A 57,671-nucleotide genomic window follows, 5' to 3' on the forward strand; every position below is an offset into this window, starting at 1 on the left:
ATCCTCCTTACCGATTATCAATAATGTTTTGGACGTCAATTCTTCTAATCTTTCGATGGCTGGTCGTTGCGGCCAAATTAATTTAACAGCCGGCCATTCAAACATTCGGTTCATATGGTGCCGGAGCATTTGAACCATCAAATCCCAGTGAGGACTCGCCGTTACAACACGATAAGATGGATCACTGAGCAAAAGCTCAACCATCTTATCGATATCAGGAGCAGCTTCATGAATCTTCTTTATATTCTCTTCAAATTCCTTTGAATAGCTAAACCCAGATAATCCAGGCGCAACCAAAACAAGTTTTGAAACCCTTTCAGGATAATTCAGAGCGAACTCAGTGGCAATTTGGCCACCCATTGAGTGACCCATGAGTGTCGCCTGATTGATTTCTAGATGATCAAGTAGTGACAGCAAATCTTCAATAGGGTTGACATCTTCTAAAGGGGACGGTGATTTTCCAGTCCCACGTCCGTCAAAAGAAACGACCTTGTAGTGTTTCGCTAAAAGAGGTGCGACAAATGTCCAGTTCCTTATATCAGCACCACCAGTTAGGAGAACCACAGGATGACCATTACCATTAATTTCATAATGCAAATCCATTAAAGCCCCTCCATAGAGGTACTTCCAACATGTTGAATTTCAACAATAAGATTCTTTAATTGAGAAGATAATAATTCCCTAGTTTACATAAACACTCTTTCCGGTACATTTAAAAAAAGAGAACTCTTGTGTCACAGGAGTTCGGAGAAGTATCCTTTTTCCTTTTTATACAGTTTTTTATACATCCTTGATTTAAAGGTCTTATCTCGGTACCCAAGTGAACAGAAAATGTATAAAATTCCTGACTTATATGTTCTAGTTTCTTAAAAAAGCTCCTTTATATACATTGTTGTGAATATAACATTATTATAGTATAAATCTACTATAATGTAACAAAGTAGGTAATTTATATGTTCAAAAGAAAAAATTTTTGATTTTATTTATTGTATTAATTTCTATTGGGTTTTTCTTTTTTATACTCAAAGACGATGGAGAAATCAAAAGAGATAATATAGAAATAGGATATAAAACAAGCGATGAATCTCAACAAATTATTGACCCACAAAATAAAGTGGATCGAAACAAAGAGCTAATCGTCTCTTTACATTTTAAAGACAATTCAGGAAAAGAAAAACAAAATAAAATGTTTGTATTAAAATTAGCTAATATCAAGGATAAAAGCAACGTTTTGATGGAAGAAACTATTCCTAATGACGAAGGTACTTCGGGGTATGAATTCAGAATTAGTCCAGGTACACTCTCTGCAGGAAAATATCAATTTTCTTTGTATAGAGATAATAGTTTGAGCGTTCAAAAAGTCTTTACATTCAAATAATAGAGAATACGATGTCCGTAAAAGTATACTTTTACGGACATCGTATTCTATTTTATGGAATGTGTAGAATGTGGTAAATTAAAATGGGCGATTTATAATGTTCTTGATTATATTTCCAATCAAGAATTAGGGAGGGCATATAAATGAAAAAAGTGTTGGTCTTTATTACAGATGGTTTTGCTGATTGGGAAGCCAGTTATGTGACCGCGGAGTTAAATAAACCAGGAACAGGATTTCAAGTTCAGACAATTGCGATTGACAAAAATCCTAAACTTTCAATGGGAGGATTGACTGTTATCCCGGATTATAGCTTACAGGACTTTTCTTTTAAATTGGAATTTGTCATGTTAATTATTCCTGGGGGAACTGGATGGAGAGAAGAGAAAAATCATCAGGTAAAGAAGCTTGTGAGTTTTTGTTTCGAAAATAACATTCCGGTTGCAGCGATTTGTGATGCAACTACCTTCTTAGGGAATCATGGATTTCTTGATTATCACAGACATACAGGTAATTCGTTACCTTATTTAAAAGAAGGGGCACCTAATTATCGAGGTGATGAAAAATATATAGACGAACAATCTGTTAGTGATGGCTGTCTAATTACAGCTAATGGAAGTGGTGCACTGGAATTTTCGAGAGACATTTTAAATAAATTAGATGTTTTAAAAGGTAAAGAACTAGAAGAATGGTACGATTTATTTAAAAATGGTTTTATTAAAAGGTAGTTACATAGATGCCTGGGTGCTCATTAATGAATTGATCTCTGCAAAGGTATTGAATAAATAGAGAAAAACATCAAATGCATGCATTTAATATGTAGAGAAACGCTCTCTGAGGAATTTAACTTTAGTTTTACATATATCATCAGATCATTCCATGCAAATTTCAGCGCTTTAGAAACTTTTGATTTCTTGCTATCAATGGATGTCATTTAAAAACATAACCCAACTTCACCAGAGTTGATTTCGTCACAGAGCAAATCTCATTACAAATATTTAGGAAAAAACGAAATTCATCCTTCTTTTACCTAACCTTATTAAGTGACAAGGATGTAGAAGCTATGATACGTTAGCATCTCTACATATTATCTAAAAATAAGAGGATGAGGTGTTTAAATATGAATAAAACTGAACTATTAGATGCAGTTGCAACAAAATCAGAACTAACGAAACAAGATTCAAAAAAGGCTGTAGATGCGTTGTTTGAGACGATTTCAAATACGCTTGCTAAAGAAGAAAAAATTCAATTAGTTGGATTTGGTACATTTGAAATACGTGAGCGCGCAGAGCGTACAGGTCGTAACCCTCAAACAGGTGAAGAAATGACAATTCCGGCTTCAAAGGTTCCTGCATTTAAACCAGGAAAAGAATTAAAAGAAGCTGTTAAATAAATATACCTTATAAGCAAGCCTCCTCTAGAGATAGACTTCTAAAGGGGGCTATTTTTCATGGTGGAAAATTTCTAAATACTACACCAAAATATTATCTAATCAAGGTTTCTATTTTCTTGAGTCGTCGTCTTAGAGTTCGAGGTAGGCTCTTCGCCAAGTCTAGGTTTCCAATTTTCTAACCTGTTTTTTAAGTAATCCTTTAAAGAATCACGTTTCTTTTTTCGTCTCTTATCCCTGTTTTTCATAAGAACTCACCACCTTTAGGTTACTTACTAGATTCAATTTACCCTTATTATAACTATGCTAAAAAAACCACTATATATGCTAAATCAGGACCATCAATAATTTTGTGTAAATAAAAATTTATAAGGGTGAAAAAATAGCGAAAAGAGACTTTGACACGTTAAAGAAAGAATTACTTTATGGTAAAGAAGAAATAAATACGTAAAAGCACCCCTGAACGGGTGCTGTGAATTAAACTATTTCATCGTTCAGGTTTTTTAGGAACTTACTCTCTAACTCTAATTGCTTCATTCGTCGTTGTAATCCTAAATTCTCTAAGTCTTGTTCTAACTCAGAAGATAAATCAGTTCGTTCTTTAGCTTTGTCCATTAATTTTCTAGTAGTTTCCAATCTCTTTTGTTCTTTTGAATTCATATTAACAGCCCCTTCCTTGTGACTTGCTAGATTCGACATGGCAGATGAAATATCCTGTACAAAAACATTTACCTAGAAGTGCAAAAGCAGTACAATACAAAAAAACATCCGTTTAGACAGGATGTTTTTATTCTACTCTTATTTCGTTTTCATCTTTATAGCCTGCTCCTGGCGAGCTTCAATTTTTTCTTCAATCTTTTCCATGACCTTTTTATCTTCTAGTATTTTATGTCTATTTTCATTGACTAGGTTTTGAAAAGAGGGTTTCAACTTTCTCATAATAGCACTTCTTTCTTACTGTTTAGTTTAGTCCGTAGACAAGTATGATTATAACGATTAAATGGAATAAAGCAATCATTTGCTCTCATATTGAAAAAAGAAGGGTGAAAACTTTTTCTTACAATAGTCAAATGAAGGAGGATAAGATAGCTACAAAAATGAACAATCTTTGTATCAGGCTCCTATTTTCCGTTATTTGCTATCAATATACCTATGTGTTATACTACAATTAACTTGTTTTTGTTCGGTATAAGATTGAGAGAAGAAAAAACCTTAAACAGAAGTTTTCATCTTGAAATAGTATGATTGGGCAAGAGAGGTAATACATTTGTGGAGTAGTCCACAGCAGGAGGCAACATTATGACACAAGGTACAGTAAAATGGTTTAATGCAGACAAAGGTTTCGGTTTCATTGAAATCGAAGGCGGAGACGATGTATTCGTTCATTTCAGTGCTATTCAAGGTGAAGGTTTCAAATCATTAGAAGAAGGTCAAAAAGTTACTTTTGATATCGAAGAAGGTCAACGTGGAGCACAAGCTGCTAACGTTCACAAAGCATAATCAAAAGTGATAACAAAAAAGACTCCTATGAAGGAGTCTTTTTTTATGGTCTTATAATCAGAAAACCATAATTTATCTAATATTACTTCAATAGAAAACCCAAACTTTTAAAAAAGCCTGGGTTTTAGTCAAGACGATCGATACAAGGTATAACTAGTTATAACATACATTAGAAATAGAAAGCAAATGTGAATACATTAACAATATTTGCAATTAAATAATATAGTAATAATTTTTTAATCTGTGTGAAAGCATTGGTGCAAATTATCTTCGATGGGGATTAAGGGGGATTTTATTAATAAGCCGTTCTCCAGCTTTCATGTGATTTCCACACAAAGGGCATTTTTGGTGATTGTCGTAAGAGAAATCTTTTCTCATCCAGCCCTTACAATCTTCTACTGTACATTCCCAAACTTCTGTTTGTTCTTGAACTAAAGGTTCTTGATTTCTTTTACCGTAATAATACATACTAATCACTACTCCTCTTATTATAGTATACCTTATAAAGGAGTAATAAATACGTTAAACCTTTTATTTATGTATATTCATGTGCAATACTCCCAGGGCGTTATTCTAAAGGAATCACTCTTTTTATGTCGAAAATTAGTAAGTATTAAGGAGGGTTTTAGATGCCTAAAGATTTAGTGAAAGAACTGTTAGATAAAGGCTTTAAAGTAGTGGACTTAAAATGTGTGGGCACTATAAATATCATTTCAGCAAAGGAACTGTATTTAGAAGAAATAAGTACTGACACCATAGTTGACATGTTATCGCTAGATGAAGACAGCGTTAAGTTTTCTCTTGATGAAGAACTTCCTTATTTTGAGGCAAGCACTAAACCATTAGCTGGATATATCAATTCAGAAAGCGAGCTGTCCATAATGGAGGATGCGATTATTGACTACAAAGTGTATGTTAAAGAAGCAATTCTTCAGTCTAAGTAGTTATCAAAAGAGCAGTTTACATTTGTAAACTGCGAAAGATAATTGACTGCTTTTAATTGAATACGATATGGAGCTCAAATGTAAAAACTTCAAAATACTTGCGGCTAATCTCCCAAGCTTGAATATACTAATACTAGCAATCTAAAAGCAGTTGCCTTAATAGCCCCTCTAATTCAAGAAACTTTTCAATGGGTAGCATTTGGCATATATGGTTTTACAGTACTTTATCTCATCTCCATGCGTGAAGTAGCCTTCAGAAAGACATATGGCTCTTTGGTAGTTTGGATGCGAACTGTATGGAATTTTAGCTTTATTGCTAGTGCGTTTGGGGCAGTCACTATGTTCGTAGGTAACACTCACTGGACTTTATTCTAAAGGGATTGCCTGTTTATGTTGAAAGTGAAAATAAAGGAGGAATACATATGAATCCATACAAACAATTTCAATTAAATAAAGAAGTAGAAGAGATGGCTAAACAACGAATTGAAATCCATAAAAAGCGAATAAAACTATCTGAAGAGTTAGAAAACGACTGGTATAATAAAGAACTCCAAGATAAAATCATTGAATTAGAGGAAGAAAGCCAAAAACTTAAGAAAAAAATTGAAGCTTTACAGGCTAACTTTTAAGCATCCTTTTACAGAGCTTTTTGGATTAAAGTAGTTTGAAAAACCATCTGATTTTATGGGAGCTAGACGTGTGAATATAAGCAAACTACGCTTTATTACTTCACCTCGAGAATCTTTCTATGAATTCCTAACATCACTTATTTTTCTAGTGTGTCCAAAAAAATGAAGAGGCAAGAAGAAGTTATTTCCTTGCCTCGTAAGCTTTTACCTCCTTGTAAAATGTCGCCTTTTTCATTCCTGCTTGATTCATAAATGATAAAGCAGTCATTTTTCTAGACGTCCATTCTTTATACAGCCTACCTTACTCGTTGGGAGAAGTAACGATAGAGCAACCAAGGTGGTTCCCTTTAGATTTAGTAACATTTATGCCTTCTCGCTGAAGCTTTAAAATGGTTGTTCTCTCTTGTTTCGCCCTAGATGATCAATTGGTTTAATGTACAGTGTGTCGCCATCTCTCATTGCTTTAAGCATATTTTGAAACCCATCGCGTTCTATTTCCTTTCCACGAGCCTTATCTATCGATAATATATTGTACCCTCAATGAATCAATGTAACAGAAACGCCAAAATATATTGCTGTTACAAATAATAATGTTCTATATTTTTGTAATAAGTTTATTAATTATCTAACTAATTTGTTTCATCTGTGCAAACACAAAAGGTGAAACAAGACGGAATTGGAGGAACAAAAATACAGTATAAAGGTCGTATAGACGAATTGATGAATATTTTGGAAAATGAGAAGAGAAACTAGATTGCTCAAATAGATACTTAAAAAAGATCCTCAAGGGCTTTTCCATTCATATGGTAGAAGCAAAATGAGAGGCAGGAAAAAGAAATAGAATGAGAATAAAATAACATTTGAAAGGTGAATTCTGTTGAAAGAACGAGAACTTCAAGAAGTAACTCAACATCTAGATAAGTTATTTAAAGATTTAATAAACGAGGATATTACAGAAGAGGAATTTAACGATTTGTCTGATGAGCTTTATAAAAGACAAACCAGACTTAGATATGAGATCGAGATTGAAAATGGGGTACATTACAGAGAATATTTCAAACTATAAAAATCGCTAAAAAAGAAAGGAGTTTTAACAATGACGGATACAAAACTTTTATTTGAAAATATGACATTAGGCAATATAACACTAGATAACAGGATAGGGGTTGCCCCGATGGCACGCACAAGTGCAACTTTTGAAGGGGTGGCAACCAATCAGATGGTATCATACTACACATCATTTGCTCGTGGAGGATTTGGATTGATTATTACCGAAGCAATTTATACTGATGATAAATATAGTCAAGGATATTTTAATAATCCAGGTCTTGTTGATGAGGAACAAGCACAAGCATGGAAGAAAGTGGTGGAATCTGTCCATCAAGAAGGGGCTAAAATATTTGCACAAATAATGCATGCGGGAGCCCTTTCACAAGGGAATCGTTTTGTCCAAGAAACAATCGGTCCTTCTGTTGTTCAGCCAAAAGGGGAGAAAATGGAACTTTATGAAGGGGAAGGCCTGTATGGGGCTCCAAGAGAAGCAACAAAAGAAGAAATCAAGGAAGTGATAAAAGGGTTTGTTAATACGGCTAAACGTGCAAAAACTGCTGGTTTTGATGGAGTTGAAATTCATGGAGCCAATGGCTACCTCCTTGACCAATTTCTTACTGATTATACCAATAAACGCACAGATGAATACGGTGGTTCTACTGAAAACCGAGTGCGGTTATTGGTTGAAGTTTCTAAAGCAGTTCGGGAGGCTGTTGGAGAGCACTTTACTATTGGTATGCGGATTTCCCAAGGAAAGGTAAATGATTATAATCACAAGTGGGCAGGGAAAGAAAAAGATGCTGAAATCATCTTTGGTCAGTTAGGGCGCGCAGGTCTTGACTTTATCCATGTTACGGAGTACGAAGCATGGAAACCGGCATTTCAAAAAGTTGACGCCACCTTTGTAACTAATTCAGCCTTGGATAACGGAGGATTATCGCTTGCGGCTCTTGCCAAAAAGTATGGGAAAGTTTATGTGATAGCCAACGGACATTTAGAAGACCCTGCCAAGGCGGGAGAAATCGTTGGAAAAGGGGAAGCAGATATAATTACCTTAGGTAAAGGAGCCCTTGCTAACCATGATTGGGTCAATAAAGTCAAAAATGGGGAACCATTAGCAAAGTTTGATGAAGAAAAAGTGCTAAGGCCAGATGCTAAAGTTAAGGATTTTGAATTTAAATCTGTCTAATCTAACAAGACAAGTATTTTAACTTAAATAAACAGAAAAAACTCCATGGTTAGGAGTTTTTTCTTTGTATACAGATTATAAATGTGAATAATTATCAATATTTCGTTTAAACATTTGTTTTCCTACTGTATAAGATATACAGCTTTAGTTACCATAATGAAAATTATCGGCAGTATCATGCTAAAAAGCCCCTTTATCAAGGGCTTTTTCAGTTTATAAATCACATTTTTCTGAATGGTCATCAAATAACGGATTTTGGGATCATTGTTTGCTTTTAGTAAGTTATGTTCCCTTTAATTCCTTTCTATTTGGTGCTTGAGGCGGTTGCTCTAACCATTGTCGTTCTACCATAATATTGAATCCCTTTTCAGCATAAATTAATATTTCTCCGATCAATTTACTATAGTAAGTAGCTAAATCCAACCTCATAGATAGAGACAAAGCATGTCCAATAAGTGTGACATCAATAGAATTTAAAAAATGAAAAAGTGCAACAATTAGCTTATCGGAAAAAGGAGAAACGGTTGAATTCGTCACTTCCATGCTAACAGGAACAGTACCGAGAAGGTCTTCTTTTTTTAAAAGATCATTAAAGAAATTAATCTGTTTTTCTGATATTTCCATCCCATTTCTTATATAATTTTTGATTTCTTTATCCTTAACCACTTGTAATAAACCTATACAGAGTAAAACAGAAAAATAGTTACGCTCAATATTAAAGAACATTTCAGTAAGCTCGATAGCATTCAAAGGTCTTTTTTTCCCTACAGCTGCTACTATATAAGATTGTTTTTTTACGTATTCGACCTTTTCAGGATAGGTAATCATGGGAGGTCTATCATAAATGCCTTTAGATAACATTAAAGTAGTGGATTCTGCATAGAGCTCCGTAGCTTGATTTAAAGCATTTGTGAAAAAAGCCAGAACATCTGATCGAGCAACAGTCGAAGTCACAAACCCCAAGTTAGCCATTCCCATACGGCTCATTGAGTAGACAAAGCTCAGAGCAAAAAGGTCATAAAAAAGGGGACGAGCCGATAATTTAATATCCTCTTCCGTAAATCCATCTGGTAAAGGGATGTTCTCCTTAGAAAAAATATCTTTAATTTGTGTTATATGTGTTTGAGAGATATGTAAAGATTTTTGCAAAATAGGCTTTATTTCATTATCTTTTAGATGGTGAAGAAAATAGTTTAACAAGCAAACAGACATGGTTTCTTGAATATAAACTCCCCATAAACCGCCAATTTCTGGACTGGATAATCTTACATTATGCTTAACCATCGATGCCTCCTGATTATATGTCTTTATCTTAAGTATTTGATTTATCCACCTAAATTATTCCTTTTTTATCTCTCGAAAAAAAGAAGCTCATGTCCAATTATTGTTAACATAATGGAGTTCACCGGAAGTTATAAATTCCAAAATAAACTCATTTCAATGTATAAAACGATTAAAAAACCCTAAGTAAGAGTAAACATATTGCTAAAAAGCATAAAAAGAGCAGTTTTCTGCAAATGATATAGTGACAACCTAAAATATCAATTGGAGGAAACTGCCCATGATGGAACATCACACCAAACTCACTTCAGCTGAAATAGCCTGTACGTGGACTGGCTATATGAATGATAGTATGTCCAAATGTGTACTCGGTTATTTCTTAAAACATATCGAAGATAAAGAAATTAAATCGATTGTTCAAATGGCTTATGATTTTTCAGCTACTCATGTAGAAAAACTTCATGTTTTATTTCAAGAGGAAAAAATTTCTCTACCAATAGGGTTTACAGATGAACATGATGTGAATAGGGATGCTGGCCGTCTCTACACAGATACATTTATCCTTACATATATCAATCACATGGCAAAAGTAGGAATGCTAGCATTTAGTGGATTTCTTTCAATGAGTGCTCGAAAAGATATACGGTTATATTTTAAAAAAGGACTTGAAGAAGCCTCTAATTTATACGATAAAAGTTCAGATATAGCTCTTTCAAAAGGACTATTCGTTCGTGCTCCTTATATTGCTTATCCTACCCAAACAGATACGGTAGACAGTAAAAGTTATCTCAGTGGATTTTCTGTTTTTAGTAAAGAACGCCCCTTGAATGCAATAGAAATATCACATTTATATATGAATATCCAAACGAATATCATAGGCAGTAAGCTATCCCTTGGCTTTGCTCAGACATCTCAACGAGAAAAGATTCAAAAATGGATGTTAAGAGGGGCCGAAATTTCAGAAAAGCATGTACAGATTTTTGCACAAGCACTTCTCGATAATCATATTCAGCCCCCGGTTCCACATGATATTGCTATTAGTGACTTAACTACACCCGTCTTTTCTGATCGACTAGCGATGTTTCAAATGGCTTTATTAAGTGCAGCAGGAACGGGTAACTATGCAACCGCAGCAGCTGCAAGTCAACGAAGTGATCTCGTTGTCAATTATGAAAGGCTATCTCTTGAAATCGGACAATATGCAAAAGATGGGGCTGATATCATGATCCATCATAAATGGCTTGAGCAACCACCTGGAACAAAAGACAAAGAACAACTGGCTAAGAAGAAAGAATAATCTTGTATATTTAGAACAAACTACACAAGACGCTGTGATAGAGTCATTTACGACTACAATTCAACGAATAGGAGAAGACCATCTCTTTTGACTAGGAAGAGAGGGTCTTTTTCTGTTTCTACACTGTATATGATATACAAAGTTATTTACCATAATGAATTTTATCGGAAATAAAACAAAAAAGGCCTCAAATAAATATGAAGCCTTTACATTTGTATACAGAAAAGCTTAATCCTTTAAAACATGATGTTTTACTAAACTTCGATAATAGCCATAAATAATAAAATACGCTATTAAATAACTGATAAAAGTACCTAGAATATTCCATCCATTGAAATATTCTACTTTTCCTAAGACTAAACCGATGCCTTCAAAACTTGTAGTAAAGAGAGCAAAACAAAGTAAAAGGATAATCGTATTAATCTTCTTTTTTATCTTAAAATAAATTAAAAAAGAAGATAAGACAGGATAGAAACCAATATTTAAAGGGAGTGCTGATAAACTTAGATCTCTAAAAGTCGGTTTGAATTGCCAAAAGTAATTACTTCCCCAATCATTTAGTATAAAAGCTACTGTCATTCCTATTGGTACAATTAAAAGAACGATTATAGGTTCTTTCTTGTATAATATGAAACCAAAAATCCAAGGTACAATAAATCCCATAATAATATTTACTAATATTTTCTTTCTTCTCCTCTCACTAAGATAATCTTTTAACAGGATTGTCCAAAACTTAAGAAAATAGTATGGACTAGTATTATATACCTTGCCCAACATGAATATTTTCTTATATAGTGAGGAAACTACACAAGATGAGTAGGTTCATCAATAAAAACATAGTGTGCACTAGAAGAAACCACTGCTAGTTCCCAGTGATTTCTTCTTTTTTTAACTGTATATCGTATACATGTTTAGTTAACATAATGGATTTTGTCGAAAATTACATGCTAAAAGCTTTTTTTATGAAGAAAGAATTCATATCTATTAATGAATTGGGAAATCTTATCCAAGAGGTGATAATTTGGATAAGAATAAATTAAAGCTTACATCTTCCGAAATAGGAACACTATGGGGAGAGTATGTAAACGGAACGATGATAGATATAGTAAATAGATATATGTTCTCTATTATTGAAGATGAGTCAATAAAGGCCATTTTTGAAGATGCTATCAAGACCTTCGCAAAACAAAAAAAACAAATTGTAGCTTTTATAGAAAACGAAGGGTTTCCAGTCCCAATTGGATTTACTGAGTCTGATCTTAATAAAGGTACCAAGAGGTTGTTCACGGACATATTCTGCTTAAATTATTTACATATCATGACGTTACATGGCTTGCTAGGACATATAACCTCATTGGGTGTTTCTGTCAGAGAAGACTTACGCCACTTCTACGATTCATGTGATAATGATGCAAAAAGGATGTATCATCAAACGATTGAATTATTACTTGAAAAAGGGGATTTTCAGAGGGACCCTTATTTTTATCCTGCTACAAATCCTGAATATATTTCTAGCCAGGATTTTACGGATGGTTTTTTCGGAAAAGGCAGACGTTTAACGGCAATAGAAATCATAAGTATTTCTTTCAACCTTAAAAAAAGTATTATGGCTAAAACCCTTTCTATTGGATTTAGTCAGGTCTCTCAAACAAAAGAAGTAAGGAAATTTTTAGAGGATTCGGAGAAAACAGCTGATGATCAAATACAATCCTTTTCAAAAATCATGCACGCAGATAATTTACCAATTCCTAAATCGTGGGAGACAGAAGTAACAATTTCAACAGACTCTCCTTTTTCTGATAAATTAATGATGTATCATATTGGTTTCTTATTCCAAACTTCACAAGCGTATCATGGAACAGGTTTAGCATCAGCCATGCGAACAGATCTTGTAGCTACTTATGAAAGGATTATTCTAAAGAATTTAATGGTAACAAAAAAATGGTTTGATATTATGGTGAAAAATAAATGGGTAGAACAGCCACCACTTGCTCCTAACAGAAAAGAGATTGCAAAAGAAAAATGAGTGAATCCTTATATATTGAGTAAACTACTCAAGAAGCTGTAAGGTTTCAATCCTTTAATCAAATAAATGTAGCAGAAAAAACAACTGGTCGGACTCAGTTGTTTTTTCTCTTTTTAGACTGTATACGCTATACATATTTAGTTAACATAATCACTCTTTCCAATTTTATCGTTTACACACGGTTTTATACATTGTTGATGCATCAGTGTTTTGTTTACAATTGAGAATAGAACTCTTGCATGAAAAACATCTTTTTTATGTATATACTACAGCTCATATAAAATAGTGTGAAATAAGATTTTTCCTAATTCATAGTTGTATGATACAGAGGTAGCCAAGATAAAACTGCAACTTTATATAATCCCGCAATAATATACTATATACCATTGAATGTTCAGATGTACGATTATATGAGGATATCTTGAAAGGAGTTTACCTCATGAATATTACATCTTTTGTATTTTACTGTTTTATTGTTACATTTACACCAGGACCTACTAATATAGTTATTTTATCAACTGTACATAATTCTGGGACAAAAAAGGCAATGGAATATACGTATGGAGCAACGATTGCTTTTGCTTGCTTACTTGCTATTTCTTCCGTGTTAAATACGATATTGGCCACACTAATACCCAAAATTTTAATGGTTATGCAGGTAGTTGGAAGCTTTTATATGTTGTATCTTGCTTATCAAGTTTATAAAATGGATTCATCAAAACCAACTGTAAACCAAACGGGTACTTTTATGTCTGGGTTTCTTACACAGTTTTTAAATCCAAAAGTCGTACTATTTACAATAACCGTTATTCCTACCTACATTATGCCTTATTATGTCTCAGTGTCTGCGGTTACGGTAGGCGTTATTGTTGTAACTGTTATTGGATTCTTAGCATTTATCACATGGGTACTTTTTGGTGCCATCTTCAAGAATTTTTTACAGAAGCACAAAAAGATTGTGAATGTATTGATGGCATTGTTTTTAGTTTATGCTGCAATCATGGTATGGGTGTAGGCAAGCTACTTTAGAGGTGAATGAAATGGACAAATTTATCTATAAAAAATCGGCAAGTATTACGGCTTTATCAGCAAGTCTTACTGATTTCACGTATAAAAAACACTCTCACAAAGAGTATGCAATAGGAGTTACCTTACGTGGGATTCAACATTATAATTTAGACGGCAGTTTACACTTGTCCTACCAAAATGGTGTTATGCTTTTTAATCCAGAACAAGCACATGATGGAATGGCACATGATAAGACAGGACTTGATTATGTAATGCTGTATATTGAGCCAGAATTGCTATTAGAGGTTATTGAGAAAAAGGAGATTGTACGTTTTTCAGATCCTATTGTATATAATTATAGACTTGAACAAAGAATACTACGTCTTGCTCATGCAATATTAAACAAACAGGATGAGGCTTTGTGCAATGAACTACTTTTATCTTTGACAGAAAGCCTTATCCAAACTGATCTTTCTAATGGTTTTAAGAAAGATAACGCTCTAATTAAAAAAGCAAAGGATATCCTTCATAACAATTTAGAAAATGTACTTAAACTTGATGAAATATGTAAAGAACTTGATTTATCAAAATTTCAGTTTATACGAATATTTAAGTCTCAGACTGGCAGTTCACCATACCAATATTTTCTTAACTGTAAAATAGAACGTGCAAAACAGTTAATAGAGAAGAATAGAGATGTCTATGCAGCAGTGGCTGAGTGTGGTTTTGTTGATTTAACTCATTTAAATAAACACTTTAAAAGCGTATATGGAACAACAGCCTTTGAGTATATGTCACACTTGAATTGAAAAGGACTTTTCAATACTAAGTTTTTAGAAAAGGTAAATGGGTTTAAAATAAAGGGGGAATAAAAATGTCTTTAAAGGTAGGAGATAATTATTACATTTGAACGGACTTTCACAGCGGAAGATGTTGAACTGTTTATAAAGGTTTCAGGTGATAAAGGATCTCACCACGTTACACCTGATGAACAGGGGAGACTTGTCATTCAAGGATTGTTAACGGCTACATTACCAACAAAAATAGGCGGTGATCACAGCGTACTAGCTCGTAAAATGACTTTTGAATTTTTAAGACCAGTCTTTACGACTGATACTATTTGTTGTGAAGTCACAATTGAACAATTCGAAAAGCAAGGTGAACGAACTCTTATTACCGCTTCTTTTACATGTCAAAATCAAAACGAGAAAGAAGTTTTAAAAGGGAATTTCTCTGGAATTATAAAAAATTAATTTCCCCCCAGATCCCATACAATAACTTACACAAATTAAAAGGCTTCTACTTAGCTTTTTATTTAATCCTTCTTCAATTTATTATTTTATCGCTCCTTACTTTCATTTAGAGTCTTTATAGACAAATTTTTTCATTTAAATTATAGTGTGTATTAATAATTAATGAATAAATTTTCTGATTTTATAAAGGGGAGGGCGTTTTGTTGGATAAGTTTGTCTCAGGGAAAATCACTTTAAATGAATATATTCAACGTACAGAAAGCAATGGAGTATCTTTTTATATTCACTATTGGGGAGTCATGCCACAGCATTACAATAATTCACTTCATAAACATTCATTCTTTGAGGTGTGTTACGTTTTAGAAGGAGAAGGAACTTATATAGACCAGGGATGTACATATCAAATAAAAGAAAATACAATGTTCCTTTCTAGACCCGATGTTTTACACCAAATAAAAAGCGACACCGGATTTTTTCTCTTATATGTGGGGTTTGAACTAATTGAATCAGATTCAAGTGAAAAGTGGGTAACAATAATTGAAGAGGCAAAACAATGTTCGGAAGTAGTGATAGATGTAAAAGATGATGCAGCTGCACCGTTAATGTGGAAGTCACTTTTAATTCAAGCAGCAAAAAGCGAAAGCGCTCTTTTGGAGGAGATACTATCAAATTTAGCTCATTCCCTTATTCTTTCATTAATACAAAACTTTGTTGTGACTTCGAATTACCATAGTCAGAAGACTGTTCAAAAAAAGTCTTCTTTAATCCTTACCCTTGCGAAATTATATATTAAAGATAATCTATCAAATTCTATTAAACTTACGGATACAGCTACTTATTTACACCTATCTAGTCGACACCTCTCTCGGCTATTTAAAGCTGAATTAGGTATAAGCTACTCAGAGTATGTACAAAATGAAAGGATTCAAAGAGCTGCTACATTGCTCAAAACTACCGATTTATCTATTAGAGATATTGCGCAAGAAACAGGGTTTCCAGACGTTCACTACTTTACACGTGTTTTTACCGCTTCAATGCATAGTTCACCAGGACGTTTTCGCGCTCTATATACAAAGTTAAAAACAGTTATATATAAAGATTAGTCAACTCTTCTCTACTTAAAGTCATTTATGAAAAAGTAGAGAAGGGTTATTTTTATTAAATAAAATTAGTAATGGTTCAATAAAGTTGTCCTTAAAAGATAAAAAGTAGTCCTCTTAAAACAAAGACGATTAAGAGTTCATATTTTATACTAATTACTATAGAAACGAAATTTATTGAATACTCAATTAAATAAAAAAACGTTTCCAATCACTTATTTTTCAATATATTAAGATTATCTTATAAAAATGGATAAGTTTAGTTAACCAATAATGATATTGCTAAGTTATAAACAAAGTTGTAAAGTAATAAAAATTGTTGGAAAGGTTTGTCCTGTAATTATAATCTTAATGAGTGATTTTAGACAGATTTTTTAGGAGGAGAAAATCATGAAATTATCTTATGTAACAGACAGTTTAGGACATTTATCTTTTAAAGAAATGTTAGATGTGATAACAGAGATGGGAATCGATACGATCGAAATGACCACAGGAGGTTGGTCACCAGCTCCTCACTTGAGACTAAACGAACTTTTAGAAAGCGATTACAAAAGAGCTGACTTCTTAAATGAATTGGAAAAACGCAATATTAAACTTTGTGCATTAAATTGTTCTGGAAATCCATTGGATCCAGGTGAATTGGGTAAAGAGCATCGAGAAGTGACAGATAAAACATTCGAACTAGCCAAATTGTTAGGTGTAAAAAAAATAATTATGATGAGTGGATTACCAGCTGGAAGTCCTGAAGATAAGGTTCCAAACTGGATTACCTATACTGTAAGCTGGCCTCCAGTGTTAAAAGATATTTTAGATTATCAATGGAATGAAGTAACCATACCTTACTGGAAAGAGCTAGTTAAGAAAGCTGAATCTTGCGGTATTGAAAAAATTGCTCTTGAAAACTTCAGCTCTCAATTAGTCTATAACCCTGAAACATTATTTAAGCTGCGTAATGCGGTAGGACCTATCGTAGGATTAAATTTAGACCCAAGCCACTTGATCTGGATGGGCGCAGACCCGATTTTATCAGCTAGAGAATTAGGAGGCGCCATTCACCATGTTCATGGAAAAGACGTGCGCCTTGAGCGACATTTATCAGGAGTGAACGGAGTAATGGAGACAAAAGAAGTGACGGATGTAGCAAATAGAGCTTGGAATTACGTAGCCGTAGGCTGTGGTCAAGATTTGCAGTGGTGGAAAGAATTTTTCTCTGTTGTGAAGATGATGGGTTATGACGAAGAAGTTTCTTTAGAAATGGAAGATTTAACAATGTCAGTAGAAGCTGGGGTTCGAACTTCAATCCATGCATTAAAACAAACACTTAGCTTTTAAGTAAAAGAGCTGAATTGCCTTGGATACTTGAAGTTATTTATTTCTGAATATTAAAATTATTTTTAGTGAAATCAGAGCTATCTAAAATAAATACTACGTGAAAGAGAGGAATTTTACTATGTTAAATGGAGAGAAAAAAATTGCAAGACCGTTACGATGGGGTATGGTTGGTGGAGGAAGACTAGGGCAGGTTGGCTATAAGCATCGAATCGGGGCACTTAGAGATAACACAGCTTTTCACCTAGTAGCTGGGGCATTCGATATTGATCCTGCTAGAGGAAAAGACTTTGGTGTGAACATTGGGGTCTCTGAGGAACGTTGTTATCCAAATTATGAAACGATGTTTGCAGAAGAAGCGAAGCGAAAAGATGGACTTGAAGTTGTATCAATTGCTACGCCTAATGGTACTCATTATGAAATTTGTAAGGCGGCATTACACGCAGGTTTACATGTAATTTGTGAAAAGCCTTTGTTTTTTACAAGTGATGAGGTACTAGAGATTAAAGCATTAGCTGAAGAAAAAGGGAAAATCGTTGGGGTAACGTATGGATTCTCTGGTAATCAGCTGCTGCTTCAAATGAGAGCAATGGTTGAAAAAGGAGAAATCGGCGATGTACGAGTAGTTGAATTACAGTATACGCATGGATTTAATGCCACTGATGACGGAGACAAAGTGAATGCTGCGCAAAAGTGGCGCGTGGATCCTAAGATTGCAGGACCAAGTTATGTGTTAGGCGATCTTTCTACACACACGTACTATATGTCACAGTTAATCATGCCACAAATGAAAATTAAAAAGTTATTGTGTGATCGCCAGAGCTTTATCGGCAGTCGTGCTCCTCTAGAGGACAATGCTTACGTTTTAATGCACTATGAAAATGGGGCGGTAGGTAGACTGTGGACATCTTCTATTGACGCGGGTTGTATGGATGGTCATCGAATTCGTATTGTAGGTTCAAAAGCAAGCTTAGAATGGTGGGATAGCAAGCCGAATGAATTACGATATGAAGTGCAAGGGCAACCAATCCAAACGTTGATTCGATCAATGCCTTACTTAGATGAAAGTTGTAATGCGGATGAGCGTTTAGGCGCTTTACACCAGGAAGGACTTTCAGAGTCATGGTCAAATATTTACCTGAAGTTTGCAATTGCAATTGATGCAAAAATGCGTGGTGATCAAGAAACGTTAGATACACTTGTTTACCCAGACATTAATGCAGGACTAGAAGGCGTTCGCTGGATCGAAAATTGTGTACGCTCAGCAGATCAAGGATCCGTATGGGTAGATTTTGAGAGTAACAAAGAAGCTGCATTGGTATGAAAAACTCTTTAAATTTAGGTGAGATTGAAGACGATTAAAAGCACCAAAATAGTGAATCAAAGCCGTGGAATTGGTTTTGACAGCTAATGTCACGGCTTTTAATAAAAGGATAAGATAAAGAATTATGTAGATTTTCGGTTATTAAATTATTGAAAAATAAAGGTCAAAACTTTCCTTAATTTTTTAGTGTTTTAAAGGAAATAGTGAATTAAAGAATTTAAAATAGTAGAAGGGAAAGACTCCTGATGATTTTGAGGGAAGTACTAGATTTAAGTAAAAGTATAGCAAACTGTCGTTTGGATATGTACGAATTAGCAAAGAATAAATGTTTCTCTGACCAGATGTGTTAAAAATCAACCAACAGTTGGATTTTAAAATTCAGAATATTATAAATATAATAAAAAATTCTCCGTTCTAAACATATACACTCAATTATTAGGATGAAAAGCATAATTAAACTTTGCAATCATTATTTTAGATAACTTAACCACATATCTAAAAAAATAAAAGTAGAAATAAAATTATACACTGTATTCTATATTGGAATTTAAGCTAACGCTATTGCATTTCTGACTTTTTGGATGAAGTTTTTATGAATCTTTGAGCGGTTAAAGTGTGGTCAAAGGGCAGATAATGAAAGCGCTTTAAATATACTAGTGAAGTAAAACAGAGGCTTTTATGTAGATGTGAGAGCATATATTATCCATATTTCTTAAAAGAGAGGTATTTCCTTGTATTTATATTTAGCAAGTAGCTTTATGGATAAGGGTTTTGTTAGAAGAAATATAATTAATAAAGGGGGAATTTAACGTGGAAAATCTCAAATTGCCTAGTGAGTACTCAGCCCAAACGGAACAGGTAAAGGAAAAGGAATCAAAAAAGTTTTTGAAATTAGTCACCATTGTATCAACGTTTGGAGGGCTATTATTCGGATATGATACAGGGGTTATTAATGGCGCGCTTCCATTTATGGCTCGTCCTGACCAATTAAACTTAAATCCTTTTACTGAAGGTTTAGTAGCAAGTTCTTTAGTATTAGGTGCGGCTTTTGGCTCGATATTTGGTGGACGCTTATCTGATAATAAAGGACGTAGGAAAGTTATTTTGTATCTTGCGATATTATTTTTCTTTTCCGCAGTTGGTTGTGTTATAGCGCCAAATACAACTATAATGGTTGTTTTCCGTTTTCTGTTGGGACTTGCTGTTGGCGGTTCTTCTGTGGTCATCCCCTCCTATCTTGCTGAAATAGCACCAACAGACAGGCGCGGCATTTTGGTTACACAAAATGAATTGATGATTGTTACTGGACAGTTCCTTGCTTATATATTTAATGCAGTTATTGGTAATGTTTTTGGAGATGCAGGACATGCATGGCGTTATATGTTAGTGATTGCGACATTGCCAGCTTTGGCGCTTTGGATTGGAGTACTCATTTTACCTGAAAGTCCTCGATGGTTAGCATCAAAAGGAAAAATGGCCGACGCATTGAAGATTCTACAAAAGATTCGTAGTGAGAGTATCGCTCAACAAGAATTAAAGGATATAAAAGCACATATTTCAGAAGAGCAAAAAATAGAAAAAATGAGTTTCAAAGATTTAAGGATACCTTGGATTCGCCGGATTGTGGTTCTTGGTATTTTTATTGGCTCTATATCACAGCTAGTGGGTATCAACTCTATTATGTATTATGGAACACAAATTCTTGAAAATTCTGGTTTTGGTACAAAAACAGCATTAATTGCAAACGTAGCAAACGGATTAATTGCCGTTGTAGCAGTTATTGTTGGTATGTCACTACTAAATAAAGTGAACAGAAGACCCATGTTGCTTACAGGTTTAATAGGTGTTACGGTCGCACTTATCACGATTGGCATTTCTGCTCTAATACTTACAGGATCTCCGGTGCTGCCATATGTAGTATTATCAATGACGGTAGTATACTTAGCATTTTTCCAAGGAGCTATTGGCCCAATGTCATGGCTCATACTTGCTGAAATCTTCCCTGTTCGTTTACGTGGTATTGGTATGGGATTGGCTGTATTATTTTTGTGGCTTTGCAACTTTTTAGTAGGATTGTTCTTCCCTCTTCTACTGGATGTAATCGGGCTGTCAGCAACATTTTTCCTATTCGCTGTGTTTGGTATTGTGGGAATAATATATGTAGCGAAATTCTTACCAGAGACTAGAGGACTGTCATTAGAGCAGATAGAGGCTAACTTTAAAAAAGGTTAATTTACTAAAGAAATAGAGTTTTTATAGTTATAGTCCAGCTTCAAATAGTTATATATATACTCCACTTAACCCTGTGAAAACTTTACCTTACAGTGAGTGGAGTTTGACTTATATATAAGTAAAGAAATAACAGCCGAAGGGGTTGGAATAAGTGAAAAATTATGTGCGTTGGGGAGTCTTAAGTACTGCGCAAATTGCGCAAGATGAATTACTGCCTGCTTATATGAAGGCTATGAATGCAGAAGTTACGGCTATTGCTAGTTCGAATATAAAGGTTAAGGAAATTGCTTCAAAATTTAGGATTCCAAAAATTTATGACTCCTATGATAAATTATTAGAAGACCCAGACATTGATGCTGTGTATATTCCATTACCAAATGTACTTCATTCACATTGGGTAAAGAAAGCTGCAAAAAAGGGAAGCATGTACTGTGTGAAAAGCCAGCAGCATTAACCTTCAAAGAGGCTGAGGAAATGATTGGGATATGCAAGGAAAATGGCGTTATGTTTATGGAAACATTTATATAGCAGTTTCATCCTCAACATCAAAGAGTAAGAGAAATTATGGATACCGGAGAAATTGGAGAGTTAAAAATAATAAATGTAAGTCTTTCATCCTATCTTGAAAATCAGGATGGAAATATTCGTATGAATGGTGAGTTAGGTGGGGGTAGCTTATATGATATGGGTTGCTACTGTATCCATTCCATTCAAACTCTATTAAGCTCGGATCCTAAGAGAGTTTTTGCTAACATGCAGAAAAATCATGATAGACAAATAGATATTTCTGTAACTGGATTGATGGAGCTTAACAATGGTATGACGGCCACATTTGAGGCTGCCATGGACTGTACGCGAATAGATTATTACGAAATTATTGGAACAAAAGGTAGTATTCAAGTGCCAAGGGCCTTTGCACCACAATTATTCAAGGGTGAAGCTCTTATCTTGATATATAAACAGAATGGGCAATACAGAGAAGAAAAAGTCTTTGGGGATCAGTAAAAACTTCAAGTTGAATATTTCTCTCGTTGTATATTAGAAGGGAAAATAGCTAGCTGTTTTGCAGAAAACACGACCCATAACATGAAAGTTATTGATGCATGCTTTAAATCTGTTGAAAAGGGAGTTTTTGTAAATATTTCATCAGAGAATCTGAAGGTTTCTAATTAAATAACGAAATGAAAGAAACAAAAATATTTTAAATTTTGATTTTCAAACTATTGAAGGAAAGAAATTATGAAATTTTTTATTGATACTGCAAACTCTGAAGATATTAAGAAAGTATACAAAGTGGAAATTTTATCTGGCATGACAACCAAACCATCCTTAGTAGCGAAAGACGGCATAAAATTTGAAGATCGAATTGAATAGTTACAAGGAATAAAACATGAATTTATTTGGGAATATCTATTTTATAGGAACTAGGGGTGTTATAGATGAGTATAAAAATTTCAGGGGCGCCTTGTTGTTGGGGCGTTGATGATTCAAAAAACCCTTATCTGCCACCTTGGGAAAGGGTTTTGAATGAAGCATCACAAGCTGGTTATAAAGGGATTGAGTTGGGTCCTTATGGATATATACCAATGAACATTGAAAAAGTACAAGCAGAGCTCTCTAAAAATGATTTAACTATAGTAGCAGGAACGATTTTTGATGATTTAGTATCAAAGTCTAATTTAGAAAATTTACTACATCAGGTAGATGATATTTGTTCATTGATAACAAAGCTACCTTCAACTCCCAAAGAAAAAGGCAACTTTATTCTAAGGGCATTAGAGTGGTAACTTTTTAAAAGAATCTATAACTGGAGTTAAATAATAACATATATTTTTTCTTTATAAAGACTATTTTTTGTAGTGACGAGCATATGTTTATAGAGATATCGTTTTTATTTTTTGAGAATGATGAAGCTATATAGAGGGGAAGTTGAGTAATTGATTAATACAACCATTAATTTAGCAAAAGTTGTTATGCGTACTACTATAAAGAGTAACTTAGTCTTTATGAATTATTATCTCAATTCAAGGAACATTTTGTTATCTAGATATAAGAAGATATAAAGACTATTTTCTAATGACAAGCATATGTATAAAAAGTTGCATACTTCGGAGAAAGAATCCTTGGTGAAAGGCTGACACATAATAGGCGGTCTTTGTTGTAGTTATTCTTCATAATTTGTATTAAATATAAGCTAATTCTAGAAGCATATGTTTTACCTATCTAAAAGAAGGGAATAATAGAGTCAACTTGATAAAGGGAGTGATTTTATGCAAGCCGATATGACAGTCGAAGAAGTCAAAGCCCAAATCCAGTACTTAGGAACAAATGGACAATCTCTAAAAAAGAAAAAAGTAAAACAAACGCATCCAAAACTAATGAAAAATGCACTTTATTTTTTCCCTAGCTGGGATCATGCTATGATAGAAAGTGGTGTAAATAGCGTATAATAAGCAGAAACTCAGTCTTTTTTGACTGAGTTTTTTTATTAAATAAGGAAAGCTTTTATGGTCTACACCTATATATTACCAAACTGTCTTGAGTTAAAATGTGGATATATTTACACTATAATAATTGGAACATAAGCTATCCTAAAAAGGAGTGTCTCCATTGAACAAAAAATAGCATGGTTCTTAAAAGATAGTGAAAATCAAGTGAAGTTCATTCATGAACTATTTGGAGTTGCTGCTTAAGAGCAGATTCAGTTGGGAATTTAATTGCTTCTTTCAAATGGATGTAAACTTTGCACCAGAACCATTATTTTTAAAGGCTAGTATGATGATAATTATAGGAAACTATATTAATGCCTAAAAACCCTTCACTTTAACAATGAAGGGTTTTTAGTTTATAGCTAACTAGAACGGTAATTATTTGTCAAACGTAGACTCTAATTTTTGAACTAACTGATGTATGGATTTAAGTAACAAATCATTAGACTTTACTGATAATTGTTTTGTTTTTAAAATCTGTTGCTCAGCTTTGAGTTGTCTTTCTAATGCCATAACTTCAGAATTTGTTTCTGTACAAACAAGGTGACCTACGTTATCTTGCCAGTTAATTGTGCATGCAAATAAACCAAAAAAACCATGGTGAATGTTGAGTTTTAGACTCACTCTTATAGGAGGGAAAGAAGACTGATTGAGTAATTGTTTAGCTATAAGTTGATCATCTATATGAACAAGCTCTAAAAAATGGTCCACAGGCGTAAAAAGATTTGTTACTTGCTTAGAATAACTAAGGATGTCTCCACGAGAATTCAGTTTGAAATATGGAACGGGCATCCATTCAATTGCATTTGTTTTCATTTTTATTCTCTCCTAAAACGCGACTTCTATTGCAGGTGTTGTTTATTACCTAATTATTTCAATAAAGAACTTTTTGTTACAATTTGCATAAAAACACCAGAAAAAAAGTGAATATGGTACGATTAAACTATTAAATTCAGTAGCAATCTTATCTTTAGCAATCTTCTTTTAATCAGATCGGAGGACCTTACCTGACGATCATTGAAATTAAAGAGATGATACTTACCTTATTAAACTATCAAGATAGTGAAATTAATCATGTAATTGAGAATAGATTTGAACTAAGTTATTCGAAATCATTCCAACATGTTCGGATATGTGACATGGAGAACCAAACTGTTAGTTGTTATGGGGAAGTGGAGGAAGCTTCTTTAGCTTTATATAACCTGTTACACATGAACCATTCATAATCCATTGTGAATAGCTTTTGAAATATTACGTTTCATGGACCTTTTTATCATAAATAGCGTAACAGTCCAAGGCTTCTTGGAACAATCAGATATTTTTTTATTTCATATTTAAGAGTGTTTATCTGACACTGCTCAAATTCGTCTACTAGGCAGGGGAATTTTCTTTTTAACAAAAACAGCTTGTTTTAATCATTCATAGAAACAGACTCCTACATGTTTTATTTTGCTAGATAACGTAATCCATTCAATAAAGACAGTGTTCCCTATATTCTCTAGAAAAGAGAATATAGTCGCTGGTAGATTTATGTATATACAGTTCTATTACTCAAAAAAGGTAGCCAACATTATAGTGAGGCTGCCTTCTTGAATGAAACATCTATAACGAGACTAGAGAGAAATTAAATTTACCATGCTTAGAGTTCCCACCATGTATGTAGATCTTTCGTTGATGGAGTTTGTAATTAGTGATTTCTTTTTAAATTGAATCCTCTTATAACCTTATCTACATATAAGAAGGATTACTCCCTACTGTCTTTCTATGAGATCTTTTAATTGCTCACTCCACTCTATCCTACCTATTACGTTACCCTCTTCATTAAAAAGTAAACATAAGATGTAGCAAGATGTTATTTCAAAGGGTATTTCCAACAATGATGAAAACATCCTTTGTTAGATTTCTTTATTATGTTATATTTTCATCTTCTAACTGAATTGAACTTTCATTAAGACATTAATTAAATAAATAAGGTACGAATGTAGTTCGAATCGGTCTCCATCAATAGAAAGCATCTTTTGGAGTACGTTGAAACAATACCTAAAAGTATACCTTTTACTAATAAGATGAACTACTTATAGATTTAGTAGAAAGAGTGGTTTTTTCAACATAGTTATAATAAGGATAAATTAAATCTATTAAGTAACCTAAAGGTGGGGAGTCCATATGAAAAACAGGGATAAAAGACGAAAAAAGAAACGTGATTTTTTAAAGGATTACTTAAAAAATAAGTTAGGAAATTGGAAACCTAGACTTGGCAAAGAGCCTACCTCTAACTCTAAGACGGTGACTCAAGAAAATAGAAACCTTGATTAGATAATATTTGGGTGTACCTTTTGGGACTATCAATATTGGACAACCTCAATTATAAATTAACTATACACAGTTAAGCGAGTTATAGTGCAAAAGCGTTGAAATGTTGTTACTGAGAAGCTACTAGAAAAAATATCCTTTATTTCGTGGGTAAATGTCTATTCGTTGCAATTCTGAGCGTTTCTCATAATACTATTTTTAGTGAAGGAGTTGAGGGATTGAAAAAAATCATATACTGGATTATTTTTATTTTTTTGATTGTAGCCTATGTGACTGACGTAGAAAACATTGACTTAAAGGATTTATTCTCTTCAACGCAAGAAAGTACCACATCCTATGATAGATAAAATGGTTTATCTTCCGACTGATAAATATCCTAAAAGTATTTGTGATAAATAAAGGAACTCGCCAAAGTAGTAGAAGATTTAAGCCTGTTTTTTCTAAATAAATGTTTCATAGCTGGGAAACATTTATTTGAATGGTTTATATCTTAATTGAGCAAACTATTAAAGACGCCGTGAAAGGGTCATTTACGACTACGATTCAACGAAAAGAAGAAGACCATCTCTTTCAACTGGGAAGAGGTGGTCTTCTTCTGTTTTTAGGTTGTATAGGATATTCATTCTTAGTTACCATAATTCATGTTCTCGGTACCAATTTAAAATCCATAGTAAAACAAGCAGATCCTTAATAATTGAAGACTGCTTGTTTTAGTTTACATAAAGCTTATTTCATCGTGTACTTTTTTTAAAAAGATACACACTGTAAATCAGTAGCAATACCAATAAAAATAAAGCTATCCAATAAATGATCATTAGTCTGTTTGGAAAATAAGTAATAGCTTCGTATAAAAGAAAAGCAGTTATTAGAAAAAAACTAATAAAGCGACCTACATAACGTATTAAAAAACGAATGAACTCTGTCACTTGGCTTCCTCCTTAAAATAACACTCTCTCTATTTTACCAAAAAATGTTACAAATAATGGCGTATAATATGGTTTTAGATTTACGTAATTACAATTATGTTTAGTTTCACTTTCCACTATATTGTTAAGTAAAACCAAACATACTTTCTTGCAAATAGTTTTAAATATTACATACCTTGTAGAAAAACGGCGTATTTGTCGTCATATAGAGTATATAATAAAACCTTAATAATACATAAAATAATTTAGTATTTACCTAGCGAATTTTAAAACGTAAGTAAAAGAAGAGAGTTGCTTTTTCTAAGTAAAGTCGATTAAAATGTTTATTTTCAAAGTTAGATGTATATGAATCTACAACTCTGGCCAGACTAATAACGTATTCCCCCTATTCCAATAAATTTGAAAATCCTTTGCCTCATGGGCAAAGGATTCTTTTTGTTTCTATATTATAAAAATGGGCAACTTCACTATTAAGAAAGTACTCCACGTTTAAAATACTCTCAATGCAACACTTATGTAGACCTTATAGATTACCCTAATTCAATAAAATGTATTTTGTTAGATAATAAGAATCATATTATTTTCACAAAAAGACCAAATATGGAAGAAAATAAAATATAATATAGTTATGAAAAATGAATAAGAGGGAGTAAAAATGATGAATAAAAAGAGAATATTTATTGCTTTGTTGGTCTTTCTTGTATTTGGAACCACTATACAAGCACAAGCTGATGTAAGTGTACGTGGGTACTACAGAAAAGATGGTACTTATGTTAGACCTCATATGAGAAGTGATCCAGATGGCAACTTTAACAATAACTGGTCCACTAAGGGAAATATTAATCCTTATACCGGAGAAGAAGGAACAAAGACTTCACCAAGTGATAGTGGTTCTTACGATTCTTCTTATGACTCATCAGATAACGATTATAACGATTTAGATGATTCCTATTCTGATGACACTTATTATAACGAAGATACAGATTACACCGGTGATAGTTCTTCAGGTCAAGAATATGGAGAGAATGGTTATATATACGACACAGACTCCGTAGATAATGAAGATGCGATGGTTGCAATGGATACGGTCTATAAATACTTTGATAAATTAAATGAAAAAGAGTACAAAGATGCCTATAACTTATGGAGCTCTAAATGGAAAAAGAAACATTCTTATAAAAAATTTAAAAAGGGATACAAGGGTGTTACACACGAAATAACTACAATCTCTATTGATTCAAGCGATGACGATAAAGTGATTGTTGAGGGAGACGTAGCAACAAAGGAAAAAGGTGAGCAGCATAGCTACTCTTTTATTTACAAAGTAAAGGTTATTGAAAATGGCAAAGGAAAAATAACAAAAGGAACATTGGTAAAGTCATATTAATATAAGTTAGACGATATGGTTTACAACGCGTTTATTTAGCTTAATCTAAGTTCAAAAATAATTATATTAATTAGCCTTAAAGGCTATAGAAGTAGGCTTAAGCCTGCTTTTTCTTTTACTCGTGCAATAGGACATTGCAAATTTGCTATGTAAAGGTTGCATAACAATTACAACCTTTATAAAAAAACATGATGTTCATTCTAATGAACATCATGTCCTCCAAGCCTGAACATATATGTTCACTTCCAGTTAACATAAACACTCTTTCCGGAACCACGTACAAAAAAGAACCCTTGTCGCAGAATGGGGACTGACCCCTGTTTTTGACACAAAGGTCAGGCCAGATGATGAGGCTTTTTATTTTATTAAGAGTGTTAAGACTAAATGGAATTTGTAAAAAATTATTAAAAGTATAACATATTTTTATTACAAAATAAGGTACCTTTAAGGTGTATCTTTCTTTGCAGTATGATATGTAATATCTTTCCTCTAAAGAAATAAATGAAAGAGAAATCCGCGAATTTCTTTGAGGAATTTTTAGTAAACAGGTTAGGGTTCTTATGTTGTATGCAAATTTGGACTTGCAATAAATCTATTTTAACACATAAAATAATTATTAAGTCGCTAAAATATATAATAATTAAACATTTTTAATTAAATATTATTGTTGAAGATTAGCTTTAGAATGCTAAATCAAAGGATTCAAGAATAAATATTTGAATGTTGAAATATTAAAATAGCTTATGAATCAAGAATTAAAAGATTTTGTCACAGACTTGACACATTTTATTTTCAGGAGTATATTTGTCTCGTCGGTATATTGTTATACTAAATTGAATCGCTTACAAAATACCAAACTGATAATAATTAAGTGTTATTAAAAATTTACTGTTATACTGAAGTTATTCATTTATAAAACGTCAAGTTTACAATTCTTAATAATTCCCAAAACTAGATCGATCTAATCGACTTTAACAATATCATTTTTCTTCACATTTAAAATTAGATCGATCTAATAACTTATTTAACATTTATATATCTGTCTGAGAGAATAAGTTCTAATAAATTTTTTAGTATAACAATACACTCACGGTTGAATATTAGCTTGTATCATGCAACCTACAAGGTGAATGGATTTTAAAAATTTGTTAATTATAAAAAGAATGTAATAAAGAAAGCGTTTCAATTAATGGTAAACTGCTTAAAAAAATTCAGTTAGAAAACTATGTGTTTTTTAATCAATCTAATCTCTACAGTAAAACCTCCACATAAAAGATATTAGTCAGGAGTGATGTCTTTGTTTCGAGATATTCTAATTGTTAATTTTATTATCTTAAGATTTTTAGAGCGTAAAATAATATTAGTTTTGAAAGAGGTGTTGCCTAAAAAAGTACTGATACTAGAGTAATTTAAAATGTTAAAAAACCAAAAATTAGAGCCTTTGTTTAAAAAGGTTTTGTATATAGGGGTGAAAACATGAAAAATTCTTACATCAAATCATCTTTCGGGATGTATATGAACTACTTAATGCTCGGTATGATTAACATTATTATTGCATCAAATATGGACAACTTATCAGAACGCTATGGTGTAACTATTGCAAAAATTAGTTTACTTGTATCAGCTATAGGAATTGGTAAATTAATTGCCCTCTTCTTTGTCGGTCGTCTTTCAGATGGTTGGGGTCGTAAACCAGTAATCATTACTGCCAATTTTCTTTATTTATTATTCCTAGTAGGAATACCGACAACAACAAGTTATGTACTCGCTTTTGTCTTTGCCATTTCAGCAGGTATTGCTAACTCATTACTTGATTCAGGAACATATCCGGCATTAACAGAATCGTTTCCGACAAAAGCGAGTTCTGCTTCTGTGTTAGTAAAAGCAGCCGTATCGATTGGGGCAACATTACTACCATTTATAATGGCAATTTTAGTCGCAAATCATATCTTCTGGGGCTGGACGTTCTTTGGAATGGGCGCATTATATCTATTAACTGGTATTTATTTGATTTTTATGCCATTTCCAAACCACAAATTAGTTTCAACGAAAGGAGGCGATGTAAGCCAAGCAGACTTTAAAGAACAGCCAAAGTTTCTTGGCGAAGGCTTAGCCATCATCCTAATGGGCTTTACTTCAACAGCATTATTCGTTGTGTGGCAAACATGGTTACCCCAATTAGGAACAAAACTTATAGGACTTGAATCTAATCAAGCAATACAATTGCTATCTTATTTCAGTATAGGTGCTCTTGTATCTGTACTTTTACTGGCAATTATGTTGGATAAATTTATCTCACCTATTATGATCGCCATCATCTATCCAATTGGTGCCTTCTTATCCATGCTTACATTATTCATGGTGGAATCGTACAGTATTGTAATAGTAAGCACATTCTTAATGGGATTATTCACATCAGGTATTTTCCAACTAGCTCTAAGTATTATGATGAAGCTTTTCCCTGCAAGTAAAGCGACAGCATCTTCGTATGTAAATATCGCTGCGAGTTCAGCTTTTATCCTTGTACCCATTATTACGAGTGGTTTAGTAAGCTCACTTGGAATTTCAATGACATTAATCTTCGACATGATTATTGCAGTAATTAGTGTCATACTTGCCGTATTTGTACTGACTAGACTAAAAAAGATCTTTGGCTAACAAAAAACAAATTTATCAAGTGAATATTTAATTTGAAGGAGATTTTCAACATGACACATACAATACATGAAAAAAACATTGATGGAAAAACAAAATTAGTAGGACTGCTTGCAACACCCATTGGACATAGTCTTTCACCACGAATGCACAATCTTGGTTATACATTAGCAGGGTTAAACTATGCATATCTTGCATTCGAGGTAGGGAATAATGAATTAAAAAAAGCAGTTAATGGTTTTAAAGCTGCAGGAGTAGCAGGATTTAATGTATCCATGCCAAATAAAATGAAGGTATTAGAATACCTTGATGAGCTAGACGATTCAGCTAAATACACACGAGCAAGCAACACAGTAGTTAATCAAGATGGTAAATTAATTGGTTATAATACGGATGGCCTTGGGTACGTAAAAAATTTAATCGACCACGATGTGAAACTTGAAGGTCAAAAAGTAACACTGGTTGGCTCAGGTGGAGCTGCAACACCAATCGCTATTCAGTTAACGCAATCTGGAATTCGAGAAATCAGTATTTTCGCTCGTAATGATGAGTACTTTGCTCAAGCAGAAGAAAACGTCAATTATATTAATAATGAAATGAAGGAATTCGGTGTTAAAGCCAACATTTTTCCGTTAGAAGATAAAGAAGCTTTCCGACGTGAGGTAGCAGAAAGTGCTATCTTGGCTAATGGGACAAGTCTTGGAATGAAACCATTAGATCACTTAAGTATTATAGACGACACTTTAGATGTATTACGTAAAGATTTAGTTGTAACAGATGTAGTGTACAATCCTCAAAAGACAAAATTATTAGCTCAAGCAGAAGAAGCAGGTGCTAAAACAATTAATGGTTTAGGTATGATGTTATGGCAAGGTGCTTTAGCATTTAAATTATTCACAGGCGTTGATATGCCAATGAAGCAAGTTAAAGAAATTTTATTTGCAGACAACAAATAATAAAAGAAAAAAATTTATAATATTTAAATATAAAAAACTGATTGGAGAGGCAGTCATGACTAAAATTTTAATGTTACATGGTGTAAATCATAATATGTTCGGTAAGCGTGATCCTAAACAATACGGTACGATTACCTTAGACGAAATCAATAATAATATTGAGCAGTTAGCAGAAGAGTTAAAAGTTGAGGTAGAAACGTTCCAAACAAATCATGAAGGTGAAATGGTTGAAAAAATTCATGAAGCTTTCTTATCAAAAGTAGATGGTGTTGTACTTAATGCAGGAGCTTGGACACATTATAGTTATGCAATTCGTGATGCTTTAGCGATTTTAACAGTACCGGTCATAGAAATTCATATGTCAAATATCCATTCACGTGAGGCTTTCCGTCATAAATCTGTGTTCGCAGAAATTGCGACTGGGCAAATTTCGGGATTCGGCGAGGAAAGTTACTTACTAGGTATTCGAGCAGCAGTAGCAGCAAGTTCTAATAAATAATTCTAATCAATATAAAATGAGAACGCCTAATAGTTATATTATTGTGTAAAAATTATCTAATGAACACATAGAAATTTCATTTTGAAGTAAGATGTAATTTTAAGTGAATTATTAGAAATCCCATTTTATTTTTGACAACTTCATCTAATGGTGAAGTTGTCATTTTTAGTATGTCTATAGCTTTTTACAAAACATTGGGGTTCATCAATAATTTTGTGTAAACGGAAAATTTCTCTTCTTATAGACCTTGTTAGTTATTCTGTTTTAAGCACCATTGGAAAGTTTTTTATGCAGGAGTGAGAAAAAATGAAGAATCCTTATATAAAAACAGCATTAGGAATGTATGTGAATTACTTTTTGTTAGGAATGGTTAATATCATTTTAGCTGCGAATATGCCTTTCTTAACCAAACAATTAGATACAGATAGTACGGGTATTAGTTATATTATCTCAGCGTTAGGCATTGGGAGGGTTTTCACCTATGCTATTTGCGGATTTTTATCAGATAAATTTGGAAGAAAACCTCCAGTAGTAATTTCGACTGTTATGATGGCAATATTCTTAACAGGGATACCGTTGTCTCCCAACTTTCAAATTGCCTTTGCTTTTGCCATCCTTGCAGGAATAGCTAATTCAGCTATGGATGAGGGTACGTATCCTGCTCTTATGGAAATATTCCCCGAAAGTTCAGGTTCCAAAAATGTTTTGGTTAAAGCTTTCCTATCTTTAGGTTCATTCATTCTACCTTTAATTATTTTCTTTTGTTTAGAACATGGAATATCTTATGGATTTTCATTTTTCATTCCTGCTGCCCTATATCTTGTCAACATGCTCTTTCTATTTACAGCACCATTTCCTAATCATCGAGATATAAGTATGGTTCAAGAAACAGAAAAAGATAATAAATCTTTGGTTATTCCTACATTTTGGAAAGAAGGGATAGCTCTTATTATTATAGGCTTTACATCAAACGGATTATATTCTCTTCCGCAAATATGGCTACCTACTTATGGTCAAGAGATTCTAAACATGACTGACGCTAATTCAGTAAAATTGCTTAGTTACTACAGTATTGGTGGGCTGGTTTCAGTTTTATTATTGGCAGGATTATTAAAGAAATTTATAAGACCGGTGACTATCCTTTTAGTGTATCCAATTATTACATTATTTTCACTTTTAGTGTTATTAACTGTAAATTCTCAAACAATTGGTATAGTAAATTCGTTTTTATTAGGTTTCTCAACTGCAGGAGTATACCAATTAACTTTGACCGTGATGGCAGAATTATTCTGGAAAAATAAAGGTACTATAACAGGAGTCGTATCTACCGCGGGTGGATTGTCAGCTATCTTTATTCCTACTTTTACAGGTTTAATTAAGAGTCACACTACTATTTTGCACATATTTGTATTTGATCTAATAATTACTTTAATCGGTATAATATCGGCAGTTGTCGTATGCTACAGATACGGAAAGTTAATGAAAAATAAAGTTGTGAAATAGGGAGTCTTAAGAAAACAATCTATGACAACCTAAGATCTGTACTTATAAGGAGTCAAGATGCGTAGTACTTTTATCAATATCAATTTGACGGTCGTCATTCCAATATTTTATTTTTTTTAAAAGAAATTAAAAAGAGAGATATTATCATGAAAAATTGAGTACGTGGCTAATGACAAATTTTAATAGGTTCTGCATGAGATATGGTGAAACAGCTATTTTTCTACTTAACGTAATGTGCGTTATCGGTACAAATAAAGAGCATGAGAATATAAAATCTCTCATGCTCTTTATTTCCTTTAAGCTTCTCCTTGTACCTGATCCTTTATCATCACTCCAAATAAAGCAAAGAAATTTAACACAACTAGAAATCCATAATAAATTCCAAGTCCATCAAAAAATAAAGAGAGAATGGGAAATATAATAGATTCTAAGCCAAATAACATAATAATAATCCCAAATCCTTTAGCAAGCTGCTTTTCATTCTTAGGTGTGAACATCTTTCCATATCCAGCAATAAAAGTAGTTTTTCCTTTCCTCCATACAAGCTGCCCTACATAAATAATCAAACAACTTAAGATACATACCAACAATACTTTCAACATTAAGAAAACACCTTCTTTCTGAACAAGGATCTTATTTTATATGTAACATTTTACCATATGGAGGTGTTTAATAACATGAATATCATATACAGAGCTAGTTGACATAAGGTCTCTTTCCGGAAGACATAAAAAAGAGAACCCCTATTGGGAAAAGGGTTCTGATGAGGTCCTTGTTTCTCGTTTATGCAGCTTTTTATACATCCTTGATATAACGCTGATTATCCAAGGCTTAAGTAGCAGAAAAATGTATAAAAGCGCACCTTTTATACATATGCTCGTCCTCATAAAAATAGTCTTTATGAAAGTAGCATTCCGTTCACGGGATGCTACTTTTTTATTTACGTAAATGTTATTTGTTTCTATTTTAACCTTATAAGGTCATGGAAAACAGTATATAATAACTTTATAAGGTTAAGGAGGTGATAACATGTATAAATTAGAGAAAAAAGCTGTAAGGAAATTAAAGAAAGAGATCGAAAAGTTATCCCAAGAGGATCAAGATAAAGCAGCGTTTTATATCGATAAGCAAGATGATAATACCTACATGTGGGACTTTGAAATCGATGATAAACGTTATAGATGGACTTACGTTTATAAAACAGGAATTAGTTAGGCATTAAAGGAGGGTAAGTAATGGAGGCAGCAGATATAAAAATGTGGTTAGAATTCGAAATTTTATATCTAGAAGAAGATCTGGCTGACATAGCATATGGAGATGAACTAGAAGAGAATTTCTTACTTATGGTAGAAACTAGACTAAAAGCATTGAAAGAGGTATTATCGAAATTTTACTGAATGTAAGTAAGAGAAAGGAGAGGGTAGCATGAAGGTATCTATAAAAGAATGGTTAACATTGAGTAAAGAAACTCGTGAAAAATTAATTAGACTTGCATTCTTAGAGAATCGCCATAAAATAAATACCCTTCGCTAACTTAGGACATTAGCAAAGGGCAATGTGAAACGGTAATATAACAAAAGGGAATCTAGACCATTCCCTTTTGTACTTCTTTTTAATTTTAACATAAAAAGGAGCACAATACAGTGAAAGAAATTGAGAAATACATGACGCCATTAGAAGCATCTTACCTTTGGGGAGTACCAAGGGAAACATTAAAAAACAAATATAGCCCTTCTACACTTAATGAAGCAAAACAGGAAGAGCTAAATCATATGATTGAACAGGGATTAATTAAATTTTTTAAGCATCCAAATAGAGAACGAAAAGAGTGGATCATCAGCAGAGAAGCCATGATAAAGTGGTTTGGTGAACCTAAGGTTAATCTTTAAAAGAGACATTAATAATATTCTAATCACTTAAGTCACTCTAAAAGAGTGGCTTTTTTAGAAGGATTTTACCTTTTCAAGTCCAAATAAGATAGTGATAGTGACTTATAAAGCGATTGAAGGATGTAGAAATGGAGGGAATAGAAAATGGATGTAAAGACACTTTTGTTACAACAATGGGCAAGTTGCTTAGATAAAGAAGACTGGTTTCCACCACTTGAAAAAGTGCTAGAGGATATTACTTTTGAACAGGCAATTTGGAAACCAGCTGATGGGGCAATGAATTCCATTTGGGAATTAGTTTGTCATTTACTTTTCTATGAAAAGAGACTTCTGATGCGATTTCTTGGTGAAACAGCGAATGAACCAAAGGCAGAAGATAATAACTCTACATTTCGATTACCAACTGAGACGGTTGAAAATTGGAAGGAAACAAAGCAAGAATACTTTTATGTACATCGTGAACTTGAAAAAATACTAGCAAAATCAGAACATGAAGATTTGTATAGACAGATCCCTGGAGAAAGATCATTAGTACTTGAACTGAAGAGTTTAGCAATGCACGACGCATATCATATTGGGCAAATTGTATTCCTAAGTAAAATGCAAGGAGCTTGGGCAGGGAAACGCAGTTTTTAAAAAAACTTCATTAGCTTTACAGTTATTCCATTATAGGGGGCTTTAATGGAATAAGAACGGGAACGTCCAAATCGGATGTTCCCATATTTTATACCCCAAAAATAACAATACTATTTAACAAAGCCTTAAAATAAAATTTAACTGCAAGCAAAAAATCCCTTAGCTCTGCTAAGTTTTTTTATTTGAATTAAATTTTTCAATTCTTTTATTCCTTTAAGTAAGCTCTAAAGTACTTTATTTAAAATAATCTTTATCATTTACATAATTGATTAAATTATTGGTATGACCTTAATAATTTAATGTTTAAATATAATATTAATAATAATTTTTGGTTTTTATTAGTATATAAAAGTTATTCTTAATTAAAGAATAGCTAAAATAAAATCATCTGGAAAAAGAGGTTCTAGGAAGTTAAAGATTATACAAAAGAGAGGAGAGATTACTATTAAGATTCATTATATACAAAATGACTCGCAAGTTGGTCTAGGAAAAATCGAAACTTGGGCTGTCCAACGAAAGCATATTTTAACCTCAACTAAAGTGTATGAAAAATGTAATTTTCCGTCTTTAGATGAATTTGACTTTTTAATTATCTTAGGTGGTCACATGGGAGCGTATGAGAAAGAGACTTATTCGTGGCTTTCTTTAGTAAAGCAATTTATTAAGGAGGCTGTGAACCATAATAAATATGTTCTTGGTATTTGCCTTGGTGCCCAGTTAATAGCAAATGCTTTAGGAGGAAAAGTTTATCCTCATACCCATAAAGAAGTGGGGTGGTGGCCAATTGAGATAAATAAAGATGCATCAAATGTTCAAATTTTAAGTGGAATTGCTGATAAATTTACTGCTCTTCAATTTCACGGAGATACTTTTGATATACCAAAAGATGCAGTTCTACTGGGTTCAAGTAAAGGTTGTGAGAATCAATTATTTATATATGATGATCGAGTCATAGGAATACAGTTTCATCCAGAACTTACAAATGAACTGATCGAAAAGGCTTTAAAAACATATGAATATAGTAAAGGCTTTAAAGGGTTTATGCAGAAACCTGAAGATATTATTAATCAATTTACTTTTCTCGATCAATCGACAGATATGTGGTTTACATTGCTTGATAACATTCAAAACAAATTCAAAGAAAATATCGAAAATACACCACTATGCTAAAGACTTAACCTCTAAAGTTAAAAGTTTATAATCAAAGGACTAGCTAAGAAGTTTAACTTATACGCAATACCTCCTCTTTAGAATAGGAAGAGGAGGTATTGCGTATAAGTAATTGTTTTTAATATAAGATTTAAGAACTTATGCTATTTAATTCTAATAATTTGTGAAATAGTTCCTTTAATCTTGGTTCATTTCTTTCTAAATAGTAGTCTAAAAACATATTAAATTGTAAGTTCAACTTAAGAGTCGAAAAATAGTCATTTTCTTCTAATACGTCATAATTATTTTTCCATAAGGAAAGGAAAAATGGATTTTTCAAATTGATAGCAATGTGTTCTATCCAATTTCGAAAATCTGACCAGAAATCGTCTGTATGTTTAATGATTGAAGTGCTTTTATTTAATTCCTTGTTTGATAAATCAAGAGAGAGGGATAGTGTCACAATTTGTTTGGAGCACATAATGAATACCTCATAGTAATTTTGAAGAGATATGCGGTCTAACCGTTGTTTTGATAATTCAGAAGGAATCAAAAATGGAGGTGGGTTAGACACAAAAGTTCCCTCTCCTTGTCTTGAATCAAGGTATCCTAAAAGCTTTAGACCTCGAATCCCTTCTCTAATGGAAGATCGACTGATCCCTAATAACTCACTTAAGTCTCTTTCAGTATGGATTTTTGAACCCTCGGGTAACTGCTCTGTTTCAATATATTCAACAAGTTGAGTTATAACTTGTTGATACATCTTTGGCGGTTGTTGAACTTTATAATTTCTACTGCTTTTCACGTATTTAACCTCCTAAACAATTAATAACTAGCTATTGGAAGAAAATTAATTGTTAACTTCTGACTAGATTAATTACAATTCGTTTTTTATGTGTTTAATTAACCGGTTTAGTATACAACGGATGTTATGTAATGTATTTAAATAACGCTTTTATATGGATTCCAAAAACTTCACCTGGATATGAGTCTTTACATATAATAATTCCTTTGTGACTCTTACATAAACTATATATAATTATATAGTATAATAACTATTAGGTATAAATGATACTCTAAAGTGATGTAAAAAACATACTAACTTATAGATGTTAAAAAGAGGTGACAAGATTGGTACTTAGAAATATTAAGAAAAGAAACTTATATGAAGAAATTATCTCTGAGATTATTCAATATATCCAAGAAGAAAATATTAAACCCGGTGATAAGCTTCCTACTGAAAATGAATTTGTAGAAATATTCCAGGTGAGCAAAACAGCTATTAGAGAGGCACTTAGTGTCCTAGTGGCGAAAGGAATTATTGAAAAGCGTTCAGGGGTTGGCAGTATATTGAAGGAGATAAATGGTAGTAAAGTTATTGAACCATTCACCCAGAAGCTTATGATGGAAGAACAAACTCTAAAAGAAATTTTAGAATTCCGCAGAGGGATAGAGATAGAGGCAACCGCGTTAGCAGCCCAAAGAGCTACTAGTGAGCAACTAGAAGCAATTGAAAGTGCCCATTTAGAACTGATTGAAGTCAACCATAATGGAGGAATTGGAATAGAAGAGGATTATCGCTTTCATTCTTTAATTATTATTTCCTCTGGAAACTCTATCTATCAAACCATATTTGATATGATTTCTCCAAAATTTTTGGAAGCTTTAAGAGTAAGTAAGAATCAATCCAAGAGGCTATCGAGGTCGTATTTAGAAGATACGCATCAAGAACATGAGCGCATTCTTAATGCCTTAAAGAAAAGAGATGCAGTAGAAGCTCGATTAGCTATGCTAGATCATCTAGAAAAAAATGAAACAAAGATCTGGAACCATGACCTTTAATTTTCATCCTTTTAAAAGGTAAGACCATAATAACTTCTTCTTTTTGCGTAACAATTATTGGAATTTATAATTTTTTATTGTAATCTTTGCAAGATGAGGAAGTAACCACTCAAAAGCAGCCAATGATGAAGAGTTGTTGGCTGCTTCCTATTTAGAATTGCGATAAATATGTTGCGTAATTAGTATAAAGTAATTAAATTCCTCTTTAATCATTACAATTTTAAAATAAATCCTTTACAAATTAAAATTGTCTTTATATTATGAAAATATATAAATTATAATGGTCAGACCATAATAATTTAATAATATTCAAGAAGATGGAGGAATTTATTATGAAATTAGCCACAATTACAAGAGACGGAATAGAAGAAGCTGGACTGGTCGCACATAATGGAATTTTGCCGATTAAAGATTTGAATACTAAATTTAATCAAGAATGGTCAACAGACCTATTTGAAATCATTAATACTGGTCAATTAGATGAAATAAAACAATGGTATCAAACAGAAGAGAAAGAACAGGTGGCAGAATTAGACGCCATTTTTATTCCCTTTCAACAAGTAGAGTATGCTCCTCTATACCGTCATCCAAGAAAAATATGGGGGATTGGTTTAAATTATGTAGAGCACGCAGCTGACCTAGACGAAAAAGCACCTAATACAGAACCTGCAAGCTTCTTGAAACCGGACACTACGATTGTTGGTCCAAACGATACTATTAATATTCCTCTACAATCTGAGCGAACAACAGCAGAAGCAGAGCTTGGAATCATAATTGGAAAAGAATGCAAAGACGTATCAGAAGAAGATGCACCTAACGTAATTGCTGGTTTTACTACGATTATTGATATGACAGCCGAAGATATTTTACAGAGAAACCCTAGATATTTAACACGCTCAAAAAGTTTTGATACATTTTTTAGTTTTGGTCCTCACTTGGTTACACCTGAAGAAGTTGAGGAAGTAGTCAATTTAAATGTTGCTACCGTTATTAATGGAGGTCTGCACCGGAAAAACATTGTTTCCAATATGTCGTTTCTTCCTTGGCATTTAGTATCCTTCCACTCTAAAGTTATGAAACTATTGCCGGGCGATATTATTTCTACTGGTACTCCAGGAGCTGTAGTAATACGTGATGGGGATATCGTAGAATGTCATATTGATGGATTTGAAAAGTTAGTTAATCACGTAAAAGATTTAAAGGTTAATGGAGGTAATTAAGTATGGAACTAAATCTGAAAAATAAAGTTGCCCTTGTTGTTGCATCAAGCCAGGGATTGGGAAAGGCCATCGCAACACAGCTCGTCAAAGAAGGCGTAAATATCATGTTAACAAGTCGAGACAGTGCAAAATTAGAGAAATTACAACAGGAGCTTCAAAGTTTAGGAAAAGGAAAAGTTGAATATTGTCCAGCTGATATTACTAATGCAGATGATATTCACACATTAATAAATAAAACAATTGAAGTATTTGATCAAATTGATATTTTAATTAATAATGCGGGAGGACCTCCTAGTGGTAAGTTTGAACAATTTTCGGACGATGACTGGGAAAAGTCATTCGAATTGAATTTATTAAGCTATATTCGTTTAATTCGAGGAGCTTTACCTTATCTAAAAAAACAAGGAGGGCGAATTATTAACATAGCTTCTTCGTCTATTAAACAACCTATACCAGGGTTAATACTATCCAATACATTTCGTTTAGGAATTGTAGGACTGACTAAAACTCTAGCTGAGGAATTAGCTCCATTTAATATACTAATTAACACGGTGGCACCAGGTAGAATTGCAACAGACAGAGTGGCGTTTCTCGACCAAACCAAAGCAGATAAACTTGGAACTACACGTGAAGAAGTCGCAAAGGCATCTCGAGAAACGATATTACTGAAGCGATACGGAACTCCAGAGGAGTTTGCTAATGTAGTAACATTTTTGGTATCCGAAGCAAGCACGTATATGACTGGAAGCTCCTTTTTAGTTGATGGGGGTATGATAAAGGCTATTTAAAAAAGAATCTTCATTTATTTAATGCTAATCCATACCTTATTACTTTTGAAAGGGGATAGATAATGCAAGCTCTTAGAAGAATTCCTTTATGGCTCCAGATTGTCGTAGCTCTTATATTAGGTTTATGTTTAGGATTTATGAGTAAAACCATAGGTGTAGAAGCAAAAATCCTAGGTGATGCTTTTATTCATATGATTAAAATGACGATTGTACCATTGATTTTCCCCCTAATTATATTAGGAATTGCTCAAATAAAATCAACCGGATCATTAGGAAGGCTTTCTCTTAAAGCTATACTTTATTTTGAGATTGTTACAACTTTAATCATCGTTATGTCTTTACTACTTGCTAATACTGTACACCTTGGAGTTGGCGCTGATTTATCCGGAGGAAATATAAGGGCTCTAGAGGGCATTGATGCAAATAAGATTGACTTTAGAGAATTTATCCTTCATATAATACCTTCTAATATTTTTATAGCTTTTTCAGAAGGAAATATTTTAGGTATTGTCTATTTTGGTATTTTCTTTGGCTTAGCATTACGTGCCTTAAAGGAAAAAGCAAAGCCGATTGAGGACGTTCTCGAGGCTCTTTCTAAAGTAATGTTTAAAGTTTTAAATTATGTAATTAAATTCTCTCCAATTGGTGTTTTTGGATCTATCGCTTATAGCATGGCTACTTATGGTTTTGGAAAGTTAAGCACGCTAATTGACTTAATTTTAGTTACATATGCTGGATTAGGTATTGTTTTATTAATTATCTTTCCCATAATTGCCCGGATCTATCGGATTCAATATTGGGATTTACTTAATGAAATTAAAGATTTATTGTTAATTGCTTTTACAACTAGAAGCTCAGAGTCTGTATTCGCCCCTCTTACGACACGTTTAGAGGGTTATGGTGCTAAAAATTCAATAGTTTCCTTTGTATTACCTCTTGGGTACTCATTTAATCTTGATGGTGGAATGGTCTATATGGCTCCTGCTATCTTATTTTTAGCTAATGCTTATGATATTCACCTCTCAGTTTTAGATCAGATTCATATTGTCCTTTTGCTTATGCTACTCACAAAAGGAGTTGCTTCTGTTCCTTCAGGAGTAATCGTTGTGTTGACAAGTGTTTCTGTGGTTATAGGGCTACCTATGGAAGGAATTGCATTACTCATGGCTGTTGACTTCATAATGGACATGGCGCGAACTGCAACTAATGTAGTAGGAAATGCATTAGCTACAGTCGTAATAGCCAAATCTGAGGGAATGTTTCATAAAAAAGAGGTTGTAATTGCTAACGAAGAGAAAGTATCAAGTTCTTAAGACCTCAAGCAGAATCACCATTGTTTGAAATGAAAAATAACTTGTCTGTAACTAGCGACTCTAGTAGTGGTTTGTATACTATTTAAACAATCTTTACTATGAGAAAGATGTTGTCTTTATAAGATGAGAGATAAAAAAATAAATGTAGAAGAAAAACTTGCAGCATATAAACAAATTATATGAACTAAAACAACAAATTGGTCAGACCATAATATTTTTATTATTTTTGAATTTAGAGCTATAACCAAAAGGAGCTATCAAAATGAATCTTTCTATTTCAGATCGCTTATCTAAAATTCCTTTTTCAAGTATCCGTGAGATATTTGAAGAAGCAGCAAAAATGGAAAAGAGAGGGTTAAATATTACGCACATGGAAATTGGGCGCCCTGATTTTGACACACCTCAACATATTAAAGATGCAGCAAAAGCTGCTTTACAGCAAGGAAATGTTCATTATACATCTAACAGTGGAACGCTTGAATTTCGGGAAGCAATTGCACAAAAATTGAAACTTGATAACGGAATCAATGTAGATCCTCAAAAAGAAGTTGTTGTTACAGTCGGTTGTAAAGAAGCCATTTTCAATTTTATCTTTGCATTTATCAACCCAGGAGATGAGGTACTCATTCCCGATCCAGCGTGGCTTGAGTATCAGTATATTGTTGAGCTTGCCGGTGGTGTTGCTGTTCCCATTCCACTATTAGAAGAAAATGAGTTTCTTTTAGATCCAAATGATGTTCGAGATCGAGTTACGAAAAAAACGAAAATGCTTTTAATTAACACTCCTCATAATCCCACGGGGGCTGTATTGCCAGAATCTTATCTGAAAGAATTAGCAGACATTGCAATTAGGCACGATTTGCTTGTGGTATCTGATGAAATTTATGAAAAACTTATTTATGACGGAGAAAAGCATATTAGTATGGCTACCTTACCTGGTATGTTTGAAAGAACTGTTACAATTAATGGTTTTGCTAAAGCATATGCAATGGATGGATGGAGACTTGGATATGCGGCCGGTCCTGTAGAACTCATCCAGTCAATACTAAAAATGCATCAGTATAACACTTCTTGTGCAACATCATTTGCACAATTTGGTGGAACAGCTGCTTACCTTGGAACACAGGAACCTGTTAAAGAAATGGTAAAAGCTTTTGATAGAAGACGAAAGCTTCTTGTTAGCAGGCTTAATGAGGTGCCCGGAGTACAATGTGTTGTACCAAAAGGGGCATTTTATGCTTTCCCTTCTTTTAAAGAATTAGGCATCCCTTCAAAGGATCTTGCAACTAAGTTATTGAGAGAAGCACAAATTGCTTGTGTACCAGGTTCCGCATTTGGAAGTCATGGTGAGGGCTTTATTCGTATGGCTTATTCAACAAGCTACGATGAAATTGAACAAGCAATGTATCGAATGGAAAAGGTGATAAAGGGACTGACGGTAAAGGGTTAATTGGTAAATAGAAATGGGATTCCATGGATAAGGATGGTCCTGCAAAAACTTAAATTGAGAGTGGATACCCTGAACGTTGAAGGGATCATTATCTCAAAAAAAATTATAAACATTCACTTTTAAGAAGTGTAATCACCCCGTAAAAGTATATTCTTACGGGGTGATTACGTGTTGAATGTAAATTTATGTTTTGATACTATGCTCTCTTTAAAAGAAAAAACAGCTTGTTAAGGTTGCTCTTTTATATAACTTTTTAAAAATTCTCTTTATGTTTCTTAATAGGATCTAAATTCCAAATATTTCAGTTAGTATTTATTATTAGCGAATTGACAGATTACAATTTTTAAATTTATAATACGCTCACTAGTATTTATAATCATTATTAAACGAATTTTAGATTCAATAAAAGATCCTTATATTAATTGTTAAACAACAATGAGTCAATTAGATCGCATAATAAGATTGAAGTATTTATACAAATATTCAATCTTTACTAAAAGAAAAGAACCTATGTCGTTACAAACGTATAGGAAATAAGAAATATTAAGAAGGTGGGAATGTTCATGAAAGAAAAATTTTACTGTCCTTGGCTAAATCTCTGTCTTTTAACAAAGGAACAGAGAGAAATTTTAACACTTAATTATTCCCGTTGGATAAATAAGGCGATTACAAGTACAGAGTTTGCCAAATTATTGAATTTAAATAAGCAATTATTTAGAGAAGTTATTCAAGAGTATGACGCAATGGTGTAATTCATGGAATTTATCTCTAAATTAAAAGAATCACGGTTTAATTTTACATGCTTGCGCATGCATGTTTATTGTTTGCATTTCTTTTTTTCTATGTTAGATTATGTTAAGGCGAAGAGTGAGACAATAAGGGCAATTATATCACTAAATTAAAGAGTAGTACTTTTGATATTTAGTTATCACTAACAAATGTTATAATAACTAGATGACAAAGTAAAAAGGTTATCAACCATAAAAAAATCGTATAAAATTCCCCCTTAAATTTTTAATAAACTAAATTAGAAAAGGGGAGATTAAGACTTGAAGATATGCGAGAAAGGGTTATGATTATTGACTTCAGTACTATGTCATTAAAATAGAAATGGGTGGAATGCGTATGAAAAATAATCAAGAAATCGAGCTTTTAAATACTTGGTTATCTATTACCAATATTCAATCGAATATTAATCATGAATTAGAAATGGTTTTGCAAGAAAACTATAATTTATCATTAAAAGAATTTTATGTTCTTTATTTTTTATCTCAAACAGATGATAAAAAATTGAGGTTACAGCAACTGCAAGAGATGATAGGCTTAAGTCAAAGTGCACTCTCAAGATTAGTAGGTAGACTTGAAGCAAAAAGTTGTGGGGCTTTACAACGGCATATATGTGAAGACGATCGTAGAGGAATTTATACACGTTTAACCCCATTAGGCGAAGAAAAGCTAGACAGGGCTTTACAGACTTTTTATCAAGTGCTTCAGTCCATTCTAGGAAAAGAACATCTTCAACGGGAGTTTCACTTTTTAATGGGAAAAATATAATGTGAAGCTGTTATAAGTTAAAATCATCATTATAAATTATGAGTGTGCGCATGCATTTTGTTTTGTTATTCTTTAAATTTATATTGCGTATGAGTTTTTAAGTTGACAAAGGTAAATAGCATATGTAAATTATGTGTGCGCATGCATTTTACTTTGTTATTCTTTAAATTCATATTGCGTATGAAGTTTTTAAGTTGACAAAAATAAATAACATATGTAATTATATGTGTGTGCATACATTTATATTGTTGTTTTTAAATTTATATTATAGATTTAAAGGTTGACAATATGAAATATTCCATGTAAATTACATGCATGTGCATACATTTAGTTGATTTATGAATCATAATCACATAAATTGCTTTCGATGAGGCACTATATAACTTGGCTAAAATCGAAAATTTAATCAAAAGGAGTTTTTAGAATGGATCAACATTTATTTAGTTCTTATAAGTTCAAAGGTTTAGAATTAAAAAACCGAGTTGTGATGTCTCCAATGTGTCAATATTCAGTTGAAAAGAAAGATGGTATTGCTACAGATTGGCATTACCTACACTATGTAAACCGAGCAATCGGAGGTGCTGGTTTTATTATGATCGAGATGACAGATGTAGAACCAGATGGACGTATTTCAGACTATGATTTAGGATTATGGTCAGATGAACAGATTCCTGCTCTAGCACGCATTGTGGAAGCTTGTCACCGTTATGGAGCAAAAGTGGGTATCCAAATTGCTCACGCTGGTCGTAAAGCAGAAGACGCAGAAGTACCAGTTGCTCCTTCAGCCATTCCATTTGATGAGAAATCAAAAACACCAAGAGCTCTTTCAACAGATGAAGTCAAAGAAATGGTTGAAAAGTTTCGTAAGGCTGTACAACGTGCTGTAAAAGCAGGGTTCGATGCCATTGAAATTCATGGAGCTCATGGTTATTTAATCCATCAATTCCATTCTCCTTTAACAAATAAACGCGAAGATGAGTATGGAAAAGACCTTACAAAGTTTGGTCGAGAAATTATTGAAGCAGCGAAAGCTGAAATCCCAGAAGATATGCCATTAATGATGCGTATTTCTGCTAAAGAATATGTTGAAGGTGGATATGACATCAACGGAAGTATTGAATTTGCGAAAGAATACCAAAAAGCAGGAGTAGATATCTTTGACATCTCTTCAGGTGGGGAAGGACCGATTGCTGCTTGGGGAAAACCTGGTACACATGCAGCTTACCAAGTACCATTAGCTAGAGAAATTAAGAAAGCTCTTGGTATTCCGGTGATTGCAGTGGGAAGATTAGATGACCCTGCATTGGCAAATGCTGTAATCGGAAATAAAGAAGCAGACCTTGTAGCTGTTGGCCGAGGCATGTTACGTAACCCTCACTGGGCATTAGAAGCTGCAACTACATTGAAAAAAGAGACGACTGTGCCTAAACAGTACGCAGATGGTTTTAGAAGATAATTTGAGATGAGAAACTAGAGGAGGAGTATAAAAAATGTCATATATTCAAGATAAAGTAGTCATTATTACAGGATCTTCAAGTGGGATTGGGGAAGCAACAGCGATTCATCTTGCAAAGAATGGAGCTTCGGTCGTTCTAGCTGCTAGAAATGAAGAGAAACTAAAAAATATAGCAGATCGAATTAACAAAGAAGGGGGAACGGCCTCTTATAAGGTAACAGATGTTACGAATAAAGAAGACGTTCAATCTCTCGTAGACTTTACAGTGGATAAATTCGGACGCGTAGATACCTTAATTAACAGTGCAGGAATGATGTTGTTCTCCATGTGGGATAACGCACATGTAGACGAATGGGAAACGATGATTGACCTTAACATAAAAGGTGTGCTGTATGGAGTAGTTGCAGTCCTTCCTCATATGAAGAAACAAGGAAGTGGACAGATCATTAATGTCGGTTCCATTGCTGGTCATGCGATTGGTGAAGGTCATGGTGTGTATAGCTCTACGAAGTATGCAGTAAGAGCCATTACTGAAAGTCTACGTAAAGAGGTATCAGTCAAACATAATATTCAAGCTGTTTTAGTCTCACCAGGTGTTATTGCAACTAATTGGCAGGATACAGTGACAGACAAAGATGTAAAAGGCGTTCTAGAAGAGCTGAATGAGGTAGCTATTGACGTAGAGTATGTAGCTGAAACCATTGGATTTGTGGTAAATAAGCCAGCGAACGTTATGATTAACGATGTAATTGTGACACCTACAGCTCAAGAGTGGTAATTAAGTAATTTGTAAGAAAGACTTCTGATGACAAAAGTAAAGAAAGATAATTAGCCATACTTGATTTAGTCTATCAGAATGAGACAATAAGTTTTACACTTATAGTTTTACTAAATTGAAGAGGGTAAAATTATATTAATATGGTCAGACCATATTAATATAATTTTTATCATGATGAAATAAACACTAATTCAAACTAATTTTCAGGGGGGTTCTTTTAATGAAGGTATTGGTAGTAGGAGCGAATGGTCGAGTAGGTTCGTATCTTGTTGATAAATTAGTTGAAAATGGACATTTTGTTTACGCAGGAACGAGAAGAGATAACCTCACAAGCAATTCGAGCAATATTCGTTATGTCCATATAGATTTATTAGCTAGCGCTGACGTAATAGCTGAAAATATGTATGACGCAGAAGTTATTTTCTTTGTGGCTGGTTCTAGAGGAAAAGATTTGTTAAAAATTGACTTAAATGGTGCTGTCAATGTGATGCGTGCTGCTGAAAGCAAGAACATAAAAAGATTTATTATGCTTAGTTCCGTATTTTCTCTTGAACCAGACAAGTGGGACCAGACTTTTCTAAAAGATTTAACAAACTATAATATTGCCAAACATTTTGCTGATCAATCGCTAATTAATAATACCAAGCTAGACTATACAATCTTACAGCCTGGCGTTTTAAAAGAGGAGCCTGGATCTGGAACAATAGATGTCAATATTGATCACCCTGGTGAAAATGCTATAGAAAATGTAGTGGACACGTTAGTTCAAATTGTACAAGATCGTAATACTATTGGAAAAGTCATCACAATGAAAGATGGTAAAACTCCTATAGCAGAAGCCTTGCGAAATTTATAAGAATAGCTTTTCTAGGTTCTAATCAAATAAAACGAGCCTGAATTAAAAAACCTGATTACCGTTAAATAGACTATATATAACTTAAAGGAGATTGAGGAGAAAATGAGCAAAACACCAATAAAAGATTCCGATGAGATCATTACAGTAGTGAATAAGTATATTGAAGGCCTTATTTCAGGTGACAAAGAAGTAGTAAAGCAAGCTTTTCATAAAGATGCAACTATGTACGGTTACAACACAACTGATGGCTTTCTAGGAGGATCTATTAATAACTTATGGGGATTTATGGATAAAGCTGGTCCTGCAAAGAATCTGAAATCAAGAGTTGATATTCTAGATGTTGAAGGAACAATTGCTTCTGTTCGTGTAAGTTTAGAAAACGATGCATATGGTGAATCATACACTGATTTTCATCAATTACTTAAACTAGATGGTGAATGGATCATTATTTCAAAACTATTCCACCTTCACTCGTGAAAAATAGTTTCTAAGAGGAGTGATAAGCCCGTTAAAACTTGCTTTCTGCAGATTTAACGGGCTTGTTATTTTATTTAGCTTATGTAAATCTTGATAACATTAGATATAAAATACAATTTTTGGTTAAATAAATATGAAAAGTATGGAAATGTGGAGGAGGAAAATATTGATTTACCTAGTATGGAAATTTTTCTGTTCTACCCCATTTTTAATCTAGGCTTATTTTAAAGGATGAGGCAATAAAAACTCTTTAAATTATAATTACTAGAACTTAAATCTTATCAAAAAAAGAGAAGTTTAAATTTAATTTATTAAGGAGATGGGAATATGAATAATCAAAATTTAACACTACATACGGACAAATATCAGTTAAATATGGTCTATGCACACTGGAAGCTAAATCGTCACAATAATGTACGGGTATTTGATACATATTTCTTCATTTAATATTTTGAAACAGAATCAAATATAACGTCCGTAAACGTATACTTTATTGAACACTCCTTGAGCACCAATGGGGTGCTTTTTTAATTTGTTCTGGAAAAATCCATTGCGTAAAGTGAATTTTTTATGAACTAAAGGGTTTAAGACTTACAAGCAAGAATTTTCCTTATAAGTAATCTTAAATTAGATGATAAGGAGAAATATATGAAGCTTTATGGTGATTTTCAAAAAGAAGATTGGTTGAAGGTACTTCGTATACCAGAGAAAAACGTACCTGGCTCATTTATTATTCATGGAGAATGGGGATTTGAGGATAACTTAAACTTATGGAGAGAGATCTTATGTGAAGAGCTTCTTGTACCTAAATGGAACACTTTAGTTGGAAAATATAAAAACCTAAATATAGGATATGCAAATGTATATGGAAGTCCTATGGCGTCTAATATTGTACATCAGTTTGCCTGTAGTGGTACTGAAATATTTATACAAACTGGCTACTTTGGTGGACTATCTTCAGAAGTTAGATATGGGGACATCCTAATTGTTACAGCTGCTGAAATGAAGGATGGTGTCTCTCAATGGTACTTGCCGGAACAAATAGTTGTAGAGTCAAATAAGGAATTAGTGGAAGCTGCTTGTGAATATTGTGAGAGGAAAGACTATAGATATGTTACAGGCACCGTTGTCAGTATGAGTGCTATGCTCCTTGAAACGCATGAGATGGTAAAAGAGTGGGCTTTAAAAGGTTATGATGGAGTAGATATGGAAACAGCTACTACCTTAGCAATTGCCCATAAATTCAATAAAAAGGCTATTGGTTTATTGAATTTATCGGATCATATTATAAATGGAGATACGTTATACTCATACACTAGGGATAGAGAGTTGATAGAGGCTGAAACGGACAAGGCTATTCGAGATGTTGCTTTATATTTAAGTGAAAAATTTAAAGGTAGACAGACACTCTAAATAAGTTTTTCAAAGAATATATTTTTACTAAAGACAAAGGAGGGAAAAAATGATAATAGGCAATGAAAAGTTAGAGATTCGAGAACTTCTGGAATCGGATAAACTTTTTTTGATAAAGTGGCTAAACGACCCCCTGATCCTTCAATATTATGAAGGGCGTGACAATCCTCATGATACTGAAATGGTTAATCAAAATTTCTATCAACAAGAGGATAATGTTACATGCTGCATCATAGAGTTTGAACAAAAAGCTATTGGTTATATTCAATTCTATCCCTTAGATTCTCAAGAGAAAAAAGAATATGGATATGGCGACTTAGATGATATATATGGAACAGATCAGTTTATCGGGGAGATAGATTATTGGGACAAAGGAATTGGAACACGCTTAATGAAATTAATGATTGATTACTTAATGTATAAGAAGCATTCAGAAAAAATTGTACTAGACCCGCAAGCATGGAACCAAAGAGCAATAGCATGTTATGAAAAATGTGGTTTTCAAAAGGTTAAATACCTTCCCAAGCATGAATATCATGAGGGGGAACTTAGAGACTGTTGGTTAATGGAGTATAGTAAATAGAGCGTATGGAATTAGTATTCTATGCGCTTTTTAATTACAGTAATACGTTTTACGTTAAGTAAATGTTTGAAAGAGGAAGACAGACTAGTCCTCTAGAAAATGAAAGGAAAGTTTTTTTATTGGAATTCATCTTAAATCTGGAGGATTACATATGTCATTTGAAAAATGTAAGTACATCACCTCTCTTTTATCTGGTTTTGACAAACCTTGGTTTTTTGCTGGCGGTTGGGCTATCGATCTTTTTATTGGCAGGGAGACAAGAACCCACGAAGATATAGAAATTGCATTATACCGAAAAGACCAATTAAAAATAAAGGCCTATTTAAAAGAATGGGATTTCAAAAAGGTCGTTAAGGGAGAGTTCTACCTCTGGAAAAATGAATTCTTAGAGCTCCCTATTCATGAAATACATGCTTTTAATAATAGAAATAAAGATATTATGGAAATACTCCTTAATGAAACAACTGAAGGTAACTGGCTATTTAGAAGGAATTTTAAAATATCGTATCCTCTTAATTCATTATGGAGTTATTCTAATGAAGGTATGCCGTACTTAAATCCTGAAATTACTCTTTTATATAAAACAAAGAATACAAGGGAGAAAGATCATGATGATTTTATTACTGTTAAAGACTTTCTTAGTGAAAAACAAAAAGAATGGCTTAAGAATGTAATCACATTACAAGAGCCAAACCATAAATGGATTGATTTATTATAGTAATTGAAAAAGGATTACTACTAAGAGTGAGCTAAAGGTATATCTCAAAACTGGGGGGCATTGGCATGTTAGGATTAGAACGTGGTTTAGTAAAACTCGAACCTTATGATTATAATTGGCTTATATTATTTGATAAGGAGAGGGAGTTACTATCTTCTCAATTAAAAGGGCTTATTATAAAAATTGAACACGTCGGAAGTACATCAATTGAAGGCCTCTTTGCTAAACCAATCATTGATATTGCGATTGGTGTTAGTTCTTTGGATAAGGTTATAAAAATAAGAGAAAAAGTAAAGGGAATTGGATACCTTGAGGTTCCCGTAAGTATAGATGGCAAACACGTATTTGCAAAGAATAAAGAAAATAAGATCACTCATTTTTTACATATAATGATATATAATCATGATTTATGGAAGGATCAAATTTCCTTCAGAGATTATTTAAGGTCCTTTCCAGATGCAAAGATGGAGTATGTAAAACTAAAAGAAGAACTTACAAATAAATATCCTAATGATGTTGTTTCATACACAAATGAAAAAAAGGAGTTTATGGACAACATATTAAAAAGGGCAAAGGAATTGGGATGAAAGAAATTAATTCTATTAGGATTGATCCAACAATAAAAAGGCTGTTATCTTATGCGACTTCAGAAGAGAAGATTGATGAAGAATATAATAAATACATTTGTTCGCCAAACCGAAAATTATATAGTGGTGGAGTTAATGGAGAAATAATTAGTTGTATAGGAGTTGAAATTCATAATTCCAGAGATGGTGTAATAAAACACATTGCTGTTTTACCAAAAGAAAGAGGAAGTGGAATGGGAAGTAGCATGATTAGATTTATCTGTAAGGAACATAATCTAAATTCAATTTCGGCTGAGACCGATAAAGATGCAGTATTGTTTTATGCTAACTTTGGTTTTCGCATAACTAGCTTGGGTGAAAAGTATCCTGGAGTGGAACGCTTTTTATGTGAGCTTGATTTGAAATGAATTCTTTAAGGTGACTTAGTGCCAGTAATGTCTGTTATGGTAACTTATAAATAATGATAGTAGTAAAACTAGGAATAATGATTTTTTAAAGGAGAGATCCTTCTTGTTAGAAAATTATCTTGGTAAAGAGGTAGTTGTAAAAGTAGATAGACCTTTGGGGTCAAAGCATCCAACGTATAATTATATTTATCCTTTGAATTATGGTTACATCCCTGGAACAAAGGCTACCGATGGCGAAGAGGTTGATGCTTATATATTAGGGGAAGCTCATTCTTTAGACCAATATAAAGGCATTGTAATAGGGATAGTACACAGAAAAAACAATATAGAAGATAAGCTTATTGTATCTAATAAAAGCTTTTCTTTAGAAGAGATTCAACAAGTCTTACACTTTCAGGAGCAGTACTTTAATACCGAAATTATTATGAACAGAGGCTTCTTATAAGGAGTCTTTTTTTATTAATACCGATAAAATTATATAAGTAAATAAGAACTTACTTTTGTTCTTTTTATTGTTTTATCATTTACACTTAGTGACTGTACAAATACAAGAAAAGCCCTCAAAATTAATTGAGGGCTTTTCTTACATGTGTGGTTGATCATAGCTGCATTTAATAGTTGATAAAAGTGAAATATATACATGTACATATATAAAATATAGTATTAGGTTATAATTTGTCCAGTCAAAAGGTAAGCAAAATAAAAAGCTATCTCTGCACTGGCACGTGATGTAGAGATAGCCTTTTAAAGGGTCTCCCCTTGGATAGCTGAGAAGTGAACAAACACATCTTCTCCACCTTCACGCTCGATAAATCCAAAACCTTTGTCACCATTAAACCATTTCACTTTACCTTGTTCCATTTTTACTTCCTCCTACAATATAGAAAATAAACTAGATGATAATTAAATCTAGCTTATTTTCTATATTATCTGAATGAAGGTATTTTAAACTTAAATTATTATATTGATTGATCTTTGGAGTTAGTATAGTTTTATGGACACCATTTAATTAAGTCTTTTATTGTTCCAAATGGAACGTAAACGTGCAGGCAAAAAATACAATGATGATTTTAAGAAAACCATTGTGGATTTATCCTATGCGGGAAACTCGGTTAAAGATTTAAGCAGCGAATATGGCGTCTCAGAAGTAATAATCTATAAATGAGCGAAGGCATTTAAGCCTATCAATTCAGAAGAAGGCTCTCCAACGCCGAAAGAATTAGCTGAGATTCAGAAGGAAAACCTTCCGTTAAAACATGAATTAGATATTCTAAAAAAGGCTATGGCCATATCCGCGAAAAAGTAATAGAAGCAGAGCTCCACCATTATAGCGCTCTTCAGTAATCTAAAGCTTTAATGATTAAAAACCTTTCTCTCGTATCATAATAATTTCGAGGTGAAAGACATGTATAAATTGTTATCACATACGGATTTAGATGGAGTTGGATGCGGAATTTTAGCAAAGTTAGCTTTTGGAGACCGAATAAAAATTCGTTATAACTCTATTGCATCACTTAACCGTGAAGTAGAATGGTTTTTAGAAAATGAAGAAAGAAACACACATTTATTTATTACAGATTTATCAGTAAACGAAGAGAATGAAAAAAGACTTGAAGAATTTTACCAAACAGGAGGAAAAGTCCAACTGCTTGACCATCACAAAACAGCTCTTCATTTTAACGAATATGAATGGGGACACGTTATCGTGGAAGATAACGAAGGAAATTTAGCCTCAGGAACGTCCTTGTTTTATGAATATCTTATAGAAAATGAGCTTATACAGACTTCAGATGCTGTTAATGAATTTGTAGAACTAGTAAGACAGTATGATACTTGGGAATGGGAAAAGAACAATAACCAAGAGGCACATAGGCTAAATGCCCTCTTCTTTTTAATATCTATTGACGAGTTTGAAGAAAAAATGGTTAACAGGCTTCAAAACAATGACCACTTCTTTTTTGACGAGTTTGAACAAAAGATATTAGATATGGAAGAAGATAAAGTAGAGCGTTATATTCGTCGAAAAAGACGAGAATTGGTGCAAACCTCTATAGGTGACTATTTAGCAGGAATTGTGTACGCGGAATCGTATCATTCAGAACTTGGAAATGAATTAGGAAAAGAATATCCTCATCTTGATTACATTGCCATGTTGAATATGGGAGGAAAGAGAATTAGTCTTCGAACTATTCATGATCATGTCGATGTATCGGAAGTTGCTGGTCACTATGGAGGCGGAGGTCATGCCAAAGCTGCTGGATGTTCTTTAACTAATGAGGCTTATAACCAGTTTGTAACGGATACATTTCATCTGGATCCTGTGCGAGAGGATGCAAAGAGAAACCGATATAATTTAAAAGAATCTTCATATGGTTCTCTCTACGAGACTCAAAATGAGGATATGTTCCTTATTTCTCTACAGAATGAGGATGAATGGATTGTTGAAAATAGCAAAGGATTATCAATTCATACATTTAAAAGTTTTAAGGAAGCCGAAACCTTTTTAAAAAGGAATTATGCAGCTTGGTTAGTAAGAGATGATATCTTTGTAAAATATTTACTAAAGTATATAAAGAAACTAAAGCAGGGAGAATAAGCACCAATACATGTTTTAATAATTTAATGTATGAAAGATTTAGTAGAAGGAATACAATTAAAGATGGGCTGAATGAAGCTATAGTAAATGAATCTATAAAAGATAATTATAAGGTTCTATCCGATTTAATGGTTATTGGACATCAGGAATAAATTTAGTGAAGAATATGATGTTTGGGAAGTCAATGAAAAGGATTTTAAAGAAAAAATAAAGCCTGTTTGATTTTTTATATCAAGCAGGCTTTATTTTTTCTTCTGGAAAAGTATACGTTTACGGACGATATATTTAAATCTATTACAAGATGTTAAAGTTTAACAAAATAAAAAGCTGCCTCGGAGCGTCAGAAGAGGCAGCTTTTTATAAATTCTTACTACTTTGCTAAATCTCATATAATAATATGCCCTGCGTGAGTAAGGCCTCCTCCGAATCCGTAAAGTAAGAGGATATCTCCATTGATTAACTTTCCATCATTTATCCCTATTTGTAATGCTAATGGAATCGAAACAGATGAGGTATTTCCCATATACTCGACACTAGTTAACGTTTTATCTAACGAAAAGTCTGCTCTTTCACATATGGATTCAATCATTCGTAAATTGGCACTGTGTGGAACAAACCAATCTATTTCATCTTTTTGCAAATTAGCTTCATGTAGTAATTCAGTTATACCTAAGGGGATTGTGCGAGCTGCCCACTTATACACTTCTCTTCCGTTTTGAACCATCTTGCCACTAGAACTTAAAGGTTGTCCATGCATAGTAGTAGATAAATTCGTACGGTATACAGGTTTACCTCCTTTTCCGTTTGCCCCAATGTGAGTAGCTATAAAGCTTGGATGTTCTTTGTCTTTTTCCACTAAAACAGCCGCAGCTCCATCCCCAAATAAGGCACAAGTAGTACGATCTGTATAATCTGTAACCTTTGATAAAGTCTCTGCTGTAACGACTAAAACTTTCTGATGAAGTCCCGATGTAATAAACCCGTTTGCCATATGTAATCCATATGTAAAGCCAGCACAAGTAGCGTTGAAGTCTAGAGCACCTGTTTGAGGAATATCGAAATAGTCTTGTATCTGACTGGCTACACTTGGAAACGCATAGTTAGGTGTTGTTGTTGAAACAACAATACACTCTACATCACTCAACTCTTTCTGATATTGCTCCACTAAGTTTTCAATTGCTTTGATCGCTAAGTTAGAAGAATATTCGTTTTCATCAGCAATTCTTCTTTCCCTCATGCCCGTTCGCTGCACAATCCATTCATCATTTGTATCAACGATTCTTTCTCAATCATCATTAGTAAGCCTTTTTTCTGGTACGTATGTGCCTATTGCTGTAATATGTGCAGTTGAATTCATTATATTCACCCTTCTTTAACACTAAGATATATAAATTGATATTAGTACTAGATACCAATAATGTAAATGATTTCATATGAAAATATTGTAAAATCACCTTTTGAAATTCCCTTGATGACATTTATGTATTCTAATTTAGGTATGGATTCTTTAATATTTACTTATGTAATAAAATAGAATTAAAAAAGGGGAAAAATATACTTATTACTAGTGGTGGATGTATAGAAAAATGGGACGAGGTTAGGGGACACACTAATTTAGCTAAAGGTAAAATAGGAAAAATGATCGCAGAGGAAGTATTAGCACAAGGAGCAACAGTTACATATTTACACGGTTATTTTGCAGAAAAGCCCTCTGGTAAGGATTCAAGGAATTTAAAGTTAGAAAGCTTTGAAGGGATATTAGATCTCCAAGAAAAGATGAAAGCCATTATCTTAAATAAAAAAATAGATGTCGTCATTATGACTGCCGCAGGATCAGATTGGATAGTGGACAAGATGTTGGATCAAGATGGAAACTTTATTTCCCAGAATGGAGAAGTATTACGTTAAATACTCTAACAATAATTCTTTTGTATTATTCCATAAAAGTTGTTGCATAAAAATATCTTCTCCAGGATATATCGGATCAACCTTTGCTCCTGTTCCAACATTAAAGTATCCTCCTGTGACTCTTTCGTATTCGGGATCAAATGCTAAACGAATAATGATATCAGCCCCTCTTTTTGGATTACCGATATTAATTAACTTAAAAAACTTCCCTAATAAAGTAGATAGATGCAGATCTCTGCCAAGTCCAGTATTATTAAAACCAGGATTAATAGCATTGGTAATGACCTTGGTACCAGAAAACTGCCGTGCTAGTTCACCAGTAAACATAATATTTAGAAGTTTTGTTTTCCCATAAATTTCAGATGATCCCCTTACTGTAAATGGAGATATGTCCGT

60 protein-coding genes and 6 pseudogenes (2 of these 66 cut by a window edge) are annotated in these 57,671 nt (G+C 33.2%); 53 read left to right on the plus strand and 13 right to left on the minus strand.

The genetic code is table 11. The features are described 5' to 3' along the window. Window positions 1–603: the 5' portion of an alpha/beta fold hydrolase gene (locus M3225_RS18105; RefSeq protein WP_251395913.1), read on the minus strand. The gene continues 144 nt to the left of window position 1, outside the view; only the first 603 of its 747 coding nucleotides appear in the window; it begins with the start codon at window positions 601–603; the stop codon falls past the left edge of the window. A 370-nt stretch (window positions 604–973) separates the two neighbouring features. On the opposite strand from M3225_RS18105, the gene M3225_RS18110 reads away from it, so the two are divergent. From M3225_RS18110 to M3225_RS18120, 3 genes are all read left to right on the plus strand, one after another. Beyond that, a complete protein-coding gene (locus M3225_RS18110) occupies window positions 974–1,378 on the plus strand; it encodes a hypothetical protein (protein ID WP_251395915.1) in 405 nt (134 codons plus the stop codon). Window positions 1,379–1,521: 143 nt separating this feature from the next. Further along, entirely contained in the window at window positions 1,522–2,103 is a 582-nt protein-coding gene (locus tag M3225_RS18115) for a type 1 glutamine amidotransferase family protein (RefSeq protein WP_251395917.1), read from the plus strand. 392 nt (window positions 2,104–2,495) lie between these two features. Further along, window positions 2,496–2,768, plus strand: coding sequence for an HU family DNA-binding protein (locus tag M3225_RS18120; protein WP_251395918.1), 273 nt, complete (start codon window positions 2,496–2,498; stop codon window positions 2,766–2,768). A gap of 474 nt (window positions 2,769–3,242) precedes the next feature. Here M3225_RS18120 and M3225_RS18125 read toward each other — a convergent pair whose 3' ends face one another. Then, entirely contained in the window at window positions 3,243–3,425 is a 183-nt protein-coding gene (locus M3225_RS18125) for a hypothetical protein (RefSeq protein WP_251395920.1), read from the minus strand. 138 nt (window positions 3,426–3,563) lie between these two features. Continuing rightward, a complete protein-coding gene (locus M3225_RS18130; protein WP_080743162.1) occupies window positions 3,564–3,704 on the minus strand; it encodes an FbpB family small basic protein in 141 nt (46 codons plus the stop codon). A gap of 360 nt (window positions 3,705–4,064) precedes the next feature. Here M3225_RS18130 and M3225_RS18135 point away from each other — a divergent pair, with 360 nt between their 5' ends. Beyond that, window positions 4,065–4,265 carry a cold-shock protein gene (locus M3225_RS18135; RefSeq protein WP_025751380.1) on the plus strand — a complete coding sequence of 67 codons (201 nt, stop codon included), beginning with the start codon at window positions 4,065–4,067 and terminating at the stop codon, window positions 4,263–4,265. Between the two features lie 264 nt (window positions 4,266–4,529). On the opposite strand, the gene M3225_RS18140 is transcribed toward M3225_RS18135, so the two are convergent. Continuing rightward, window positions 4,530–4,733, minus strand: a complete 204-nt coding sequence (locus tag M3225_RS18140; RefSeq protein ID WP_251395922.1) for a cold-shock protein — start codon at window positions 4,731–4,733, stop codon at window positions 4,530–4,532. Window positions 4,734–4,894: 161 nt separating this feature from the next. Between M3225_RS18140 and M3225_RS18145 the strand changes: the two genes are divergently transcribed. Next, a complete protein-coding gene (locus M3225_RS18145) occupies window positions 4,895–5,209 on the plus strand; it encodes a hypothetical protein (protein ID WP_251395924.1) in 315 nt (104 codons plus the stop codon). Between the two features lie 422 nt (window positions 5,210–5,631). Further along, a complete protein-coding gene (locus M3225_RS18150) occupies window positions 5,632–5,838 on the plus strand; it encodes a hypothetical protein (RefSeq protein ID WP_251395926.1) in 207 nt (68 codons plus the stop codon). A 384-nt stretch (window positions 5,839–6,222) separates the two neighbouring features. On the opposite strand, the gene M3225_RS18155 is transcribed toward M3225_RS18150, so the two are convergent. Beyond that, window positions 6,223–6,309, minus strand: a complete 87-nt coding sequence (locus tag M3225_RS18155) for a hypothetical protein (RefSeq protein ID WP_251396141.1) — start codon at window positions 6,307–6,309, stop codon at window positions 6,223–6,225. 406 nt (window positions 6,310–6,715) lie between these two features. On the opposite strand from M3225_RS18155, the gene M3225_RS18160 reads away from it, so the two are divergent. Continuing rightward, complete coding sequence (locus tag M3225_RS18160; RefSeq protein WP_251395928.1) at window positions 6,716–6,904, plus strand: hypothetical protein; 189 nt, start codon at window positions 6,716–6,718, stop codon at window positions 6,902–6,904. Between the two features lie 30 nt (window positions 6,905–6,934). Then, complete coding sequence (locus M3225_RS18165) at window positions 6,935–8,077, plus strand: NADH:flavin oxidoreductase (protein WP_251395930.1); 1,143 nt, start codon at window positions 6,935–6,937, stop codon at window positions 8,075–8,077. A 282-nt stretch (window positions 8,078–8,359) separates the two neighbouring features. Here M3225_RS18165 and M3225_RS18170 read toward each other — a convergent pair whose 3' ends face one another. After that, window positions 8,360–9,361 (minus strand): DUF3231 family protein, encoded by a 1,002-nt coding sequence (locus M3225_RS18170; RefSeq protein ID WP_251395932.1) that lies wholly within the window; start codon window positions 9,359–9,361, stop codon window positions 8,360–8,362. A 277-nt stretch (window positions 9,362–9,638) separates the two neighbouring features. Here M3225_RS18170 and M3225_RS18175 point away from each other — a divergent pair, with 277 nt between their 5' ends. Then, complete coding sequence (locus M3225_RS18175; RefSeq protein ID WP_251395934.1) at window positions 9,639–10,655, plus strand: DUF3231 family protein; 1,017 nt, start codon at window positions 9,639–9,641, stop codon at window positions 10,653–10,655. 228 nt (window positions 10,656–10,883) lie between these two features. Here M3225_RS18175 and M3225_RS18180 read toward each other — a convergent pair whose 3' ends face one another. Then, window positions 10,884–11,432: a hypothetical protein gene (locus M3225_RS18180; RefSeq protein ID WP_251395936.1), complete on the minus strand. Its 549-nt coding sequence runs from the start codon at window positions 11,430–11,432 to the stop codon at window positions 10,884–10,886. A gap of 244 nt (window positions 11,433–11,676) precedes the next feature. On the opposite strand from M3225_RS18180, the gene M3225_RS18185 reads away from it, so the two are divergent. From M3225_RS18185 to M3225_RS18245, 13 genes and pseudogenes are all read left to right on the plus strand, one after another. Next, window positions 11,677–12,681, plus strand: a complete 1,005-nt coding sequence (locus tag M3225_RS18185) for a DUF3231 family protein (protein WP_251395938.1) — start codon at window positions 11,677–11,679, stop codon at window positions 12,679–12,681. Between the two features lie 439 nt (window positions 12,682–13,120). Further along, window positions 13,121–13,696 (plus strand): LysE family translocator, encoded by a 576-nt coding sequence (locus M3225_RS18190; RefSeq protein WP_251395940.1) that lies wholly within the window; start codon window positions 13,121–13,123, stop codon window positions 13,694–13,696. Window positions 13,697–13,721: 25 nt separating this feature from the next. Beyond that, window positions 13,722–14,498 (plus strand): AraC family transcriptional regulator, encoded by a 777-nt coding sequence (locus M3225_RS18195; protein WP_251395942.1) that lies wholly within the window; start codon window positions 13,722–13,724, stop codon window positions 14,496–14,498. A 65-nt stretch (window positions 14,499–14,563) separates the two neighbouring features. Further along, a pseudogene (locus M3225_RS18200) lies at window positions 14,564–14,942 on the plus strand (enoyl-CoA hydratase). A 203-nt stretch (window positions 14,943–15,145) separates the two neighbouring features. Then, window positions 15,146–16,045, plus strand: coding sequence for an AraC family transcriptional regulator (locus tag M3225_RS18205; protein WP_251395944.1), 900 nt, complete (start codon window positions 15,146–15,148; stop codon window positions 16,043–16,045). Between the two features lie 387 nt (window positions 16,046–16,432). Beyond that, a complete protein-coding gene (locus M3225_RS18210; protein WP_251395946.1) occupies window positions 16,433–17,374 on the plus strand; it encodes a sugar phosphate isomerase/epimerase family protein in 942 nt (313 codons plus the stop codon). A 118-nt stretch (window positions 17,375–17,492) separates the two neighbouring features. Further along, a complete protein-coding gene (locus M3225_RS18215; RefSeq protein ID WP_251395948.1) occupies window positions 17,493–18,695 on the plus strand; it encodes a Gfo/Idh/MocA family protein in 1,203 nt (400 codons plus the stop codon). Window positions 18,696–19,505: 810 nt separating this feature from the next. Beyond that, window positions 19,506–20,927: a sugar porter family MFS transporter gene (locus M3225_RS18220; RefSeq protein ID WP_374109835.1), complete on the plus strand. Its 1,422-nt coding sequence runs from the start codon at window positions 19,506–19,508 to the stop codon at window positions 20,925–20,927. Window positions 20,928–21,150: 223 nt separating this feature from the next. Then, window positions 21,151–21,455 (plus strand): annotated as a pseudogene (locus M3225_RS18225) (Gfo/Idh/MocA family protein). Between the two features lie 36 nt (window positions 21,456–21,491). Then, complete coding sequence (locus M3225_RS18230; protein ID WP_251395952.1) at window positions 21,492–21,932, plus strand: Gfo/Idh/MocA family protein; 441 nt, start codon at window positions 21,492–21,494, stop codon at window positions 21,930–21,932. Between the two features lie 234 nt (window positions 21,933–22,166). Beyond that, a pseudogene (locus M3225_RS18235) lies at window positions 22,167–22,298 on the plus strand (fructose-6-phosphate aldolase); the annotation flags it as partial. 68 nt (window positions 22,299–22,366) lie between these two features. Beyond that, a complete protein-coding gene (locus tag M3225_RS18240; protein WP_251395954.1) occupies window positions 22,367–22,714 on the plus strand; it encodes a hypothetical protein in 348 nt (115 codons plus the stop codon). 483 nt (window positions 22,715–23,197) lie between these two features. Further along, window positions 23,198–23,377, plus strand: coding sequence for a hypothetical protein (locus M3225_RS18245; RefSeq protein WP_251395956.1), 180 nt, complete (start codon window positions 23,198–23,200; stop codon window positions 23,375–23,377). A gap of 417 nt (window positions 23,378–23,794) precedes the next feature. Here M3225_RS18245 and M3225_RS18250 read toward each other — a convergent pair whose 3' ends face one another. Continuing rightward, on the minus strand, window positions 23,795–24,232 hold the full coding sequence (locus tag M3225_RS18250) for a hypothetical protein (RefSeq protein WP_251395958.1): 438 nt from the start codon (window positions 24,230–24,232) through the stop codon (window positions 23,795–23,797). Between the two features lie 1,350 nt (window positions 24,233–25,582). Between M3225_RS18250 and M3225_RS18255 the strand changes: the two genes are divergently transcribed. From M3225_RS18255 to M3225_RS18285, 7 genes are all read left to right on the plus strand, one after another. Next, the gene (locus tag M3225_RS18255) at window positions 25,583–25,732 is read left to right on the plus strand and encodes a hypothetical protein (RefSeq protein WP_251395960.1); all 150 of its coding nucleotides are present in this window, start codon (window positions 25,583–25,585) and stop codon (window positions 25,730–25,732) included. A 475-nt stretch (window positions 25,733–26,207) separates the two neighbouring features. Beyond that, window positions 26,208–26,420 (plus strand): hypothetical protein, encoded by a 213-nt coding sequence (locus M3225_RS18260; protein WP_251395962.1) that lies wholly within the window; start codon window positions 26,208–26,210, stop codon window positions 26,418–26,420. 893 nt (window positions 26,421–27,313) lie between these two features. Beyond that, window positions 27,314–28,042 (plus strand): hypothetical protein, encoded by a 729-nt coding sequence (locus M3225_RS18265; RefSeq protein WP_251395964.1) that lies wholly within the window; start codon window positions 27,314–27,316, stop codon window positions 28,040–28,042. A 1,476-nt stretch (window positions 28,043–29,518) separates the two neighbouring features. Beyond that, window positions 29,519–30,700, plus strand: a complete 1,182-nt coding sequence (locus M3225_RS18270; protein ID WP_251395966.1) for an MFS transporter — start codon at window positions 29,519–29,521, stop codon at window positions 30,698–30,700. A gap of 50 nt (window positions 30,701–30,750) precedes the next feature. Further along, on the plus strand, window positions 30,751–31,653 hold the full coding sequence (gene aroE, locus M3225_RS18275; RefSeq protein ID WP_251395968.1) for a shikimate dehydrogenase: 903 nt from the start codon (window positions 30,751–30,753) through the stop codon (window positions 31,651–31,653). A 55-nt stretch (window positions 31,654–31,708) separates the two neighbouring features. Continuing rightward, window positions 31,709–32,152, plus strand: a complete 444-nt coding sequence (gene aroQ, locus M3225_RS18280; protein WP_251395970.1) for a type II 3-dehydroquinate dehydratase — start codon at window positions 31,709–31,711, stop codon at window positions 32,150–32,152. A 306-nt stretch (window positions 32,153–32,458) separates the two neighbouring features. Continuing rightward, window positions 32,459–33,655: an MFS transporter gene (locus M3225_RS18285; protein WP_251395972.1), complete on the plus strand. Its 1,197-nt coding sequence runs from the start codon at window positions 32,459–32,461 to the stop codon at window positions 33,653–33,655. A gap of 296 nt (window positions 33,656–33,951) precedes the next feature. On the opposite strand, the gene M3225_RS18290 is transcribed toward M3225_RS18285, so the two are convergent. Beyond that, window positions 33,952–34,257: a hypothetical protein gene (locus M3225_RS18290; protein ID WP_100348235.1), complete on the minus strand. Its 306-nt coding sequence runs from the start codon at window positions 34,255–34,257 to the stop codon at window positions 33,952–33,954. 427 nt (window positions 34,258–34,684) lie between these two features. Here M3225_RS18290 and M3225_RS18295 point away from each other — a divergent pair, with 427 nt between their 5' ends. The 5 genes from M3225_RS18295 (at window position 34,685) to M3225_RS18315 (ending at window position 37,350) form a co-directional block, all read left to right on the plus strand. Next, entirely contained in the window at window positions 34,685–34,870 is a 186-nt protein-coding gene (locus M3225_RS18295) for a hypothetical protein (protein ID WP_251395974.1), read from the plus strand. A gap of 20 nt (window positions 34,871–34,890) precedes the next feature. Further along, window positions 34,891–35,052: a hypothetical protein gene (locus M3225_RS18300; protein WP_251395976.1), complete on the plus strand. Its 162-nt coding sequence runs from the start codon at window positions 34,891–34,893 to the stop codon at window positions 35,050–35,052. Between the two features lie 246 nt (window positions 35,053–35,298). Beyond that, window positions 35,299–35,544, plus strand: coding sequence for a DNA-binding protein (locus tag M3225_RS18305; protein ID WP_251395978.1), 246 nt, complete (start codon window positions 35,299–35,301; stop codon window positions 35,542–35,544). Window positions 35,545–35,688: 144 nt separating this feature from the next. Further along, entirely contained in the window at window positions 35,689–36,180 is a 492-nt protein-coding gene (locus M3225_RS18310; RefSeq protein WP_251395980.1) for a DinB family protein, read from the plus strand. Between the two features lie 540 nt (window positions 36,181–36,720). Then, entirely contained in the window at window positions 36,721–37,350 is a 630-nt protein-coding gene (locus M3225_RS18315) for a type 1 glutamine amidotransferase (RefSeq protein WP_308215750.1), read from the plus strand. Window positions 37,351–37,480: 130 nt separating this feature from the next. On the opposite strand, the gene M3225_RS18320 is transcribed toward M3225_RS18315, so the two are convergent. After that, window positions 37,481–38,134 carry a FadR/GntR family transcriptional regulator gene (locus M3225_RS18320; protein ID WP_251395984.1) on the minus strand — a complete coding sequence of 218 codons (654 nt, stop codon included), beginning with the start codon at window positions 38,132–38,134 and terminating at the stop codon, window positions 37,481–37,483. A 326-nt stretch (window positions 38,135–38,460) separates the two neighbouring features. Here M3225_RS18320 and M3225_RS18325 point away from each other — a divergent pair, with 326 nt between their 5' ends. The 17 genes from M3225_RS18325 to M3225_RS18405 all read left to right on the plus strand — a co-directional run bounded on the left by M3225_RS18325 (window position 38,461) and on the right by M3225_RS18405 (window position 53,216). Further along, window positions 38,461–39,171 (plus strand): FadR/GntR family transcriptional regulator, encoded by a 711-nt coding sequence (locus M3225_RS18325; protein ID WP_251395986.1) that lies wholly within the window; start codon window positions 38,461–38,463, stop codon window positions 39,169–39,171. A 332-nt stretch (window positions 39,172–39,503) separates the two neighbouring features. Next, window positions 39,504–40,391 carry a fumarylacetoacetate hydrolase family protein gene (locus tag M3225_RS18330; RefSeq protein WP_251395988.1) on the plus strand — a complete coding sequence of 296 codons (888 nt, stop codon included), beginning with the start codon at window positions 39,504–39,506 and terminating at the stop codon, window positions 40,389–40,391. A gap of 2 nt (window positions 40,392–40,393) precedes the next feature. Further along, on the plus strand, window positions 40,394–41,179 hold the full coding sequence (locus M3225_RS18335; protein WP_251395990.1) for an SDR family oxidoreductase: 786 nt from the start codon (window positions 40,394–40,396) through the stop codon (window positions 41,177–41,179). Window positions 41,180–41,241: 62 nt separating this feature from the next. Beyond that, window positions 41,242–42,492, plus strand: a complete 1,251-nt coding sequence (locus tag M3225_RS18340; RefSeq protein ID WP_251395992.1) for a dicarboxylate/amino acid:cation symporter — start codon at window positions 41,242–41,244, stop codon at window positions 42,490–42,492. Window positions 42,493–42,754: 262 nt separating this feature from the next. Then, complete coding sequence (locus tag M3225_RS18345; RefSeq protein ID WP_251395994.1) at window positions 42,755–43,942, plus strand: pyridoxal phosphate-dependent aminotransferase; 1,188 nt, start codon at window positions 42,755–42,757, stop codon at window positions 43,940–43,942. Window positions 43,943–44,505: 563 nt separating this feature from the next. Continuing rightward, window positions 44,506–44,694, plus strand: coding sequence for a hypothetical protein (locus M3225_RS18350; protein WP_098287756.1), 189 nt, complete (start codon window positions 44,506–44,508; stop codon window positions 44,692–44,694). A 373-nt stretch (window positions 44,695–45,067) separates the two neighbouring features. Next, window positions 45,068–45,496, plus strand: coding sequence for a MarR family winged helix-turn-helix transcriptional regulator (locus tag M3225_RS18355; RefSeq protein ID WP_251395997.1), 429 nt, complete (start codon window positions 45,068–45,070; stop codon window positions 45,494–45,496). Between the two features lie 424 nt (window positions 45,497–45,920). Then, window positions 45,921–46,952: an NADH:flavin oxidoreductase/NADH oxidase gene (locus tag M3225_RS18360; RefSeq protein WP_251395999.1), complete on the plus strand. Its 1,032-nt coding sequence runs from the start codon at window positions 45,921–45,923 to the stop codon at window positions 46,950–46,952. A 34-nt stretch (window positions 46,953–46,986) separates the two neighbouring features. Then, the gene (locus M3225_RS18365) at window positions 46,987–47,730 is read left to right on the plus strand and encodes an SDR family oxidoreductase (RefSeq protein ID WP_251396000.1); all 744 of its coding nucleotides are present in this window, start codon (window positions 46,987–46,989) and stop codon (window positions 47,728–47,730) included. A 220-nt stretch (window positions 47,731–47,950) separates the two neighbouring features. After that, entirely contained in the window at window positions 47,951–48,586 is a 636-nt protein-coding gene (locus M3225_RS18370; RefSeq protein ID WP_251396001.1) for an NAD(P)H-binding protein, read from the plus strand. A 102-nt stretch (window positions 48,587–48,688) separates the two neighbouring features. Then, window positions 48,689–49,063: a nuclear transport factor 2 family protein gene (locus M3225_RS18375; RefSeq protein ID WP_251396002.1), complete on the plus strand. Its 375-nt coding sequence runs from the start codon at window positions 48,689–48,691 to the stop codon at window positions 49,061–49,063. Window positions 49,064–49,711: 648 nt separating this feature from the next. After that, a complete protein-coding gene (locus M3225_RS18380) occupies window positions 49,712–50,476 on the plus strand; it encodes a phosphorylase family protein (RefSeq protein WP_251396003.1) in 765 nt (254 codons plus the stop codon). 49 nt (window positions 50,477–50,525) lie between these two features. Next, window positions 50,526–51,059 (plus strand): GNAT family N-acetyltransferase, encoded by a 534-nt coding sequence (locus tag M3225_RS18385; protein WP_251396004.1) that lies wholly within the window; start codon window positions 50,526–50,528, stop codon window positions 51,057–51,059. 151 nt (window positions 51,060–51,210) lie between these two features. Continuing rightward, complete coding sequence (locus M3225_RS18390) at window positions 51,211–51,777, plus strand: nucleotidyltransferase domain-containing protein (RefSeq protein ID WP_251396005.1); 567 nt, start codon at window positions 51,211–51,213, stop codon at window positions 51,775–51,777. Window positions 51,778–51,842: 65 nt separating this feature from the next. Next, window positions 51,843–52,364 carry a GrpB family protein gene (locus tag M3225_RS18395; protein ID WP_251396007.1) on the plus strand — a complete coding sequence of 174 codons (522 nt, stop codon included), beginning with the start codon at window positions 51,843–51,845 and terminating at the stop codon, window positions 52,362–52,364. Beyond that, complete coding sequence (locus M3225_RS18400) at window positions 52,361–52,771, plus strand: GNAT family N-acetyltransferase (RefSeq protein ID WP_251396009.1); 411 nt, start codon at window positions 52,361–52,363, stop codon at window positions 52,769–52,771. Before M3225_RS18395 ends, M3225_RS18400 begins: the two co-directional genes overlap by 4 nt. Before the next feature lie 103 nt (window positions 52,772–52,874). Next, complete coding sequence (locus M3225_RS18405; RefSeq protein WP_251396011.1) at window positions 52,875–53,216, plus strand: inorganic diphosphatase; 342 nt, start codon at window positions 52,875–52,877, stop codon at window positions 53,214–53,216. A 308-nt stretch (window positions 53,217–53,524) separates the two neighbouring features. Here M3225_RS18405 and M3225_RS18410 read toward each other — a convergent pair. Beyond that, a pseudogene (locus M3225_RS18410) lies at window positions 53,525–53,632 on the minus strand (cold-shock protein); the annotation flags it as partial. A 544-nt stretch (window positions 53,633–54,176) separates the two neighbouring features. Between M3225_RS18410 and M3225_RS18415 the strand changes: the two are divergent. After that, on the plus strand, window positions 54,177–55,367 hold the full coding sequence (locus M3225_RS18415) for a DHH family phosphoesterase (RefSeq protein ID WP_251396013.1): 1,191 nt from the start codon (window positions 54,177–54,179) through the stop codon (window positions 55,365–55,367). Window positions 55,368–55,752: 385 nt separating this feature from the next. On the opposite strand, the pseudogene M3225_RS18420 reads toward M3225_RS18415, so the two are convergent. Next, a pseudogene (locus tag M3225_RS18420) lies at window positions 55,753–56,724 on the minus strand (ketoacyl-ACP synthase III). A 173-nt stretch (window positions 56,725–56,897) separates the two neighbouring features. Between M3225_RS18420 and M3225_RS18425 the strand changes: the two are divergent. Next, a pseudogene (locus tag M3225_RS18425) lies at window positions 56,898–57,266 on the plus strand (phosphopantothenoylcysteine decarboxylase domain-containing protein); the annotation flags it as partial. Here the strand turns inward: M3225_RS18425 and M3225_RS18430 are convergent. After that, on the minus strand, window positions 57,267–57,671 hold the end of the coding sequence (locus M3225_RS18430) for an SDR family NAD(P)-dependent oxidoreductase (RefSeq protein ID WP_251396015.1). Its footprint extends 465 nt past the window's final position; 405 of the gene's 870 nt are visible here — the last part of the coding sequence; its start codon lies beyond the right edge, outside the window; it ends in the stop codon at window positions 57,267–57,269.

This window comes from Priestia aryabhattai, assembly GCF_023715685.1.
Classification (GTDB): Bacteria; Bacillota; Bacilli; order Bacillales; family Bacillaceae_H; genus Priestia; species Priestia aryabhattai_B.

Excerpts from the sequence above, each read along its gene's own strand:
- M3225_RS18180 (WP_251395936.1), bottom strand. The coding sequence starts at position 11,432 with ATGTTGGGCAAGGTATATAATACTAGTCCATACTATTTTCTTAAGTTT.
- M3225_RS18195 (WP_251395942.1), top strand. The coding sequence starts at position 13,722 with ATGGACAAATTTATCTATAAAAAATCGGCAAGTATTACGGCTTTATCA.
- aroE (WP_251395968.1), top strand. The coding sequence starts at position 30,751 with ATGACACATACAATACATGAAAAAAACATTGATGGAAAAACAAAATTA.
- M3225_RS18250 (WP_251395958.1), bottom strand. The coding sequence starts at position 24,232 with ATGAAAACAAATGCAATTGAATGGATGCCCGTTCCATATTTCAAACTG.
- M3225_RS18190 (WP_251395940.1), top strand. The coding sequence starts at position 13,121 with ATGAATATTACATCTTTTGTATTTTACTGTTTTATTGTTACATTTACA.
- M3225_RS18395 (WP_251396007.1), top strand. The coding sequence starts at position 51,843 with ATGTTAGGATTAGAACGTGGTTTAGTAAAACTCGAACCTTATGATTAT.
- M3225_RS18330 (WP_251395988.1), top strand. The coding sequence starts at position 39,504 with ATGAAATTAGCCACAATTACAAGAGACGGAATAGAAGAAGCTGGACTG.
- M3225_RS18135 (WP_025751380.1), top strand. The coding sequence starts at position 4,065 with ATGACACAAGGTACAGTAAAATGGTTTAATGCAGACAAAGGTTTCGGT.
- M3225_RS18375 (WP_251396002.1), top strand. The coding sequence starts at position 48,689 with ATGAGCAAAACACCAATAAAAGATTCCGATGAGATCATTACAGTAGTG.
- M3225_RS18380 (WP_251396003.1), top strand. The coding sequence starts at position 49,712 with ATGAAGCTTTATGGTGATTTTCAAAAAGAAGATTGGTTGAAGGTACTT.
- M3225_RS18300 (WP_251395976.1), top strand. The coding sequence starts at position 34,891 with ATGGAGGCAGCAGATATAAAAATGTGGTTAGAATTCGAAATTTTATAT.
- M3225_RS18290 (WP_100348235.1), bottom strand. The coding sequence starts at position 34,257 with ATGTTGAAAGTATTGTTGGTATGTATCTTAAGTTGTTTGATTATTTAT.
- M3225_RS18370 (WP_251396001.1), top strand. The coding sequence starts at position 47,951 with ATGAAGGTATTGGTAGTAGGAGCGAATGGTCGAGTAGGTTCGTATCTT.
- M3225_RS18170 (WP_251395932.1), bottom strand. The coding sequence starts at position 9,361 with ATGGTTAAGCATAATGTAAGATTATCCAGTCCAGAAATTGGCGGTTTA.
- M3225_RS18210 (WP_251395946.1), top strand. The coding sequence starts at position 16,433 with ATGAAATTATCTTATGTAACAGACAGTTTAGGACATTTATCTTTTAAA.
- M3225_RS18230 (WP_251395952.1), top strand. The coding sequence starts at position 21,492 with ATGGATACCGGAGAAATTGGAGAGTTAAAAATAATAAATGTAAGTCTT.
- M3225_RS18335 (WP_251395990.1), top strand. The coding sequence starts at position 40,394 with ATGGAACTAAATCTGAAAAATAAAGTTGCCCTTGTTGTTGCATCAAGC.
- M3225_RS18165 (WP_251395930.1), top strand. The coding sequence starts at position 6,935 with ATGACGGATACAAAACTTTTATTTGAAAATATGACATTAGGCAATATA.
- M3225_RS18215 (WP_251395948.1), top strand. The coding sequence starts at position 17,493 with ATGTTAAATGGAGAGAAAAAAATTGCAAGACCGTTACGATGGGGTATG.
- M3225_RS18400 (WP_251396009.1), top strand. The coding sequence starts at position 52,361 with ATGAAAGAAATTAATTCTATTAGGATTGATCCAACAATAAAAAGGCTG.
- M3225_RS18130 (WP_080743162.1), bottom strand. The coding sequence starts at position 3,704 with ATGAGAAAGTTGAAACCCTCTTTTCAAAACCTAGTCAATGAAAATAGA.
- M3225_RS18340 (WP_251395992.1), top strand. The coding sequence starts at position 41,242 with ATGCAAGCTCTTAGAAGAATTCCTTTATGGCTCCAGATTGTCGTAGCT.
- M3225_RS18240 (WP_251395954.1), top strand. The coding sequence starts at position 22,367 with ATGAGTATAAAAATTTCAGGGGCGCCTTGTTGTTGGGGCGTTGATGAT.
- M3225_RS18155 (WP_251396141.1), bottom strand. The coding sequence starts at position 6,309 with ATGCTTAAAGCAATGAGAGATGGCGACACACTGTACATTAAACCAATT.
- M3225_RS18265 (WP_251395964.1), top strand. The coding sequence starts at position 27,314 with ATGAATAAAAAGAGAATATTTATTGCTTTGTTGGTCTTTCTTGTATTT.
- M3225_RS18350 (WP_098287756.1), top strand. The coding sequence starts at position 44,506 with ATGAAAGAAAAATTTTACTGTCCTTGGCTAAATCTCTGTCTTTTAACA.
- M3225_RS18345 (WP_251395994.1), top strand. The coding sequence starts at position 42,755 with ATGAATCTTTCTATTTCAGATCGCTTATCTAAAATTCCTTTTTCAAGT.
- M3225_RS18150 (WP_251395926.1), top strand. The coding sequence starts at position 5,632 with ATGAATCCATACAAACAATTTCAATTAAATAAAGAAGTAGAAGAGATG.
- M3225_RS18360 (WP_251395999.1), top strand. The coding sequence starts at position 45,921 with ATGGATCAACATTTATTTAGTTCTTATAAGTTCAAAGGTTTAGAATTA.
- M3225_RS18415 (WP_251396013.1), top strand. The coding sequence starts at position 54,177 with ATGTATAAATTGTTATCACATACGGATTTAGATGGAGTTGGATGCGGA.
- M3225_RS18120 (WP_251395918.1), top strand. The coding sequence starts at position 2,496 with ATGAATAAAACTGAACTATTAGATGCAGTTGCAACAAAATCAGAACTA.
- M3225_RS18245 (WP_251395956.1), top strand. The coding sequence starts at position 23,198 with ATGCAAGCCGATATGACAGTCGAAGAAGTCAAAGCCCAAATCCAGTAC.
- M3225_RS18385 (WP_251396004.1), top strand. The coding sequence starts at position 50,526 with ATGATAATAGGCAATGAAAAGTTAGAGATTCGAGAACTTCTGGAATCG.
- M3225_RS18175 (WP_251395934.1), top strand. The coding sequence starts at position 9,639 with ATGATGGAACATCACACCAAACTCACTTCAGCTGAAATAGCCTGTACG.
- M3225_RS18145 (WP_251395924.1), top strand. The coding sequence starts at position 4,895 with ATGCCTAAAGATTTAGTGAAAGAACTGTTAGATAAAGGCTTTAAAGTA.
- M3225_RS18115 (WP_251395917.1), top strand. The coding sequence starts at position 1,522 with ATGAAAAAAGTGTTGGTCTTTATTACAGATGGTTTTGCTGATTGGGAA.
- aroQ (WP_251395970.1), top strand. The coding sequence starts at position 31,709 with ATGACTAAAATTTTAATGTTACATGGTGTAAATCATAATATGTTCGGT.
- M3225_RS18355 (WP_251395997.1), top strand. The coding sequence starts at position 45,068 with ATGAAAAATAATCAAGAAATCGAGCTTTTAAATACTTGGTTATCTATT.
- M3225_RS18140 (WP_251395922.1), bottom strand. The coding sequence starts at position 4,733 with ATGTATTATTACGGTAAAAGAAATCAAGAACCTTTAGTTCAAGAACAA.
- M3225_RS18255 (WP_251395960.1), top strand. The coding sequence starts at position 25,583 with ATGAAAAACAGGGATAAAAGACGAAAAAAGAAACGTGATTTTTTAAAG.
- M3225_RS18270 (WP_251395966.1), top strand. The coding sequence starts at position 29,519 with ATGAAAAATTCTTACATCAAATCATCTTTCGGGATGTATATGAACTAC.
- M3225_RS18285 (WP_251395972.1), top strand. The coding sequence starts at position 32,459 with ATGAAGAATCCTTATATAAAAACAGCATTAGGAATGTATGTGAATTAC.
- M3225_RS18390 (WP_251396005.1), top strand. The coding sequence starts at position 51,211 with ATGTCATTTGAAAAATGTAAGTACATCACCTCTCTTTTATCTGGTTTT.
- M3225_RS18295 (WP_251395974.1), top strand. The coding sequence starts at position 34,685 with ATGTATAAATTAGAGAAAAAAGCTGTAAGGAAATTAAAGAAAGAGATC.
- M3225_RS18365 (WP_251396000.1), top strand. The coding sequence starts at position 46,987 with ATGTCATATATTCAAGATAAAGTAGTCATTATTACAGGATCTTCAAGT.
- M3225_RS18125 (WP_251395920.1), bottom strand. The coding sequence starts at position 3,425 with ATGAATTCAAAAGAACAAAAGAGATTGGAAACTACTAGAAAATTAATG.
- M3225_RS18310 (WP_251395980.1), top strand. The coding sequence starts at position 35,689 with ATGGATGTAAAGACACTTTTGTTACAACAATGGGCAAGTTGCTTAGAT.
- M3225_RS18260 (WP_251395962.1), top strand. The coding sequence starts at position 26,208 with ATGGTTTATATCTTAATTGAGCAAACTATTAAAGACGCCGTGAAAGGG.